The sequence below is a fragment of the Nonomuraea sp. NPDC050310 genome (genome assembly GCF_040655795.1).
In the GTDB taxonomy this organism is placed as follows: domain Bacteria; phylum Actinomycetota; class Actinomycetes; order Streptosporangiales; family Streptosporangiaceae; genus Nonomuraea.
Genome location: NZ_JBFAKP010000023.1, coordinates 55672 through 112329 on the forward strand (window position 1 = coordinate 55672; position 56658 = coordinate 112329).

Genomic DNA, 56658 nt, shown 5'->3' on the forward strand with positions numbered 1-56658 from the left:
AGGAGGTCACCGCGTGCTGGAGCTGCTCCCCCGGCCCGCCGCACACCTGCGCCACCCGCGCCCACAGCCGGCGGGCGGCGCGCAGCTTGGCGATGGTCGCGAACTGCTCGGCGGTGGCGGCGTACCGGAACTCGAGCTGCCCCAGCGCCTCGGAGACGCTCAGCCCGCCCTCGGTCAGCGCGCGCAGCGCCGCGACGCCGAGCGCCAGGGAGCAGCCGAGCTCCTCCACGTCGCCGGCGCCCTGGTCGTGGTACGGCGTGGCGTCCACGACCACCGCGCGCAGGCCGGGGTGCTCGTCGAGGCAGCGCCTGGCCAGCTCGGGGGTGCCGCCTGCCGTACCGGACGCGCCCAGGTTGCCGGACAGCCGCACGCCGCGCTCGGCGGCCAGCCCGAACAGGACCTCGGCCGCCTCGCCGGTGCGCTCCCCCGCCTCCAGGACGACCGGCGCGAGGTCGAGGTAGACGTCCTTGAGCACCGCGGGCAGGTCCTGCGGCGCGAGCGCCAGCCAGAGCGAGGTGACGCCGTTCTCCAGGTCGCCCAGGACCGCTTCCGGGTCGGGGACGGCGTGCCGCTGCCGGACGTCCCAGCCGCGCCCGCCCGGCCGCAGCCCGGTCGCCCCGGCCAAGTCGCCCGCGTCGTACAGCGGGGCCACCTCGACCCCGTCGTAGGTGGCGACGGCCAGGTGGGCCTCGGGATCGGCGACGTCCGCGCCGGACTTGCGCAACACGGCCAGGGCCATCGCGCGCCAGTCGTCGCGCGTCGAGGGAGGGAAGTCCGACGCCAGTTCCATGCTTCGGATGGTAGGCCGATTCCCAGCAGAAGATTAATCCGGGGTCACGGGAGCGGCGACTCCCACGCCAGCCGCCACGTCTCGGGCCCGACGACGCCGTCGTCGGCGATGCCCATGTTGCGCTGGAACCGGCGCGCGACGTCGCGCGAGTCGGGCCCGAACAGGCCGTCCACCTTGATGTTCCAGCCTCGCCTGCGCATCTGCGCCTGCCAGGTCCGCACGTCCTGCCCGCGCATCACCGGCGGGAACTTCAGCAGCCGCCCCGGGAACGGCGGCGCCCCCTCTCCCCCGCCGGTCCCCGGCCGTGGCGCCCCGCGCCGCACCCACGCGTACAGCGCATCGCCCGGGCAGTCGGTGTTGAACCCGTCCCGATGCCCCTTGATCTCGTTGCCCGCGTGCCCGTGGCTGCGCAGGAACTCGATCGCGTCCCGGATCCCGTGCAGCACCCCGTCCGGCGGCTGCACCAGCCCCGAGTTCCCCACCAGCCCGAGCACCGCGTAGTGCGCCGCGTTCAACCCGGCCCCGTTCGCGGCCGGCAGATGATGCAGCCCCCGCCCCTCGAAGACCATCCGGTGCGGACAGGCCAGATAGGTGTTCCCGGTGAAGTAGACCGTGCCGTCGCGTCTGGCCAGCCACGACTGGTCCTCGGTACGCGGGCACCAGATCTCGCCGTCGTACATCTGGCGGCTGATCGTGAACGTGGAAGCCTTCTGAGCCGCCGACCTCGGATTGAAGTAGGCCTGCGTGCGCATGTTGACGTGCCACGTGTCGGTCTTGCACGAGGCGGTGGGTGGCCGGCGGCGGAGCGACGCCGCCTGACCGGCGAGCACGACGGCGAACATGAACGCCTCGGCCGCCGCCCGGTTCTTCTGCGCGAGCGCCCCCTGACCGGCGTTGTCGGCGGCCAGGGAGGTCTCGATGAACAGCGACAACTGGGCACGCGTCAGGGAGAGCAGGAAGGGGTGGGTGGGCACCCGGTCCGGGGCGACCTCCAGCAGCCGCCGTCCCGCGTCGGCGGACAGGTGGAACTCGGCCAGGTGGCGGTTGATCGACTCGCGCCACCTGGGCACCCCGTCGGTCCGGCCGCCGGTGCGCGGGAAGGCGTCGACGGGCGCGCCGAAGACCGCGGTGAGCGCGGCCCGGATCCGGCTCACGTTCGACGCGTTCTTCAGCGACTGGTAGAGCACGACGCCCGACTGGCGCTCGCCCGAGCGAACCGGCCTGATGTGGCCCTCGGTCCAGAACCAGGCGGCCAGTTCCACGAAGGCGTCGGACCACTTCGGCTCCTGAGGCAGGTCCGCGCAGGGCGCCGCGATCGGGATGCGGTCCCAGTAGCCGAGCGTCTCGGTCGTCGCCCAGAGCCGCTCGTAGGAGACCAGATCACGGACCGGGCCCCCGCTGGAGCGCCGGCGCATCCGCTCGACCGGCCAGCGGTGCTGGGGTGTGGTGAGCGAGGAGTGGCAGACGCCCTCCATCAGGATCATCTCGCGCGGCTTCGCCGGGAAGACGCAGACTTCGAGCACCGGCTGCCACCGCGACGCCCCGGTCTCGTGGTCGAGGGTGAGCACCGGGTCTCCGGCCCGCAGCGTCCGGTGGTTCTTCCAGCCGTCCTGCGTGAGGATCTCCGTCTCCTCGTCCACGCAGTAGCCGACGTCCATCCAGCCGTTGGCGTCCATGTGGTGGTTCTGGATGGAGCGGACCAGGGCTATGCAGCCGTCGTGGTCACGGAGGATGGCGGGGGCGACGTGGCCGCCGGTGTAGTGCACCTTCACGCCGCGGGTGGAGTCGAGCTGGGTGTACTCGCCCGACGGGGGGCGGGCGTCCCATTCTCCCCTTAACACCAGGTCAATGGCCATGTGCTGAGAGTAGTCAGATGCACACGCACCGGGCCCGGGTTTTGACGGAATCGGTCTAAGGCCTGATCAGACGCTGTTCGGTGATGATTGCGGTGATCAGGTCGTGCGGGGTGACGTCGAAGGCGGGGTTGAGGGCCGCGGCGCTCCCGGGCGCGAGCCGTACGCCCTGGAGGGAGAGGAGCTCGGCGGGGTCGCGGTCCTCGATGCGGATGGCGGCGCCGGAGGGGGTGGCGGGGTCGACGGTGCTCTCGGGGGCGACGACGTAGAAGGGGACGCCGGCGCGGCGGGCGCCGAGGGCGAGCGAGTAGGAGCCGATCTTGTTGGCGGTGTCGCCGTTGGCGGCGATGCGGTCGGCGCCGATGAGGACCGCGTCCACGCCCGTGGTCAGCAGGTACGGCCCGGCGGAGTCGGCGATCAGCCGATACGGCGCGCCCATCCGGTCGAGCTCCCAGGCGGTGAGCCTGGCCCCTTGCAGGAGCGGCCGGGTCTCCAGGGCGAGCACCTCGGCGAGCCGGCCGCGCTCGTGCAGGGTCTGGACGACGCCCAGGGCGGTGCCGCGCTCGACGGCGGCCAGTCCGCCGGTGTTGCAGATGGTCATGACGCGCAGCGGCCGGTCGGCGGCGGCGGTGAGCAGGTCGGCGCCGCGCTCGCCCATGGCGTGGCAGGCGGCGATGTCCTCGTCGCGCAGGCGGAGCGCGGCGGTCAGGGGGTCGCCGGGGTCGGCCAGGACGCGGTCGACGCCCCAGGCGAGGTTGACGGCGGTGGGGCGGGCGGCGCGCAGCCTGGCGATCTGGTCGTGGTCGCCGCGCGCCAGGACGACGCCGAGGGCGCCGGCGACGCCCAGGGCGGGGGCGCCGCGCACGGCGAGGCGGCGGATGGCGTCGATGAGGTCGTCGACGGTGGTGATCCGCAGGACGGTGAGGCGGCCGGGCAGCAGCGTCTGGTCGACGAGCTCGATGGCGCCGTCGACCCAGTCGATGGTCCGCATACCCGGCACGGTAGCTCAGCCGCCGTGCCGGGTGCGCCCCGGGCGGGTCCCTGGCGCGGGTCAGCGTTCGGCGAGGACGATCACCGAGTCGCGGCGGCTGAGCGACAGGCGCTTGTCCTTGGCCGGGTTGAGCACGATGCCGTAGTGCGGCGGGTTGTTGACGTAGGCCGCCAGGCGGTAGCCGATGGCGGTCTCGCCGCGCCGCCGGGCCGACTCCACGACGGTGGCGAAGTCCACCTCGACGCCGGGCTGGACGTAGTCGCCGGCCGGGCGGGGGTAGATCTCGGAGCCGCGCGAGTCGAAGAGGTAGGCGAAGACGTCGGCCAGGTGCCGGTTCTCGGCGAGCTGGGCCAGGAGCAGGCCGATGACGGTGTCGCTGATGACGATGTCGTCGGCTTCGGTGACCTCGGCCAGGGCGCGGTTGTTCTCGTCGTGCATCTCGCTGACGATCGAGTACCGCTGGCCGTACGAGCTCTGCATGTCCCTGAGCTGCAGCAGGGTCATGAGGGTGCGGGTGTCGGCGTGGTCGGCGCTGTAGCGGTCGTCGGAGAGCACGATGATGTGGTCGAACAGGCCGATGCCGAGCGCTTCGAGGGCGAAGCGGTCGGTGGTGTCGCAGTCCTTGACGTTGACGGTGAGGTTGCCGACGGGCGGGACGCCGGTGCCGGCGTCGGGGTGGTCGGTGGCGATCTCCAGGAGCGAGCCGGGGGCGACGTAGCCGTCGAGGTAGCGGATGATCTGCTCGGCGCGGCCGTTCCAGTTGAGGATGAGCGTGCGCTCGGGTTCGGGGCGCGGGTGCTCGGTGCTGGTGATGGCCGCCTCGTTGACCGCCGGGCGGGTCTCGGACAGGTGGATGACCGAGTCGTCGTGGCAGATCAGGATGAGCTGGTCGCTCTCGTCGATGACGGTGTCGGAGGGCGGGTTGAGCACGACGCCCGCGGCGCGCTTGAGTCCCATGACGGTGGCGGTGCGGTAGGCCTGGAGGGCCTCGCCGTACGTGCGGCCGGTCAGGGCGGGCTCGCGGCGCAGGTAGATCTCGCCGTCGTCGAAGTTGAGCAGGTCCATGCAGACGACCGACATGCCGGACTGACGCGAGGACTGCACGATCAGCCGCGAGGCGGTGTCGTCGGAGTCCACCAGGTGGACGGCGGGGCCGCCGGCCAGGCGGGCGGCGGCGAGGTTGCGGCCGGAGGCGAGCGCGGCGACCACCGGCGGGTGCTGCCCGGCGCGCTTGGCGAGGGCGAGCAGGATCTTCATGACGTGCGCGTCGGGGTCCTCGCCCTCGGGCGACAGGACGACGATCGAGCGCGCGGCGTCGAGGTTCATGAGCGCGAGGTCGCGTGGCTCGGTGGGCCGGCCGGTGCGGCAGACGATGCGGGTCTTGCCGGTGTCGCCGAGCCGTTCGCGCAGTTCCTCCTCCATGGTCGGCTTGTCGCGGTCGGCGAGGATGGCGATGACCGAGCCGCGCTGGCTGGCCTGGGCCTTGACCAGCTCGCTGACGATGGTGGCCACCTGGTCGGACCAGCCGAGGACGACGGTGTGGCCGCGCTCGACGATGGTGGAGCGGCCGCGGCGCAGCCGGTCGACCTTGGCCTTCATGCCGTTGGACAGCAGGCCGATGAGGATGCTGACGATGAACAGGCCGCCCAGCGAACCGCCGAGCATGATGGCCATGAAGCCGAAGGAGCCCTTGTCGCTGGCGAGCTTGCTCGGGTTCAGGGCGTGGATGAAGGCCAGCCAGAACACCTCGCCCGCGTTCATGTCCGGTGCCGGTTCGCCCGGCGTCAGCCAGATCACCAGCCCGCCCATGACCAGCACCAGCGCCACCGACACGAGCGCGAGCCAGCCGATCAGCGCTCCCGTGCCCTTGGCCATGGTGTTGTCGAACCAATACCGAGCGCGCTGGCGGAACGTCGCCCTGGTCACCCCGTTACCTCCCGTTGGGCGGAACATTGCCGGAAAATACGGTAAATGACGAATGAAGGGCTTCGTCACCGACTCGCGCGATCCGGGGTGTGCCGATGCCCGGCACGGCGACTGACGATAGGCCACGATCACGACAATTTCGGCGTGTAGCGTGTCCCCATGGTTTTCCCCCTGGAACCGGACGACCCGCAACAGCTCGGACCGTACCGCTTGGCGGGCCGGCTCGGCGAGGGCGGCCAGGGCGTGGTCTACCTGGGTTTCGACGCCTCCGGCGAGCGCGTCGCGGTCAAGATGCTCAGCCGTGGCGACCGGGAGACCCGGGCCCGGCTGGGGCGCGAACTTCAGGCTCTGGAAAGCATCGCTTCCTTCTGTACGGCCCGCGTCCTGGACGCCTCGGTGGACGGGCCGACGCCGTGGGTGGTCAGCGAGTTCGTGGACGGGCCCTCGCTGGCCCAGCGGCTGCACGAGCGCGGCCCGCTGCGCGGCGGCGAACTGGAGCGGCTGGCGATCGGCACGGCCACCGCGCTGGCGGCGATCCACTCCGCTGGGGTGGTGCACCGGGACTTCAAGCCCGGCAACGTGCTGCTCGGCCCGGACGGGCCGCGGGTCGTGGACTTCGGCATCGCCCGGGCCGAGGGGGCGGCGACCATGACCTCGGGACTCATCGGCACGCCCGCCTACCTCGCCCCCGAGCAGATCTCCGGCTCGCCCGCCTCGCCGGCCTCCGACGTCTTCGCGTGGGCGGCGACCGTGGTGTGCGCGGCCACCGGGCACAGCCCGTTCGGCGCGGACACGGTACCGGCGGTGATGCACCGGGTGCTGTACGCCGAGCCGGACCTGTCGGCGCTGCCGGTGCGGCTGCGGGGGATCATCGGGGCGGCCCTGTCCAAGGACCCGGGGCGGCGGCCGTCGGCGCGTGATCTCATGGTCACTCTGGTCAACCCCAATGCCACCGCCGTGCCGGTGGCGGAGAACGGCGGGGCGGGCGCGACGGCCGGGGGCGGGTCGGCCGGTTCCGGCCCTGGGTCGGGCCTCGGACCTGACTCCGGGCCCGCCTATGGATCAGGCTCCGGACCTGGCTTCCGGCCGGACTACGGGCCTGGTTCCGGGCCGGGCTACGGACCTGGTTCCGGGCCGGGTTTCGGGTACGGCGGGCAGCCGGGCGGAGGGTCAGGGCCGCACGTCACCGGCCCCGGCCACCCGGCGGTCACGACGCATCCGCCTGCCGGAGGGCGGCCGAGGTCGCGGCGCGGCCTGACCGTGGGGCTGGTCGCGGGCGCGCTGGCGCTCGCGGTGACCGGCGGGGCGCTGTGGCTGACCCTGGGCCCCGGCCTCGGCGACGGCGGCACCGTCAAGCCGACCGTCACCGCCGGGCAGAGCGCCGCGGCGGCCAGGAAGAGCGCGGCCCCGGCGGAGGAGAGCCCCGCCCCGGACGGCACGCCCACCCCCGACGACGAGAGCCCCGAGTCGGGCAAGGCCCTGCGCATCCCCCAGGCCTTCGCGGGCACCTGGAAGGGCGCCACCGACGGCACCGCCATCGACGGCAAGGAGTTCAACGACGAGCCCGTGACGGTCATTCTGGCCGCCGGCAAGGAGCGCGGCTCCTGGATCTCGCCCGGCGACGGCGAGAGCGACCCCGGCTGCGGCAAGGGCGACCTGGAGCTCACGCACATCGAGGGCGAGGTGCTCACCTTCCGGCTGACCGGGATGGGCGGGGTGTGCGCGAGCTACGAGATGCTCGGCGTGCACCCCACCATCACCCTGACCAGGACCGGCGACCGGACGATGGGCTACGCCTTCACCACGATCGCCGGCAGCGGGAACGGTCACCTGCGCAAGCAGTAACCCCGGCGTTGAGGCCGGGCCCCTGCGCTGAGACCGGGCCCCTGCGCTGAGGCCGGGGCCCTTTCGCCAGCGGAGAGGCCCGGCAAAGGGCGGGTCAGACCAGGGCGCCGTCGCGGGCCACGACACGGCCGCCCTTGACCACGAGCGAGCGCACCGGCCGCACGCAGACCGCCTCGGCGGCGTTGCGGGTGTCGACGGCGACGAAGTCGCCGGTGTCGCCGGGGGCGAAGCCGTGGGAGCGGCCGGTGAGGCGGGCTCCGCCGTACGTCGCGGCCTCCAGGGCGATCTCGATCTCCTCGTCCCGCACGAAGCCGGCCCGCTGGGCCAGCAAGAGGGAGCGCTCCAGCATGTCGCCGGTGCCGTACGGGCTCCACAGGTCGCGCACGCCGTCGTTGCCCGCGCCGACCGGCACCCCGGCCTCGCGCAGCTTGACCAGCGGCAGCGAGATGGACGGCGCGACGGTCGCCAGCCCCACGCCGGTCTCGGCGAGCTGCGCGATGATCTGGTCCTGTACGGCAGGCGCGGCCTCGCCCAGGCAGTAGCCGTGCGAGATGGTGACCTTGCCGCCCAGGCCGAGCGCCCGGGTGCGCTCCAGGATGAGCTTGTACTGCCAGATGCCCATGTCGCCCCGGTCGTGCAGGTGGATGTCGACCCCCACGCCGTGCTTCTCGGCGAGGCCGAAGACGGTGTCGAGGTGGCGGACGGGGTCGTTCTCCAGCCCGGCGGGGTCGATGCCGCCGACCAGGTCGACGCCTTCGGCCAGGCCCTGGTCCATCAGCTCGGCGGTGCCGGGCGAGATCAGCAGGCCGGTCTGCGGGAAGGCGACGGTCTCCATGGTGATGCGGCCGTCGAGCCGCTCGACCGCCTCGCGGACCGCCGCGACGGCGGCCAGGCCCTGGTAGGGGTCGATGTCGACGTGCGAGCGGACGTGCGTGGTGCCGCTGACGATCATGTTGGTGAGCAGCGCGGTGATGTAGTCGGCGCTCGGGATGCCCGCTTCGGCGCGGCGCTCGACACCGCCCATGATCTTGCCCATCAGGCCGGGGCCGGAGGTGTGCGGGAGCCAGGGGCCGCCCCACATGGTCTTGTCGACGTGCGCGTGGGCGTCGACGAAGCCGGGCAGCAGGAGCTTGCCGCCGAGGTCCTCGGTGGCGACGCCCTCGGGCGCCTCGTCCGGAGGGGCCACCACGCCGTCGCGGATGTACAGGTCGGTGGTGGTGTCGGCGCCCCACGGGCGGGCGTTGCGCAGCAGCAGATCAGCCATGGGTCGAGATTAGTGGTATACCGCTAATCGGCAAAATCCTTTGGACGTGCGGCCGGGCGGCGAGGATCATGGCGGGCATGTCCACCCTCCGGGAGGCCGCCTTCCCTCACCACCCGCGCCCCGCCCCCTCCGCGCTGCCCGCCGACCCTGGTGTGGTGGGCGACCTGCCGATGATGGTCACGCTCGACGACAGCGACTCCGCGGTCGACCTGATCGACGCCATGGCGCTGTCCCCGTTCGCCTCCGGCGCACAGCCCTGCTACCGCGAGCGCGACCTCGAACGGGTCCGCCCCGACGCGCCCCTGCGCCCGGCCGAGGGCGAGGTGATCCGGACCGCCACCGTCGAGAAGGGCACCGTGTCGCGGCTCCTGGCCGGCGACGGCTGGACCCTGCGCGTGATCCTGTACTCCAACCGCGCCGCCACCGTGAGCGTCACCGCCACGACCGACGAGCTGGCGAACGCGATCCTGCGGGAGACGGTCACCGACGCCGAGGAGCCGCCGCCCAAGACCGAGCACGTGACGATGGGCTTTTGGTGGGCCGACGACAGCGGCGGCCACCGCCGCGAGAAGCCGATCACCGCCGAGCCGTGGTCGGCCATCGCCGCCAACTACCCCGCCCAGGCCCGAGCCCGGCTCGACCGGCTGATGGCCGCCCGCCCCGAGAACGTCTCCGGGCGGCTGCTCCTGCTGCACGGGCCGCCCGGCACCGGCAAGACCACGCTGCTGCGCACCCTCGCCCGTGAGTGGCGCGACTGGTGCCAGGTCGACTGCGTGCTCGACCCCGAGCGGCTGTTCGCCAGTCCCGGGTACCTGATGCGGGTGGCGGTCGGTCACGACGAGGAGCACTGGCGGCTGCTCGTCCTGGAGGACTGCGACGAGCTCATCGGCGCCGGGGCCAAGTCGGCGGCCGGGCAGGGGCTCTCCCGGCTGCTCAACCTCACCGACGGGCTGCTGGGGCAGGGGCGTGACGTCCTTGTGGCGATCACCACCAACGAGGACCTCACGCGCCTGCACCCTGCCGTCGTCCGGCCTGGGCGGTGCCTGGCTCAGGTCGAGGTCGGTGAGCTCTCCCGGGAGGAGGCCACCACCTGGCTGGGCGCCCCGCACCCCGGCGGCACCCTGGCCGAGCTCTACGCCGCCCGCGGCGACCAGGAGATCGCCCCCGCCGCCGGGCGCGAACCCACCGGCTTCTACCTCTGACCCCCCTCCTTTCCGGCAACCCACGCGCCGCCCGAGCCCCCTTCCCGACCACCGGCGAGCTGCCCGCCCTCCCTTCCCCGACCACCTAGAGGCGGCGCCCGCCAGCCGGGGGCCCGGCGTGCAGGAAGGGGGCGCGCGGCTGGCCGGACAGCCGGTTGGGCAGGCAGCGGGCGACCTGCGTGCCTGGGGGAACGGGCGTGCAGGAGGCGGGTGGACGGCTAGCCGACGAGGCGGGGGCGGGGGGTTGGTGGGTGGCCAGGTGGAGGTGGATGGGTGGTTAAGTGGTGAGCTGGGTGTGGAGGAGGCGGGCGGCTCGGATGTAGCCGCTTGATCCCTTACGGCCTGCCACCGCGGCGACCACGGGGAGGTCACCGGTGGCCCCGGCCCAGGCGGCCGCCTCGACGGCGAACTCCAGGACGCGGGTGTGCCCGGAGTGGACGCGTTCGCCCTCGCCGGGCAGGTAGGCGGGCAGGAAGCCGGTGAGCAGCTCCCACACCTCGCGGTGAGCCCCCTGCCGGGCGGCGGCCTCCAGCGTCGCCAGCGCCTCGACGGGACGGAGCGGGCTGTCCCGCAGCACCCGCGCGAGGTGCCGGCCGCACTCGGCCGCGGGGAACTTGCCGCTGGCAGCGGCCTGGAGGAGCAGTTCGGTCCCCCGTTCGGCCGCCCGCCACATGGCGCGTTCGGCCAGCAGCCAGGCCACGATCAGGGCGGTCACCTCGCCGGGGACGCCGTCGAGCTCGAACAGCTCACCCACGAGGGTGTGGAAGACATAGGGCCGCTCCCAGACGTGGACCAGGTGCGGGAGGAGGTAGGCGGCGATCACGTCGGGCTCGGTGGGCGCCACCAGGCGCCAGGACTCCATGTGCCGGCCGTGGGAGTGGTCACGCCACGTGGACGGGTCGGACAGGAGCGTGTCCACCAGGTCCAGGCCGGTGGAGTGGGCGGTGATCCGGGCGGTCGGGTGGGGCCAGCCGTGCGCCATCTGCCAGTCGACGGTGACGACCGGCTCGGGGCGTTTGTCCAGCCAGCCGGCCAGGGTACGGCCCGCGTCCGAGGTGAGGGCCCGGGCTCGGGCGGCCACCTCGGTGGTGACCTGGCGGGGCAGGCGGAGCAGGGCCTGCTGGAGGTCCAGCGGGAGGGGCTCCACGCCGGTGCGCTCGGAGTCCTCCAGCCGGGTCACCAGCTCGGCCGCGTCCAGGTGACCGTCCGTGCGGGTGGGGGTGGCCAGGAGGTACGGCGGGAGCGTGCCGGCCTTGAGGGCGGCGTGGACCTCGGCGCACCGGCGGAGCATGATCAGGTGGGGGCGGGAGACGCTCCGCTCTCGCGGGAGCCGGTCGCGTGCCGGCTCCGGCTCCTGCTCCCGCCGGCCGGTCATCTGCTCCAGCCCCTCCATCAGCCCGCGCCGCACCTCCGCGCCCCATTCGCCGGCAAGCTCCACGACCGCGCGGACGCCCGGAACATCGTGGGGAGCAAGGGCGTCCTCGATGGCGGAGGCGGGGTCGTCGGCTGGTGCGGGGTCGGTGGAGGTGACGAAGAAGCTGCGGCGCAGGTCTCCGACGGGGCGAGGAGGGGCGGCCGGGGCGGGGAGGGGTGGTTCCTGGCCGGGGGTGGCGGCCTCGCGGAGCATGGCCTCGGCCCACTCCGACGTCTGGTCCCACACCTCCCGGTCGTACAGCTCGGCCCAGCGCTGACGGTCGTACTCGTGCTCGGGTTCCGGCAGCCCGCTGCCACCGCTCCGGGCGCCTTCGCGGACGAACCAGTCGAGCCACCGCTCCAGGTCGATCCCGCCGAGCCCGCCACGGTGGGGCAGTTCGGCGGGCGGGGGGAAGGCGGGGGCCGGGGCGGGGGCAGCGGGCAGGGTGCCGGGCTCGAAGGCGTCCTCCGGCGCGGTCACCTGCACCTCGCCGAAGGCGCCGGCGATCTCAGCGGCCAGGTCGGGCGGAAGGACCTCGGCCGACGACCGCACCGCGTCGGCGCCCAGGGGCGTGAAGCGGGCCGCGTGCCGGACGGCCAGCCGTACCGCCCGTGACCGCACCTCGTACGACTCGCACAGGAAGGCGGACCCCAGCGCGGGCGCGAGGTGGTCGAGGTCGCCGCCGGCCGCGCGGGCGGTCTGGTCGAGCCAGCCGAGCCCGGCCTTGACCAGCTTGGCCTCGGCCCGGAACAGCAGCCCTTCGACCGCCTCGGCGAAGTCGGCAGGGTCGGGCAGCCCGACGCCGCGCAGCCGGGTGAGGGCGAGGTCGGCGACGGGTCCGGGGGCGGCGGGCAGCAGGGCGAGGTAGTCGCGCCGCCGCGCGGCGACCTCCTCGGGGCTCGGGTCGAGCAGGTCGTGCAACCGGGCGAAGACCCGCAGGTCGTTGCCGGTGCCGCCGCGCAGGAAGCGGCTCAGGCAGCCGTCCAGGAGCAGGGCGCGGTCGAGCCGGCCGGTGCCGGCCAGCCGGTGGAGCTCGGCCGCCCAGGCGGTCGCGCTGTCCCGGGCGGCGCGGCCGACGCCTTCGGCGGTGAAGAAGGCGGGCAGCAGGGCGTCGAGCAGCGGGTCGCCGGCGAGGGCGCCGCTCTCGAGCGGAGTCGTCCAGGCCTGCCCGTCGTGCCGGCTCTCGGTGGCCTGGCTGACCCAGGCGACGACCAGGGGCTCGTGGTCGGGCGGCGGGGTGCCGGTGCGGCGCAGGAGCTGGAGGGCGAGGTGGGCGGAGTCGTCGTTCCAGCGGGTGCCGCGCAGCCGCAGGGCCAGGCGGCCGGCCAGGTCGGCCTGCCAGTCGGCGGGGCGGGCGGCGATGGCGCGCAGGAGCGGCCCGGTCTCGGGCTGCGGCCGCCAGAGGTTGTAGTCGCGGCGGAAGAGCCAGGTGGCGACCGCCGCGGCGCCGCCCAGGGTGGCCGCGCCGGCCACGCGCATCGGCTCGACCCAGACGTCGGAGCGCGGGAGGTCGCTGTCGTAGCGCCGCGAGTGCTCGTCGGAGGTCCACCAGGCGTGGTGGGCTTCGTGCGCGCCCCAGCCCTGGGCGATCAGCGCGGCCACGAACGCCTGCCGCGCCTCCTCGTCGGCCTTCTCCTTGGCCTCCCACGCGAGGCGGTGCCGCTCGTTGGCCGCCTGCCGGGCGACGGGGAGGTAGCCGGGCAGTTCGGCGGCGACCTGCTTGCGGCCGGCCTCGTCCAGGGTCGTCACCACGTCGGCGACCAGGCCGGGGTCCCCGGCGTCGATGGCCGCGCGCACCCGCTCCCACGCGGTTGCCGCTTCGGGCGCGGTGGTCACAGGGACACCTCCACCGTCTGGCGGGCGGCGATGCGGGCGGCGAGCACGTGCTTGCAGGGGCCGCGCGAGCCCCGGTGGTCCCACCACCAGGGGCAGGTGCAGGAGCCGTCGGCCAGGCCCACCTCGCGGATGCCGCCGTCGGTGGTGACCCGGGCCTGCCCCGGCGACAGCCGTACCGCGCCGGCCTCGACGAGGCGGCGGGCGGCCGACAGCCGGGGGTTGAGCTCGGCCACGCGGTCGCGGTCGTAGGGCAGCTCGCGGTGGAAGTGGGCGGCCTCGTGCAGGTCGTAGCCGACGCGGCCGGAGGTGCCGAGCTGGGTGAGGGCGGCGCGCACGCGGGGCAGCGCCAGGCCGGAGCGTTCGGCGAGCAGGCCGAGCTCGACGGCCGGCTCGTAGTTGAGGAGCATGCCGAGCACGTCGGCGTCGGCGCCGGCCTCGTCGGTGGCCAGGTCGTCGAGGACCGCGCCCTCGCCGGAGAAGCCGCGCCACGCCTCGGGCGACAGCACCAGGGTGTAGCGCATGCCGGGAAGTTCCAGCTCCCAGGCCGAGGCCTCCTCCGGGCGGGGCGCGGGCGGGCCGTACACGCGCAGCGTCTTGGCGAAGCGCAGCAGCGGGTGGAGGGTCTTGAGCCGGCCCACGCCGGACAGGCAGACCGCGCCGCGCGCGCCCTGGCCGACCGGGCGCAGGTCGCGGCCGGTGGGCGCGAGCCAGAGCGAGGCGCCGGCCTTGCGCGGCAGGCCGCGCAGGAAGCGCACGGCGTGCGGCCCGGCCAGTTCGGCGCGCAGGTCGAAGCCGGCGGCCAGCACCTGCACCTCGGCGAAGCCGCGCAGCCAGCGGTCGGGCAGCGGCACCTTCTTCTCGATGACCGCGCCGTCGAGGGTGGTGACGGCCATCTCGTCGGGGCCGACGCCCAGGTGGAGCGGGTCGCGTCCGCCGACGCGCGCCAGGGCCTCGCGCAGCGGGCCGTTGATGTCGACGTTGGTGGTGCCGCGGTCGAGCACCTCGCCGTCGAGGGCGTCGAGGTCGAGGCGGGCGTAGACGCCGCCGCAGGCGGAGAAGGACTCCAGCCGCAGCCGGGCGCCGTCGCAGGTGACGACGGGGTCGCGGGTCCAGCCGGGGCGGGGCTGGTGGTAGCGGGTCATCGCGACCTCGGACAGGCCGAGCATCGCGGCCGCCGCCGGGGCCGCCTGGGTGATCAGGCCGCTGAAGAAGCGCGGGTGGGCGGCGGGGCCGGACAGCGCCCGGCCGCCGGAGGTGGACAGGCCGAGGCCGCTGCCGTCGAGCGTGGAGGGGCCGGCGTAGGAATACGCCTGTACCGCGTTGGTCATGTCCGGGACGGTAGAGATCAGCTCCGACAAAATCCTCCCCGGGGGATCGCCCGGCACGCCCCGGCCGGAGTACGTAAACCGTCCGATGCCCCGGGACCTGCCCGGATAGCAGAATCTGGCGGGTGTTCCCCGTCGCCCTGCACCGCCACGACCTGGCCGGGCCCGCCGAACGCGGCAGCGCCGCGTACGCGGACCCGTTCGGCGACGGCTCCGCGCTCTGGCCGTACGAGCGCCGGACCGGTCCCGTCCGCGAGATCGGCTTCCCGGCGACCGAGCTGATCGTCACCTGGATCGCGCGCACGCCGCCCGGCTCCTGGCTGGAGGTCGAGCTGCAGGTGTGCGCCGAGCGCTGGAGCCGGTGGTACGTGATGGGCCGCTGGGCCGAGCACGACGGCGACATCCACCGCACCTCGGTGCCCGGCCAGGGCGACGCCGACGGCGACGTGGCGGTCGACACCTTCGTGGCCGCGGTCCCGGTGACCGCCTACCGGCTGCGGGTGACCACCCACGGTTCCGGCGCACAGGTCGAGCGGGTCACCGTGCTCGCCTCGGCCGTGCCGCCCCGGGCCGGGGTTCCGGTCAGCGAGCCTGGGCCGGCCCGCGGCGTCGTGCTCGACCTGCCCGCCTACTCGCAGAAGGCGCACACCGGCCATCACCCGCAGTGGGACGGCGGCGGCCAGAACTGGTGCAGCCCGGCCTCGGTCGCGATGGTCATGGCCTACTGGAAGCACGGCCCCGGCCCCGAGGAGCTGGCGTGGGTCGGCGAGGACGACCCGTGCCCGCTGGTCGACCACGCGGCGGCCGGCATGTACGACCACAGCTACCAGGGCACCGGCAACTGGCCCTTCAGCGTCGCCTACGCCGGCCGCTACGGCCTGACCGGCTTCGTGACCCGGCTGGCCTCGCTGGCCGAGCTCGAGCACTTCATCGCCGCCGGCATCCCGGTGATCACCTCGCAGTCGTTCAAGGAGCACGAGCTGCCCGGCGCGGGCTACTCCACCGGCGGCCACATCATGGTCGTCGCCGGCTTCACGCCGGACGGCGACGTGGTCGCCCACGATCCGGCCGCGCCCGCCGACTCCGGGGTGAGACGCGTCTATCCCCGGGCAGCTTTCGAGAACGTCTGGCTAAGAAGCTCGGGCAGCGGCGGCATCGTCTACGTCCTCCACCCTCCCGGCGTCCCTCTCCCCCACGGCTGGTGACCAAGCACATGACGATCCGAGCACTCGATGTGGCCCGCACCGACGGCAGCCCCCTGTGGGTCGAGGCGGTGGCCACCGACGACGGGCCCGAGTTCTGGTGGGACGAGCCGCGCCCGCACGAGGGCGGCCGGCGCTGCGTCGTGCGGCGCACGCCTGACGGCGTGGTCGCCGACGTCCTGCCCGCGGGCTGGAACGCGCGCAACCGCGTCATCGAGTACGGCGGGCGGTCCTGGCGGCCGCTGCCCGGCGGCGGCCTGGTCTTCACCAACTGGGCCGACCAGCGGCTCTACCGGCTGGAGCCGGGCGGCGAGCCGGTCGCGCTGACCGCCGAGGGCCCCGACCGCTTCGGCGACCTCTACCTGCCCGCGGGCCTGGAGGAGGTGTGGGCGGTGCGCGAGCGGCACGATCGGCGTGCCCTGGTCGCCGTGCCGCTGACCGGGGGGCCGGTCCGGGTGCTGGCCGAGGCGCAGCACTTCGTCACCAACCCGCGGCTGTCGCCGGACGGCCGGCGGCTGGCCTGGATCGGCTGGAACCACCCGGACATGCCGTGGGACGGCACCGAGCTGTGCGTGGCCGAGCTCGACGAGTCGGGGGCGGCGCTGCCGTACCGGGTGGTCATGGGCGGGCCGGGCGTGTCGGTGGTGCAGGCCGAGTGGCGTGGCGAGGCGGAGCTGTACGCGGTCGCCGACCCGACCGGCTGGTGGAACCTGCACGTCGTCGGGCTCGACGGCGCCTCGCGCAACCTGACGCCGGTGCCGGAGGAGTTCGGCGACGCGGTGTGGAAGCTCGGCGGCACCTGGTTCGCGCCGTGCGAGGCCGGGGTCGTGCTGGTGCACGGCACGGCCGACGGGCGGCGGCTCGCGCTGCTCGACCCGGAGACCGGCGAGCTGCGCGACCTGGGCGGCGAGGCCACGACCTGGGCGAGCAGCGTCTCGGTGGCGCAGGGCGTGGCCGTGGGCGTGGCGGGCTCGCCGTACGCGCCCTCGCGGGTGACCGGGGTGGAGCTGGCCGGCGGCACGCACCTCCCGCTGTCGGCGGCCAAGCCGGTGCCCGCGCGCGAGCTGCTGCCGGTGCCGGAGATCGTGGAGATCGAGGGGGTGCACGCGCACCTGTACGCGCCGGCCGGCGCGCGGGAGGCCGCCGCGCCGTACCTGATCTTCGTGCACGGCGGGCCGACCAGCAGCCGGGCGCCCGTGCTCGACCTGGAGGTGGCCTACTTCACCAGCCGCGGCCTGGGCGTCGCGGTGGTCAACTACGGCGGCTCCACCGGGTACGGCAGGGCCTACCGCGAGCGGCTGCGCGAGCAGTGGGGCGTCGTCGACGTCGGCGACTGCGAGACGGTCGCCCGGTGGCTGCTCGACCAGGGCCGGGCCGGCCGGGTAGCGATCCGCGGCGGCAGCGCGGGCGGCTGGACCACCGTCGCCGCGCTGGTGTTCAGCGACGTCTTCGCCGGCGGCGTGGCGCACTACGCGATCACCGACCCGGAGAGCTGGGCGGCCGAGACGCACGACTTCGAGTCGCGCTACCTCGACGGCCTGGTCGGCCCGCTGCCGGAGACGCTGGCGCGCTACGCCGAGCGCTCCCCGCTGCTGCACGCGGGCGCGGCCTCGGGGCCGTGCCTGATGCTGCACGGCCTGGAGGACGCGATCGTCGACGTGGCGCAGGCCGAGCGGTTCGTCGCCGAACTGGACAGGCATGGCAAAGAGTGGGCCTTGCTCACCTTCCCCGGCGAGCAGCACGGCTGGCGCCGGGAGGAGACTATCGTCGCGGCGCTCGAGGCCGAACTGGCCTTCTACGGGCAGATCTTCGGGTTCGAGACCCCCGAGGTGCCGCCTCTCACACTGAAGGGAAGATCGTGAAGTCCGTCGGGGAGATCTGCTCGGATCTGATCAGGTACGACACCACCAACCCGGGAGCGGGCGAGCGCCCGGCGGCGGAGTACGTCGCCACGCTGCTGGCCGACGCGGGGCTGGAGCCGGTCGTCTTCGAGTCCGCGCCCAAGCGCACCACCGTCGTGGCCCGGCTGGAGGGCGACTCGCGCGACGCGCTGCTCATCCACGGCCACCTCGACGTCGTGCCCGCCGACCCCGCCGAGTGGAAGCTGCACCCCTTCTCCGGCGAGATCGTCGACGGGGACGTCTACGGGCGCGGCGCGGTGGACATGAAGGGCTCGTGCGCGATGACCATCGCCACCGTCCTCGGCATGCTGGAGCGGGGTGAGCGGCCGAAGCGCGACCTCGTGCTGGCCTTCCTGGCCGACGAGGAGGCCACCGGCGACTACGGCTCGCGCTACGCCGTCAACGAGCACCGCGAGCTGTTCGACGGCGTCACCGAGGCGATCTCCGAGTCCGGCGGCTACAGCGTGCCCTCGGGGGACGCGCGCGTCTACCCGATCGCGGTCGGCGAGCGCGGCACCGCGTGGATGAAGGTCACCGCGCACGGCGTGGCCGGCCACGGCTCCCGGCCGCCGGTCGACAACCCCGTCGCCACCCTGGCGCACGCCCTGTCCCGGCTGGCCTCGCACTCCTGGCCGGTACGGCTGACGCCGTCGGTGGCGGCGCTCATCGAGTCCCTGGCGGAGATCACCGGGCAGCCGGTCGACCTCGACCGGCTCGACGCCGAGGCCGAGCGGCTGGGCAAGCTCGGCACCCTGTTCAAGGCGCAGATCCGCAACTCGGCCAACCCGACCATGCTGGAGGCCGGGTACAAGGTGAACGTGGTGCCCTCGACCGCCTCGGCGCACATCGACGGGCGCTACCTGCCCGGGCTCCAGGACGAGTTCCTGGCCACCGTGGACGAGCTGCTCGGCCCGAAGATCACGCGGGAGTTCGTGAACCTGGAGGAGGCGCCGTCGGCGCCCTACCCGGCGCCCTTCTTCGACGCGCTGGCCGCCTCGCTCGTCGCCGAGGACCCGCTGGCGCGGCCGGTGCCGTACGTGATGAGCGGCGGGACGGACGCCAAGTCCTTCTCGCGGATCGGGATCCAGGGCTACGGCTTCGCGCCGCTGATGCTCCGGCCCGACCTCGACTACTTCGGCATGTTCCACGGCAAGGACGAGCGGGTGCCGGTGGCCGGCCTGGAGTTCGGGACCCGGGTGCTGACCAGGCTGCTGACGGCGTAGCGGACGGGTTTTGTCGGCGGGGCGTGACATGGTCGTTCCATGACTTCGACTCCGCTCGACGGCTCTTCCCTGGACGGCAAGGTGGCCCTGGTCGCCGGGGCCACCCGCGGCGCGGGCCGCGGCATCGCGACCGAGCTGGGCGCGGCCGGGGCGACGGTCTACGTGACCGGCCGCTCCACCCGCGCGGCCCGCTCGGAGTACAACCGCCCCGAGACCATCGAGGAGACCGCCGACCTGGTCACCCGGGCCGGCGGCACCGGCATCGCGGTGCCCATGGACCACCTCGACCCGGCCCAGACGCGCGCCCTGGTCGAGCGCATCGACCGCGAGCAGGGCCGGCTCGACGTGCTGGTCAACGACGTGTGGGGCGGCGAGCACCTCGCGCAGTGGGACACGCCGCTGTGGGAGCACGACCTCGACGCCGGGCTGCGCCTGCTGCGGCTGGCCATCGACACGCACATCATCACCAGCCACTTCGCGCTGCCGCTGCTCATCCGCCGTCCCGGCGGGCTCGTCGTGGAGGTGACCGACGGGACCAAGAGCTACAACGACGCCAACTACCGCGTCTCCTTCTTCTACGACCAGGCCAAGAGCGCCGTCATCCGGCTCGCCTACGCCCAGGCGCACGAGCTGCGCGAGCACGACGCGACCGCGGTGGCGCTGACGCCGGGGTGGCTGCGGTCGGAGATGATGCTCGACGTCTACGGCGTGCGGGAGGACAACTGGCTCGACGCCGCCAAGGTGCAGCCGCACTTCGTCATCTCCGAGACGCCCCGCTACGTCGGCCGGGCGGTCGCCGCCCTGGCCGCCGACCCGCAGGTCGCCCGGTGGAACGGCCAATCCCTGTCCAGCGGGCAGCTCTCGCGGGAGTACGGCTTCACCGACCTCGACGGCTCGCAGCCCGACGCGTGGCGGTACCTGGTCGAGGTGCAGGATCCCGGCAAGCCCGCCGACGCCACCGGCTACCGCTGATCCCCGCCGCGGGATCAGGGGCTCCGGGGTCAGAGCTCGCCGAAGGCGGCCAGCGTGGCGGCGGTGACCGCGACGCCCACCACCAGCCCGGCGAGCACCTGGGCGGTGGTGTGGTGGCCGAGCCGGACCCTGGCCCAGCAGACCAGCGCGAGCAGCACGGCCCCGGCGGCCAGGGTGGGCGGCGGCGGCAGCACCTGGGCGAAGACCACGACGGTGCCGCCGGAGACCGCGGCGTGGAAGGAGATCTTCCAGCGCAGCGTCACCGGCACCGTCACCGCCAGCGCGCCCAGCATGGCCGCCACCGTCGCCACGAGCAGCGTGGGCGCCCCCAGCACGATCAGCAGCACCAGCGCGGCCAGCACGGCTCCGGCGGCGGCCAGGAGCGGCTTGGTGCGGCCCGCCCGCTCCACCAGGTGCCGGGAGTCGAGCCGCCCGGCCCGCACGCCCATGGCGATCACCGCGGCCGGCACGCCGCCGCACAGCGCCGAGGCCAGCAGCCCCCAGGCCGCGCCCGTCCAGCCCTGGGCCAGCAGCCCGGCCAGCGGCGGCATGGCGATCACCAGCACCTGTGGGGCGAACAGCTCGGTCACCCAGCGCGCCAGCCGGTCGGGCCCCGTGGCCGCCGGCGGCTCCCCCGTCACGTCCCGCCTCACGGCGGTCAGCGTAGTGGGCTTGGCCGGGCGGACAGGACGAGGGCCGGGGTTCGGTGCGCCGCCACGAGGGGCGAGGCGAGGGACAGGTGTTATAAAAGGAGCGTGCCGCAGATCCCCCTGTTGCAGGCATTCGCCGAGGTCGGTTTCCAGGTCGCCGGTCGCGGTGGCGCGCACGCCGCGATGGACGCGCTGACGAAGATCGTGCCGCACCGGGCGTTCGAGCTGGTGGCCTACGACCCCGCCTCGGGCCGGCACCGCAGCCTGGTCGGCCGCGGCTTCCCCGGCGTGGACACCGAGGAGTACGTCAACCTGGAGGGCTACCGCCGGGCGCGGGCCAGCGGGCTGCCGATCGAGATGCCCGGCCGCTTCCGCGGCGCCTGGGCGGCGGCGATGACCGCCCCGCTGGTGCTCAAGGAGGGCCGCTACACCGGCCTGCTGCACCTGGCGGCCAGTGCCCCGTTCGGCGAGGAGGCGGCGGGCCTGGTGGCGGCGCTGGCGCCGACGCTGGCGCACCTGACCGACCTGAGCCGGCCGAAGGTGGACCCGATCGGGGTGCCCGACGGCTACCGCGCGACCGCCTTCGACCGGGCCGGGACCCGGCGCGAGGTGCCGGGCTGCGAGCCGGTGGCGGCCGGGCGGGAGCTGGGCGTGCTGGCCAGGGAGTTCATCGACTCGCGCGAGCTGAGCCGCTCGGGGTTGTGGCAGGACGCCGAGGGCGGCTGGCACCAGGTGCGGATGGTGCGGGCGGCGGTGGGGGTGAACGGCACGATCCAGGGGGCGGTGCTGACCGAGCGGCCGTGCGGCCTGCCGTACGAGCTGACCGGGCGGGAGGTGGAGGTGCTGACCCGGGTCGCGGCCGGCGACTCCAACCCCCAGATCGCCGCGGCGCTGGTGCTGAGCGTGCGCACCGTGACGACGCACCTGGAGCACATCTTCGCCAAGCTGGGCTGCGACAGCCGGACCCGGCTGACCACCAAGGCGCTGGCCGAGGGATTGTGCCGGCTCTAGCGGGTCCACTGCGCGGGCACGGTGACCTGCACGAGCTCGAACCAGACGGTGTTGCAGCCGCCGGCGCGGGAGAAGCCCCAGCTATGGCTGAGCGCCTCCATGATCGGCAGGCCGCGGCCGCTGGTCCCGTGCGCGTTGGTACGGCAGGCGCACGGCGGCTCGTCGGAGCCGTCGTCCTCGACGCAGACGCGGATGCGGTCGGCGGTGGCCCGCACGGCGAGGGTGAAGCCGCCCCCGTCGCCGGAGTGCGAGTGCAGGACCGCGTTGGTGACCAGCTCGCTGGTCAGCAGGACGCAGTCGTCGTGCAGCGGGTGCTCGCGGCCGAGCGCGCTGGTCACGAGATTCCTGGCCCGGGACACCTGCGATGGGCGTCCCGGAAGCCTGACGACCAGATCTTGGCTCTCCATCTCGGACGTTGTCACCACGACCTCCCCGATCCCCCGGCTTGCGACGGCGTTGTGAGACGCGGGGCCGGGGGCGTGCGGAGTATCGCGAAAAGGTAGGAATGCCGTTGCCGGTGGAACCGGCGGCGGCCGGGCCGCGTCCCGCAGGACGCCCCGGTCACCTCCGGCCCTCCGGTCCCTGTCATGTCCGGTGCCAGCGCGCCTCCGCGAAGCAGTACGCCGCGAAGAGCATCAGGCCGATGGCCACCAGAACCAGCAGGATCTGCCCGGCGGGCGCGTCGGCGAGCGCCTTGAGCGCGCCGTCGATGCCGACCGCCTCCTTGGCGTCGTAGGTGACCGCGGCCTTGCCGATCAGGATGCCGGCGGAGATGGCGACGACGCCCCGGGCGACGTAGCCGGCCTGGCCGAGGCGGCGCACGACCGGCCCGCCGCCGGTCATGTCCCGCATGAACTTGGCGGTCCAGCCTTCGTGGATCCAGTAGACGCCCAGGGCGATGACCCCGAGCCCGATGAGGCCCACCAGGATGCGGCCGAGGGGGTCGGCCATCTCCAGGAGCGCGGCCGTGGCGTCCTGCGACTGCTTGTCGGTGGAGGCGGCGGGTTTGTTCTTCAGGAGCAGGCCCAGCAGGGAGAACACCAGCAGGGCGTAGAAGGCGGCCCGCAAGGCGGACTCGGCACGGTCACGCGTCTTGCCGTGGCTGAACAACGCCTCGCCGGCCTGCCACAACGCCAGGGCGATCAGCCCGACGGTCATCACCCACAGCAGTAACTGGCCGAACGGCTGCGCGGCCACCAGGTGGATGGCACCGCTCTTGTCGGCTTCCTTGCCACCGGCGCCGAAGGCGACTTGCAGCGCCAGCAGGCCGATCAGGGCATAGAGCACGCCGCGGGCGGCGAAGCCGACCCGGGCGGCCTTGGCCAGCCACGGATTGTCGGCCGCGCGCCGGGCGGCGCCGGTCACGTTTTCGGTATGCATGAGCTTCCCTCTGCCACCACAGGCAGCCTCCTAACGGAGTAAGGCCGGCGACCAAGTACCCTCTGATCGGGATGGAGTCCGACACCGAGGAGACCAGAGTCGTGGGCAAGCTGGAAGCGGTCTGGGTGCGGCCCCACGACGGGCCGGGGATCGCGGTCGTCACGGGCGTCTTCGACATCCTGCACGTGGGCCACGCGCGGTTCCTGGCGGCGGTGGCCGAGCGCGGGCTTCCGCTGGTCGTGGGCGTGGAGGACGACGCGCGGGTACGCGCGTGGAAGGGCCCCAACCGGCCGGTGAACCCCGCCGCCGAGCGCGCCGAGCTGCTGGCCGCGCTGCGCTGCGTGTCGGGCGTGTTCATCGTCGCCGGCCCGCCGGAGGCGCACGGGCCGGAGGACTACATCGACCTGTTCGCGCCGATGCGCCCGGCCGCGCTGGCGCACACCGCGGGCGATCCGCACGTCGGCGGCCGGGCCGCGGCCGCCGCGCTGCTGGGCGCGGAGTGCTGGGAGATGGAGATGATCCCGGGACGTTCCACCACCCGGATCGTCAACGCTGGGCTAGGATGACCTTCATGCAGCGCGCCAACGTCACGACGACGCCGGACACCGTCCCGGCGCGCTGACTGCTGACATCATCACAGGCCCCGGGGCGAGCGCCCCGGGGCCTGTCTCGTCGTGGTGCTCGCCTCGTGCGACGACGAGGAGAATCCGATGCACGACCACCGCAGGCTCGGCCGCGAGCTCGACCTGTTCGACACCGATCCGCTGGTCGGCTCCGGCCTGCCGTACCTGCTGCCCGCCGGGGCGGCGGTGCGCGGCGCGGTCGAGGACTACGTGCGGGAGCTGGAGCGGCGCCACGGCTACCAGCACGTCAACTCGCCCGTGCTGGCCAAACGCGAGCTGTACGAGCGCTCCGGGCACTGGGCCCACTACCACGAGGACATGTTCCCGCCGATGCGGGTGGGCGGCGAGGAGTTCGTGCTGCGGCCGAGCCTGTGCCCGCACCACGCGCTGATCTACCGTGCCCGTCCGCGCAGCCATCGTGACCTGCCGCTGCGGCTGGCCGAGCTGGGCGGGATGTACCGCTGCGAGCTGTCGGGGGTGCTGGGCGGGCTGACCCGGGTGCGGGCGATCCAGCTCAACGACGGGCACGTGTTCTGCGCGCCGGAGCAGGCCGCGGCCGAGGTGGGCGCGGCGCTCGACCTGATCGCGCGGGCGCACGAGCAGCTCGGCATCCGGGCGGTGCGCCACCGGCTGTCGTTGCGCGGCGAGGGCGGCAAGTACGTCGACGACCCGGAGCTGTGGGAGCGCTCGGAGCGGATCCTGCGCGAGGTGCTGCTGGAGCGCGGCGTGCCCTTCGACGAGCAGCGCGGCGAGAGCGCCTTCTACGGCCCGAAGATCGACGTCCAGATCGCCGACGCCGCCGAGCGGGAGACCACCCTGTCGACCGTCCAGGTGGACCTGTACATGCCGGGCCGTTTCGAGCTGGGCTACGTGGCGGCCGACCAGAGCCGCCGGCGGCCGGTCATGGTGCACCGCACCCTGGTGGGCAGCATGGAGCGGCTGCTGTCGCACCTGATCGAGGTGCACGGCGGCGCGTTCCCGGCCTGGCTCGCGCCGGTGCAGGCGGTCGTGCTGCCGGTGACCGAATCCGAGGTTCCGGCCGCCGAGAACCGGCTGCGCGAGTGCGTCGCGGCGGGGCTGCGGGCCGAGCTGGTCGCACCCGACCGGGGCAGTCTCGGCGCGCGGATCAGGGAGCAGCGGCTCGTGCCGTACCAGCTCGTCGTGGGCGCGCGGGAGGCCGCCGAAGGAGGCGCGGCGGTGCGGGCGCGCGGCGGCGAGCAACTCGGCGCGGTGCCGATCGACCGGCTTGCCCGGCTATGCCGTCCGCATGTCGGCTGAGAGACCGAATCGAGATACGCGGCTCTTCCATACCCGCCTCGACAACTCGTAAAGTCCCCCCAGCAAATGGCTTGGGAGCTTGGGGGCAGCGTGACCGAGGTCAGCGACCGCAACGCGGAGATCGTGGCGGCGCACGAACAGGAACGGCCGGCGCGAGAGCTGGGGGGCCGCTTACGCCTGGGCGTGTGGGTGGTGGGCGGCCTGCTGTCGGCCTACTCGCTCACCACCGCGTTCTGGCCGGTGGAGACGCTGCAGCACCGGATGACCTTCCTGGCGGTCACCTTGCCGCTGGTGTTCCTGTGCTACCGCTCGGGCTTTCGCCCGCGCCGCCGGCCGGCCGCCGTGGAGACGCCGCCCAGCCCGGCGACCGAGGACGCCTCGGGCACCGAGCCGCTGGACGGCGTGGCCCGCGCGGTGGCCCATCCGGACGGCACGGTACGGCGCGGCGAGCGGCCCACGCTCGGCGACTGGCTGCTCGCCCTGGTGACGCTGGTCGTCTGCGTCTATCCGCTGCTGGACATGGACGGCTTCCGCGAGCGCGGGTCCGGCTCGGCGATGACCGACCTCGACATCGTCATGGGCCTGGCGCTGACCCTGCTGCTCCTGGAGGCGGTGCGCCGCACGGTCGGCTGGGCGCTGGTGGTGATCTGCGGGCTGTTCCTGGTCTACGCCTTCTTCGGCCACCGGCTGCCGGTCGGCTGGTCCATCGGGCACGGCGGCTTCGACCTGGAGCAGATCATCTCCCAGCTCTACACCGGCACCGAGGGCTTCTTCGGCGTGCCGATGCAGGTGGCGGCCAGCTACATCATCCTGTTCACCATCTACGGCGCGGTGCTCGACTACTCCGGCGCCTCGAAGTTCTTCATCGACCTGAGCTTCGCCGCCTTCCGCAAGTCGCGGGCCGCTCCCGGCCGGACGGTGACCACCGCGGGCTTCCTGCTCGGCACCGTCTCCGGCTCCGGTGTGGCCACCACGGTCAGCCTGGGCAGCGTCGCCTGGCCGGTGCTCAAGCGGGCGGGCTACCCGAAGGAGCCGGCGGGCGGCGTCCTGGCCGCGGCCGGCATCGGCGCGATCCTGTCGCCGCCCACGCTGGGCGCGGCGGCGTTCATCATCGCCGAGTACCTCGGGGTCGACTACCTGACCGTGCTGCTGTACGCGACGATCCCCACGATCCTGTACTACCTGGGCATCTTCCTGGCGATCGAGATCGACTCGCGGCGCTTCGGCACGCATGCCGTACCGGTGGACGCGCCCAAGGCGAGCCGGCTGCTGCTGCGCTTCGGCTACCACTTCAGCTCGCTGATCCTGATCATCGTGCTGATGGCGCTGGACCGCTCGGCCTTCCAGTCGGTGGTCATCGCCACCTTCATCGCCTTCCTGCTGAGCTTCCTCGACCCGCGGCACCGGATGACGCCCAAGCGGATCGGCCAGTCCCTGGCCCGCGGCACGCTGGAGGTGCTGCCGGTCACCGCGGTCTGCGCGGCGGCGGGCATCATCGTCGGCGTCATCACCCAGACCGGCCTCGGGCTCAGCCTCAGCGACATCATCCTCGGCGTGGCCGCCGGGAGCCTGGTGATCACCACGCTGCTGGCCGCGGTCGCCGTCCTGGTGCTGGGCCTGGCGGTGCCGGTGACGGCGAGCTTCATCATCGCCGCCGTCATCATCAAGCCGGTCTTCCTCACCCTGGGCGTCTCCGACGCCGAGGCGCTGATGTTCATCTTCTACTACGCGGTGCTGTCGGAGGTGAGCCCGCCGACCGCGCTGTCGGCCGTGGCCGCGGCCGCGATCACCGGCGGCAACACCTACAAGACGATGATGATGACCTGGCGCTACACGCTCCCGGCCTTCCTGGTGCCGTTCGCCTTCGTGCTCACGCCCAACGGCCAGGCGCTGCTGTTCCAGGGGCCGCTCATCACGGTGCTGACGATGACTCTCGTCTCCGCGCTGGCCGTGGCCGCGCTCGCGATGGTCACCGGCGGCATGGTCGCCTGGCCCGAGCGGATCCTCGCCGCCGTGGCCGCGGTCCTGCTGCTCTTCCTCGACACCATCCCGATCGTCGCGGGCCTGGCCGTTCTGGCTCTCGCGGCAGCAGTTCATCTCATCAGGAGAAGGAGAACCACAGCGTGAAACGGTTAATAGCGGGGGCGGCCGTCACCATCCTGGCCCTGGCCGGATGCAGCGGGGACGGCGAGGACGGCGGCAACCGCCTCACCATCGCGACCGGCAGCACCACCGGCGTCTACTACGTCTACGGCGGCGGCCTGGCCACCCAGCTCAAGAACAGCATCCCCAACACCCAGGCCAACGCCTCGGTGACCTCGGCGTCGCTGGAGAACATCAAGCTGCTGGCCGAGGGCAAGGCGCACATCGGCTTCTCGCAGACCGACGCGGCGGCCGACGCGATCAACGGCACCGGCAGCTTCACCGCCAAGCAGCCGGTCAAGGCGATCGCCCGCATCTACGACAACTACACGCAGGTCGTCATCGCCCCGGGGGTGGCGGTCACGAAGCTCGCCGACCTGAAGGGCAAGAAGGTCTCGCTGGGCCCGGCCAACTCCGGCACCCAGGTCGTGGCCCGCCGCATGCTGGAGGCGGTCGGCCTGAACCCCGACACCGACGTCAGCAAGCAGCAGCTCTCGATCAACGACTCGGTGCAGGCGGTCAAGGACGGCACCATCGACGCCTTCTTCTGGGTCGGCGGCGTGCCGACCGCGGGCGTGGTGGACCTGGCGACCAGCAAGCCGGACATCAAGCTCCTGGACACCAGCGACGTGCTGCAGGGCATGTCGGCCAAGTTCGGGGCGACCTACGTCGGGCTCGACATCGACCTGACCAAGTACAAGCAGACCGGGACCATCAAGACGGTCGGCGTGGCCAACGTGCTGCTCGTGCCGGACACGATGGACGAGCAGCTCGCCTACGACATCACCAAGACGCTCTTCGAGAAGAAGGCCGAACTGGTGAAGGTGCACCCCGAGGCCGAGAACCTCGACCCCAAGCTCGGCCCGCAGGTCGAGCCGATCCCGCTGCACCCGGGCGCGGCCCGGTACTTCAAGGAGAAGAACGGTTGATCCGGCTTCTCCTGGTGCTGACGCTCGCCGCCGCCGCCCTCGCGGGCAGCGGCGGCGGGCGTCCGTCCGTGTACGGCCTGGCGTTGCCGCCCGACGGGCGCTTCGCCCTCACCTACGTGCACTCCGTCTACAAGGCGCCCTCGGCCGACCTGTTCCAGGTGCACGGGCGCCGTTTCACGATGTACGCGGCGGTGTCCACCAGCGGCGGCGTCCTCGACTACTACGCGCTGGAGGGACGGCGCGAGAGCCTGCCGGGCGGGGTGTTCCGGCTCACCCTCGACTCCCCCGCCACCTACGAGTCCCTCGACCTGCTGGCCACCTCGCTGGGCCGGCGCACGTTGCAGGCGGGCGGGCGGTGCCTGGCGCTCTACCCGGAGACCGGGGCCGCCGCGGTACGGCTGGCGCCGGGGCGGACGTTCGACGGGCGCGGCGAGCCCTGCCCAGCCTACAGCCGGGTCCTCTTCACGCAGTAGAACCCCCGTGGGGCAAAGACTTCCTGGTGAAGGGGTGACTCTGGGCGGAGGCCGCGCCGGGAAAGCCCTTGATCGTGAACAAGCAGTCGCTGGTCGCGCTGGCCCGCACCGAGCTGGAGATGGCCCGTGCCGCCAGCTCCGGGCGCAGCGCACGGACGGTGTACGGCGGGCATGAGCGCCGCCTGCGCCAGACCCTCATCGCCCTCATCAGCCCGGCCCGGCTCGACGAGCACCACGGCCCGGGCGAGGCCACGCTCCAGGTGCTGTCCGGCCGGGTACGGCTGAGCGCCGGGGAGCACTCGTGGGAGGGCATGTCGGGCGACCTGCTGATCGTTCCCGGCGAGCTGCACGTGCTCGACGCGCTGGAGGACGCCGCGGTGCTGCTGACGGTGGTGAAGTGATGACCGAGAACCAGGACGAGGTGGCCGAGGCGGCACGCTCGGTCGAGACGGCCCCCGGCGGGCCCGCCACGGCGGACGTGGCGGACGAGACCATCGTGGCCGACGCGGCCGCGGCCGCGCCGCCCGAACTGCCGATCCCGCCGGAGCCGGAGCCGCTGGAGGGCGATCCGGAGCGGGACATCCACCGGGAGCTGCTGTGGGACTCGCTGTCCACCAACCGCCTCGACCGCGTGCTCCCCGACGAGCCGGACGACCAGGCAGGTAGTCCCGCCTGACCCGGCGAGGCCGGGCCTGGGATGCGGTGCACGAGGTGGTCGCGGGCTGCTGCCTCAGTGGTCAGGCGAGTGGTCAGGCGAGGAGGGGGCGGCCTTCCCTGCGCAGGCGGGGCCGGCCGAGCGCGGGGCTGCCCGCCGCCTGGAGTGAGCCGGACGTCTCGACGTAGCGCCCCAGTCCCAGCACGACGCTGCGGCCCGGCTCGCCGGCGGCCAGCACGGGCACGCCGAACTCCGCCCGCAGCCGCCGCGCCACCGTCCCGCCGCCGGTCAGCACCATGCCGTGCGCGCCCACGTCAACCGTGAGTTCCGGGCTGATCCGGTCGAACACCCGGCGGACCGCGCCCAGCACGGACCGCAGGGGCCGCTCCATCGCCTCGTGCACCTGCCGCGCCGAGACCGGCACGCTCCACACCCCTTCGCCGCCCTTGCGCCGCCCGACCGCCCGCGCGCACCGCCCGCCGGACGGACCGGCCGCGCCGAGCGCCCGCCGCAGCCGGGCCGCCTCCGCCAGGCTGATCAGCACGCCGTGGCTACGCCGTACCCGGTCGGCGATGGCCCGGTCGAAGTCGGCGACCCCGACCCCGATCGCCTCGACGACCAGCACCTCCCCCAGGGAGATCATCGCCGCCTCGGTGGTGTCGGCGCGCAGGTCCACGACCAGGTGCCCGTACGGCTCGGCCACCGGCAGCCCCGCGCCCAGGGCGGCGGCCAGCGGCTGGTCCAGCAGCCGCACCGAGCGGGCCCCGGCCTCCTGGGCCAGCCGCTTGAGCGTGCCGGCCTGGACCGCGCCCAGGTGGGACGGCGCCGCGAGTACCAGCCGGGGCCGGGCGAAGCCGTGCCCGTGCGCGGTGCGCAGGAGCCCGGCCAGCAGCCGGGTGCCGCCGTCGAAGTCGGTCACGGTGCCGCGGGTGAGGGGCCATTCGGGGGTGTCCGCTTCGAGGGCCGCCGCGCCGGTGGCGATGATCCGGCCGGTTCGCCGGCAGCGGGCCACGGCCGACGGCTCGTCGACGACCACGCCCTGGCCGCGTACGTAGATCTGTGTCCTGGAACTGCCCAGGTCGACGGCGACATCCTTGCCCATGAACGAGAGCGGCGACCAGGCACCCATGTCACATCCTCCACGCCATATGCCGGATTTCCATGCTTTACGGCATAGCCGCCATGAGTCCCTTTCAACACCAATGTCGCGCCTGGGTTGGTCAAAGCAGTGATGTGGCCTTCTTCCGGTAGGTGCCGCGGACAGGGCCGGGCGAATCGGCGATCTCCCTGCGGAGACGGGCGGCCCGCCGTACCCTTCTAAGTCACGATTTGCGTTTGACCTGCTACGAAAAGTGAGGGGTGCCGTGCGGCGCTCGATCCGGGGCAGCAGGGTTCTGGCCCAGCCCTATCGCGACCTGGTCTGGCTCGCCTACCTGGTGCTGCCCGCCGGAGCCGGGGAGGAGCGGCGGCTGGTGCTGGCGCACCGGCTGGCCGCCGCGGCGCTCACCCGGCGGGGGCGGCCGACCGATCCGGTGGAGCTGCGGCGGGTGTTCCTGCGCCGGGTGCTGCCCGGGCGGACGCCCTGGGGACGGCTCGGCGGGCGGGCCGCGCGGTGGCGGGCCTGGTGGTGGCGCGCGGTGCCCGGGGCGGGGCGACTGGCGGCGGTCGAGGCGGTCCCCGCACTGACCGCCGACCCCGGGCGCGCACTGACCGGAAACCCCGGGCCCTCGCTGACCGGCAACTCCGGGTCTGCGCTGACGGGTAACGCGGGGCCCGCGCCGTCCCTTGATGCGGTGGAGTTCACCCGGCGGCTGCAGGCGCTGTCCCCCGCCGGGCGGGCCGCCTACGCGTTGCGCCGGTTGGAGGGGCGGCCCGCCGAGGAGGTGGTGTCCATCCTCGACGGCGCCGGAGCGGACGACCCGGCCGCCGCGCTCGCCGAGGCCGAAGCGCTGGAGGAGGGCAGGCCCGCCTACGACCCGACGCTGGCCCGCCTGTACGGCCGCCCGGCCCGCGTGCCGGTCAAAGCCGCGGCGGGGCTGACGGTGTGCGCGCTGGCCGCGGTGGTGGTCGTGCCGGACCTCACCGCCGAACGGCCCGGCATCGCCGGAACACCGCAGCAGGCCGGCCCGCGCCTGATCATCGCCTCGCCCGGCGCGTGGCGGGCCGGGACCGACCTCGACCTGACCACCTGGCCGGCCCGCGGCGGCCTCACCGGCGACCGCGCCCTGACCGGCCGGGCCCTGGCCCGCTGGCCGGGCGGCGACACCGCCCTGCTGTACGCCGGGGAGGTGGCCGGCTCGCGGGTGGTGCTCCTGCGCCGGCCGGGCCAGGTCGCCCGCTACACCGAGCGCGGCGAGCGCCGGGAGCTGGAGGTCTTCCCCGAGCCGCGCACCAAGCCGGACGGCGCCAGCCCGCTGGAGCTGGCCGGCGGACACTACCTGCTGCCGCCGTGGGTGCGCGAGGTCTCCACCGCCCCGCTCACCGGCTCGGCGCCCCGCTGGCGGGCGGTCGCCGTCAGCGACGGGGTCACCGCCGCCGTCCCACCGGCGCGGAAGGGGGCGTGCTGGCAGGGCCCGGTGGTCCGGCTGCGCGCGCCGGAGATCGCGCACGGCCGGCCGTACACGATGCTTGACTTCGGGGCGCTGACGCTGGCCAACGCCTTCTACCAGCCGCCGCCCCCGGCCGAGATCAACCGGTTCGGGCCGTACGAGCTCGACGAGGCGGCCGGCGGGTTCACTGCGTGGAAGGGGCTCGGCTGCGCGGTCGAGCGGCCCGAGGGGGAGATCCAGTCGGCGATGGCGTGGGAGTTCTGGGCGGGCCGGCTGCCCGAGGGGGTGGCCGGGCGGTGGATCTGCCTGCGGCTGGCCGACGCCTCCGGCGGCAGCACGGTCCGCGGGGTGCTGCTGGCCGGACGGCGGGCGAGCGTCACGCCGGCGCGGCCGGGCTCGTGGGACTGCAGCCGGTTGCGGCGCGACGTCGTGGCCGGGGTGTGGTGGAAGGCGCCCTCCGGCAAGCGGTACTACGTCGCCGCGGGCAGCCGCCGGGTGACCCGGATCAGCCTCGACGGCCGGTCCGTGGCCGGGCGTGACGCCTCCGGCCGGGAGCTGCCCGAGCGGCCCGAACTGAGCGCGCGCAACGAGCTCGGCGAGCCGGTCACCGTCCTGCGCTGAGCGGCCCGCCCACTGCCCCGGCCCTGGTGAGAGGCGGGCCGGGGTAGGTGAGGACTGCATTAAAGTTGACTGAGAAAGCACGCCTCCACCTGGTCTTCCATCGTGCTGGCATGACACTCTCCGGAGTAGGCCGGGGAAGTGAAGGGACGGGATGAGGACCAGCATGCGGTGGGGTGGGAAGGTCGTGGCGGCGATGGCGCTCGTCGCGGCCACGATGGCGTGCACGGCGGCCGTGCCGGAGAGCACGACCCGGGCGAAGCCCCCCGAGACCGCGAAAACCGGGGAGAGCGCCAAGAGCGGTCCGCCGCGCGCGGCCGAGCTCCCGCCCGTCGACGCCAACTGGCCGCGCTGGGGGCTCACGCACACCCAGACCAGCGGCAACAACGGCGACGACCGGCTGCTGAGCGGCTCGTCCGCGACGCTCTCGCGAGTGCCGATGCTGCAGAACCAGCACATCATGGGGTTCGGCGTCGGCAACCCGGAGGAGGTGCCCGGCCAGCTCAACTTCGAGGACCTCGACAGCCGGATGCGCCTGATGGACCGCTCCGGCGGCCTGCCGATCATCACGCTGTGCTGCGCGCCCGACTGGATGAAGGGCGGACCGGCCGGCCAGACCTCCTGGCAGAAGGAGCACCTGGAGGCGGCGCCCGAGCGCAAGCACTTCGACGACTTCGCCAAGCTGTCGGCGGCCGTGGCCAAGCGCTACGACCACGTGAAGTACTTCATGGTGTGGAACGAGCTCAAGGGCTTCTGGCCCGACCACTCGCAGCCGCCGGACATCGAGGGCTACACCGAGCTGTACAACAAGGTGTACGACGCGGTGAAGGCCGTGCGTCCCGACGCGCTGATCGGCGGGCCGTACATCGGCTTCCACAGCATTCGCAGCGACGGCGGCAACGCCTCCAGCCTGCGGGGCGACTGGGGCGCGGTGGACCAGCTCGTGCTCGACGCCTTCGACTACTGGAACAAGAACAAGCGCGGGGCCGACTTCATCGTCATCGACGGGGCCTCCGTCACCGACGACCACAAGGTCCAGCCGGACGCCTTCGGCGCGACGGCCAAGTTCGGCGACGTGACGCGCTGGCTGCGCGAGAAGACGGGCAACCTGCCGGTCTGGTGGTCGGAGTTCTACTTCATGCCGGAGGACGGCAAGACGAACTGGCCGGAGAACATGCGGGTGGCCGTGCTGGCGACCTCGCTGATGGAGTTCGCCTCCTCCGGCACGGCCACGGCGCTGTACTGGAACCCGCAGACCAAGCAGGGCGACTGCGTCGGCTGCATGTGGAACTCGCAGGACGGCTCGGCCCGGCCCGCGGGCGACGTGGTCAGCAACTTCGTGAAGTGGTTCCCGGCCGGCGCCAAGCTGGAGAAGGTCACCAGCTCCGACGAGCGGGTGCGGGTGCTGGCGCAGCCGGAGCAGATGGTCATGGTGAACACCACCGACAAGGACGTCACCGCCACCGTGGACGGCCAGGAGGTCAGCCTCGCGCCGTACGAGGTGAAGTGGGCCGCCCGCGGCTGAGCGGGCTCAGGAGGTCGCGGCTCTTCGCGGGCGGGGTCAGGGGATCCGGCCGTGCCCGCCCGGGGAGAGTGAGCCGACCAGCAGCCGGTCGGCGCCCGGCAGGGCGGCGGCCCGCAGGAGTAGGTCGCGGGCGGTGATGCGGAGCCGGCTGGGCGGCGCCATCCAGTGGATGAAGCGCCGCCCGAAGCGTTGCACCCGCTCGATGACCGGGCGCATCCGCCGCTCGTAGCCGGCCAGGGCGGGGCCGATCTCGCCGGCCGCCAGTTCGCCTGCCGTCAGCCCGCCTGCCGTTAGTTCGGCGGCCAGCACGTGGGCGGCGGTCATGGCCATCGAGGCGCCGTGCCCGGCGAACAACGACACCGCCTGGCAGGCGTCGCCGAGCAGGACGACCCGGCCCCGGCTCCAGCCGCCGAGCTCGACCTGGGTGACCTGGTCGTAGTAGAGCTCGGGCGGCGGCGGGCAGGCGGGCAGCACCTCGGGCAGGATCCAGCCGAGGCCGCCGAAGCGCTCGCGCAGGACGGCGACCGGGTCGGCGGGCAGGGCGGGGTCGCTCACCCGGTGCAGGAACAGCAGGGCGAGCCGCTCGCCGCGCAGCGCGTACGCGCCGGCCATCAGGCCGGGGACGGTGAGCATGCGGTAGCGGGTGCCGATCTCGCGGCTGAGCTCCGGCGCGTGGATCGAGTAGGCGGCGACGTGGTGGCCCAGGTGCCGGACGTGGTCGCGTTCGGGGCCGAAGACCAGTTCCCGGACGGTCGAGTGGGTGCCGTCCGCGCCGACCAGCAGGTCCACCTCGTGCTCGCTGCCATCGGTGAGGGTGACCTGGACGGGGGCCGCGGGGGGCTGGGCGACGGCGGTGACGCTGGTGCCGTACCGGGTCGTGGTGCGCACGGTGTCGGCGATGGCGCGGGCCAGGTCGGCGCGGAGCAGGCTGACCACGCCGGTGACGTCCGGCGGCAGGCGCAGGCCGCTGGTCTGGCGGCCGGCTCCGTCGAGGTAGCCGAGTTCGTCGACGGGGTAGCGGACCTCCTCCAGCCTGGGGTGCAGGCCCATCCGGCCGGCCACCTCGTAGCCCGGGCCGTAGAAGTCGATCATGTAGCCGCCGTCGCGGAAGGCGGGCGCCCGCTCGACGAGTTCCACCTGCCAGCCGGCGCGTTCGAGGTGCCAGGTCAGGGTGAGCCCGGCGAGGCCGGCTCCGCAGACGAGCGCCTTCACGGTTGCGCTCCGACCATCGCGCGCAGCGGGGCGGTGAGGCCGCGGGGGTCGAGTCCGGGGTCGAGGCCGCGGTGCAGCATCACGCCGTCGACCACGGCGGCGAGCAGGGCGGCGGCCGGGGCCGGGTCGCCCGCGTACCCCCTGGCCGCCAGCCAGGCGGCGGCGCGGGCGCGGAAGCCGTCCAGCAGGAGGGCGAGCTGTTCGCGCAGTTCCGGGGTGCGGGAGGAGGCGAGGTACATCTCGGCGACCAGCCGGGAGGCGGGGTCGTCCGGCGGGTGGGCGGCCAGTTGCGCGGCCAGCCAGTCGATGCCGGCGCCGAGGTCGAGCTGGGCTTCCAGGCCCGCGCCGACGGACTCGACGAGGTCGCGGGCGAGGGTGGTGGAGGCGGTGACGAGCAGGTCGGTGACCGAGCCGAAGTGGTAGTGCACGACGCCGGGGGCGACACCGGCCCGGTCGGCGGCCATCCGGGTGCTCACCGCACCCCAGCCGGCCTCGCCGATGAGCGCCGCCGCGGCCGCGAGGAGGCGGTCGCGGGTGGCCTGGCCGCGTTCCAGGTTTTGGGCGTTCGACTTGGGCATGTGTCCAAACTAGCGCGCGCGAGTTCCCGTACGCCAGGGATCGCGGCGGCTATCTTCGGCGGCCCAGCCAGGCGATCAGCAGACCCAGCAGGACGCAGGCCGTCAGCGCGATCCACATCGGGGCCGAGATGGAGATCATCAGCAGGTTGATGTGCGCTTCCTGCCGGTTCTGCACCACGAAGACGATCGCCAGGATCAGCAGGGCCAGCGCGACCCAGACGCGAGGCGGCACGCGGCGCAGCGGGCCGGGCTTCCGGCTGTGGTCGGCCATGAATCCCCCATCAGGTCAGGTAACCGACCAGATACCCTTCGTGATCATCGGCGAAACGGGCGCTGAAAGTCGAACGAATGGATGGTTTTCAAGCGGGGGCGGCGGCCGGACAATGGTCGGCATGACCGAAGGGCGCGGGCCGTACCGCAAGAGCGAGGCGCGGCGGCGGGAGATCCTCGACGCGGCGCTGCCGGTGTTCGGGCGGAACGGGTTCCGTGGCGGGTCGGTGCGAGAGATCGCCGAGCTGGCCGGGATGAGCGCGGCCGGGCTGCTGCACCACTTCGGGAGCAAGGCGGGGCTGCTGCTGGCCGTGCTGCGGGACTTCGACGAGCGGGAGGCCGGGCTGGTGTCGGCCGGCGATCCGCGGGGGGTCGCGGCGTTGCGCGCGCTGGTGGCGGCGGCCCGGCGGGCGACCGGGCAGCCGGGGCTGGCCGAGCTGGGGGTCATGGTCGCCGCCGAGGCCGCCGACCCCGCGCACCCGGCGCACGAGCCGGTCGAGGCCCGGCGGCGGTGGTACCGGGACTTCGTGGCGCGGGCGCTGTCCGAGCTGGCGGCCGAGGGGCGGGTGCGGGCCGGGGTGGAGCCCTCGTCGGCGGCCCGGACGGCGGTGGCCCTGATGGACGGGCTGCGGGCGCAGTGGGTGGCCGACCCGCGCTCGGTCGATCCGGCCGGGGACCTGGAGGCGTACTTCCGCGGCCTGGTCACCGAGGACGCCTGGCCCGTGACCACCGTGCCGGCTGGCCCCGCCGGGCTCGCTGGGTCCGCCGGCCACTCCCCCGCCGCGGCTACCGGGCAGCGCCGGGAGGGCGGGGGGCAGGTCGGTGGGGCGACGATCCTGGATGTGGCGCGGGCCACGGGGTTGTCGGCGGCGTCGGTGTCGCGGGCGCTGAACGGCAAGCCGGGAGTGTCGGACAGCACCCGGGCCACGGTCCTGGCCAAGGCCGCCGAGCTGGGCTTCACCGGCAACGCGACGGCCAGAGCCCTGAAGTCGGGCCGGACGGGCAGGATCGCGGTGACCCTCCCCTGGCTGCACATGGACTACGCGGCCCACATCCTGTCCGGCGCCGCCGAGGTGCTCCAGGACGGCGGGCAGAGCCTGGCCCTCGGCACCACGGTGGCCGACGGCGGCAGCGTGCTGCCCGCGCTGGAACGCCTGGCCAGGCACGGCGTGGACGGCGCGGTCGTGGTGCTCCCCCGCTCCGCCCCGGCCGAGTACGCCAGGCTGGAGGCGGCCGGGCTGCCGGTCGTCCTGGTCGACCCGGTGGCCGACGCCGCGGCCCGGTTTCCCTCGGTCACGCTCGACAACGCGGGCGCGGGCCGGCTGGCCACCGCCCACCTGCTCGGACTCGGGCACCGCCGCATCGGCGTGGTCACCGGCGAGACCGGCCTGCTGTCCACCCGCGAGCGCCTGCGCGGCGTCCGCGAGGCGCTGCGCGAGGCGGGCGCCGAGCTCGACCCGGACCTGCTCTTCCAGGGCTCGTACGGCAGAGCCGAGTCGGGCAGGAGCGCCACCCTGGCGATGCTCGCCGGGCCCCGCCCCCCGACCGCGGTGTTCGCCTTCAACGACCGGATCGCCTTCGGCGTGCTGCAGGCGGCCCGCGAGTCCGGCCTGGACGTGCCGGGCGAGCTGTCGGTCGTGGGCTTCGACGACGACTCCGCCGCCCTGATGACGCCCCCGCTCACCACCGTCGCCCAGCCGCTGGCCCGGATGGGGGCGAGCGCGGGGCGGCTGCTGCTCGACTGGCTGGCCGGCCGCGACCCGGGAGCCGCCCGGGTGGAGCTGCCCGGGGAGCTGGTCGTCCGGTCGAGCACCGCCGCGCCGCCGGATCGGGGCCGGGCGGCGAAATAGCCGGGGCGGGGGTTGCGCCCGGCAGGGGTTTACGTAAACGATTGCGTTCAACCCTTCACCGCACCACCGGGAGCTAGCGCGTGACCACCGACCTCGATGCGCTCATCAAGGATCTCGACCTGCCCGCCAAGATCAGCCTGCTCAGCGGGGCCGACACCTGGTCCCTGCCGCCGCTGCCGGAGATCGGCCTGGACCGGCTGGTCATGAGCGACGGCCCGATCGGGGTCCGGGGCGAGGGCTGGAGCCAGGCCGACCCGTCGATCGCCCTGCCCAGCCCGACCGCGCTCGCCGCGACCTGGGACCTCGACCTGGCCAGGCAGGTGGGCCGGCTGCTGGCCCAGGAGGCCAGGCGCAAGGGCGTGCACGTGCTGCTGGCCCCGACGATCAACCTGCACCGCAGCCCGCTGGGCGGGCGGCACTTCGAGTGCTACTCCGAGGACGTGCACCTGACCGGCGAGGTCGGGGCGGCCTACGTCGAGGGGGTCCAGGAGGGCGGGGTCGCGACCACGCCCAAGCACTTCGTGGCCAACGACTTCGAGACCGAGCGGTACACCGTGAGCGTCCAGGTGAGCGACAAGGTGCTGCGCGAGGTGTACCTGCGGCCGTTCGAGCGGGTCGTGCGGGCCGGGGCGTGGGGGCTGATGACCGCCTACAACTCGGTCAACGGGACCACGATGTCGGAGCACTCCGAGCTGGTCAACGGGGTGCTCAAGGACGAGTGGGGCTTCGACGGCTACGTGGTGTCGGACTGGAACGCGGTGCGCACCACCGAGCCGTCCGCGTTCGGCGGCACCGACGTGGCCATGCCCGGCCCCAAGACGCCCTGGGGGGACAAGCTGGCCGAGGCGGTCCGCGCCGGGCGGGTGCCGGAGTCGGTGATCGACGACAAGGTGCGCCGGATCCTGCGCCTGGCCCAGCGGACCGGCGCCCTGCGCTCGCACTCCCCCGCCGCTGAGCCTCCGCAGGCCATCAACGGGGTCGCGCTCGCCCGCGAGGTGGCGACGCGGTCCTTCACCCTGCTCACCAACAACGGCGTGCTGCCCCTCCCGGCCGGGACGGGCAGCGTGGCGGTGATCGGATCCGCCGCGGCCGAGGCCCGGATCATGGGCGGCGGCAGCGCGGTGGTCTTCCCCGAGCGCACGGTCTCCCCCCTGGAGGGCCTGCGCGAGTACGGCGGCGCGCAGGTGCGCTACGCGCTGGGCACCGACCCGAACCCCAGGCTGAACCCGCTGAAGGCCCCCGCGACGGGCGAGTTCGTGGACGCCGGGGGCACGGTCCTGGCGGCCGAGGAGCTGGAGCGGGCGACGGGCCTGTGGATCAGCGGGCTGCCGGAGGGCGCGGACACCGCCGAGCTGCACCGGGTACGGCTGCGCGTGCGGTTCGTGCCCGAGGTCTCCGGCGAGCACCTGCTGTCGGTGCAGGGCATCGGCCCGTTCAGCCTGACGGTGGACGGCGAGACGGTCTACGAGGGCGTCGTCGAGCTGGAGGGCGACGACCCGGCCGCGGTGCTGGTCGCCCCGCCGGAGCGGCGGGTGGCGGTGCCGATGACGGCCGGCGTGCCGTACGAGCTGGTGATCTCGAACGTGGCGCACGACTACGGAGGCCGCCGGGTGGTGGTCTTCAGCCTCGGGCACGCCGACCCGCGCCCGGACGAGGACGCGCTGATCGCCGAGGCGGCCGGGCTGGCGGCGGCCAGCGAGGTGGCCGTGGTGGTGGCGGGCACGACGATGGCGGTGGAGAGCGAGGGCTTCGACCGCAAGGATCTGCGGCTGCCGGGCCGCCAGGACGAGCTGATCTCGGCGGTGGCCCGCGCGAACCCGCGCACGGTCGTGGTGGTGAACTCCGGCTCGCCGGTGGAGATGCCGTGGGTGGACGAGGTGGCCGCGGTGCTGCTGGTGTGGTTCCCCGGGCAGGAGGCGGGCGCCGCGCTGGCGGAGGTGCTGTACGGCGAGGCCGAGCCCGGCGGCCGGCTGCCCACGACGTGGCCGGTGAAGCTGGCCGACTGCCCGGTCGCCGACGTCACGCCGGTCGACGGGGCCGTGCCGTACGACGAGGGGGTGTACATCGGCTACCGCGCCTGGGCCCGGCACGACGTGGCGCCGGCGTTCTGGTTCGGGCACGGCCTGGGCTACACCACGTGGTCCTACGACGCGATCGAGGCCGAGGGCCGGCGGGTGGCGGTCACCGTGACCAACACCGGTGCGCGGCGCGGCCGGGAGGTGGTGCAGGTGTACACCGGCGAGGGCGCCGACCGGGTGCTGGCCGGGTTCGGGGTGGTCGAGGCGGAGCCCGGGCAGAGCGTGCGGGCAGAGCTGGAGCTGGCCGAGCGGGCCTTCCAGGTCTGGGCGGACGGCTGGCGGACGGTCGAGGGCACGCACCGCATCGAAGCCGGTGGCGGCTATGACGATCCCGCCCTGTCCACGTCGATCCGGCTTTAACGCGAAATTTCTTACCATGTGGTAAGAAATGGAGCATGCCGACGCTCGTCCCCTCCCCCCAGTCCCTGACCCCGGCCTCCGGCCCGCCCCTGAGGCTGGGCCGGCAGGTCCGGGTGAGCGCTCCCGCCGAGCTGCCCGCCCTGCGCCCGGTCGTCGCCGGCCTGCTGGACCGCCTGCACGGCCTGGAGGATCCGCCCGGCTCGGAGCCCGTGCCCGAACTGCGGCTGGTCCTGGGCCGGCCGGACCTGGGCGCCCTGCGCCCGGCGGCCGGGCTGTCCCCGCACACCGGGCTGGAGGAGGGCGAGCAGGAGGCTTTCGAGCTCGTCGTCACCGAGCAGGGGGCGACGGTGACCGCGCCGGCGGCCGAGGGGCTGTTCCGCGGCGCGACCGCGTTCGCCCAGCTCATCGGCCCCGGCGGCGAGGTGCCCGCGGTGCGGGTGCTCGACGGGCCCGGACTGCGCTGGCGCGGCCTGTCCCTGGACGTGGTGCGCCGCTTCTTCCCGGTCGAGCAGGTCAAGCGGGTGCTCGACCTGCTCGCGCTGTACCGCTTCAACGTGCTGCACCTGCACCTGACCGACAGCCAGGCGTGGCGGCTGGAGATCGACGGCCGGCCCCGGCTGACCGCGCCGGAGAACGCCGCGGAGAGCTCGCGCAACGGCGAGGGCCGGCAGTACTACACCCAGGACGACTACCGCGAGCTGGTCGCCTACGCCGCCGAGCGGTTCGTCACCGTCGTCCCGGAGATCGACGTGCCCGGGCACACCCAGGCGGCGGTGCGGGCCTACCCGGAGCTGCGCGGCCCGGACGAGCCGCCGCACGAGCTGATCTCCTACCTCGACCCGCGCAACGAACACGCCCGGCGCTTCACCGCCGAGGTGTTCGCCCAGGTCGCCGCGCTCACCCCGGGGCCGTTCGTGCACCTGGGCGGCGACGAGGCGTTCGGGATGCCGGCCGGGCTGTACGCGCGGTTCGTGACGGAGACGCTGGCGATCGTCCGGGCCACCGGCAAGCGGGTGGCCGCCTGGCAGGAGGCGGCGCGGTCGGGAGCGCTCGAACCGGGCGACGTGGCGCAGAGCTGGATCGGGCTGGGCGACGAGTTCGACCCCGAGCGGGTCAAGGCGTCGGTGCCGGCCGAGTACCACCCGCTGGTGGACGTGGCCGCGGAGAGCTTCGAGCACGCCGCCGCCGACACGCCGAAGGCCGTCGAGGCGGGCGCGTGGGTGCTGGCCTCGCCCAGCAGCGTGCTCTACCTGGATCGCCGCTACGCCGAGGAGTCGGCCGACCCCGCGCAGACGCCGCGCCGCGAGCAGGTCGGCATGCCCGCCTACACGCCGAAGAGCTGCCGGGAGCTGTACGGCTGGCAGCCCCGCGAGCTGCCGGAGATCCCCGCCGGGGCCCGGCTGGCCGGGGTCGAGGCCGCGATCTGGTGCGAGAGCGTCACCGGGTTCGAGGACCTGGCGTTCCTGCTGCTGCCGCGGCTGCCGGGCATCGCGGAGAAGGCGTGGAGCCCGCGGCCGGCGTCGTGGGCCGAGCACCGGGACCGGCTGCGGGCGCACGCGCCGTGGTGGGAGCGGCTCGGCTGGGGCGGCTACTGGCGCTCGGCCGACGTGTTCGGCTGAGCCGTACGCTCGCCCCGGTCAGGGTCTGCCGGGGCGAGCGCTCAGCGGGCGGCCGAGCCGTACTCCTGCTCGAAGGCCGCGCGGCGCAGCCGCTGCGCGGCCACGTCGGCCACCGGCGCGGCCAGCAGCAACGCCCGCGTGTAGGGGTGCGACGGCTCGGCCGTCACCACCGCGGCCGGCCCGCTCTCCACGATCTCGCCCTGGTGGATGACCGCCACCCGATGGCTGACGAACCGCACCACCGACAGGTCGTGCGAGACGAACAGGTAGGCCACCCCGCTCTGCTCCTGGATCTCCAGCAGCAGGTCGAGCACGGTCTTCTGGGTGGTGAGGTCCAGCGCGGAGACCGGCTCGTCGCAGACGACCAGGCGCGGCCCGAGCGCGAGGGCCCGGGCGATGGCGACCCGCTGCCGCTGGCCGCCGGAGAACTCCCGGGGCAGCCGCTCCCCGGCCCCGCCGGGCAGGTGCACCCGGTCGAGCAGCTCGTCCACCCGGGCCCGTGCCGCCCGGCCGGACAGCCCCTGGCCGAGCAGCGGTTCGGCGAGGGTGTCGCCGACCGTGCGCGAGGGGTTGAGCGAGGTGTACGGGTCCTGGAAGATCACCTGGATCTCGCGGGCCAGCTCGCGCCGGCGCCGCCGGCCCAGGCCGTCGAGCCGCTCCCCGGCGAAGGTGATCGTGCCCGAGCGCACCGGCGCCAGGCCGAGGATCGCCCGGCCGAGCGTGCTCTTGCCCGACCCCGACTCCCCCACCAGGCCGAGCGTCTCGCCTGGCCGGACGGACAGGCTCACCCCGCGCAGCACCTGGACGCGCGGGGCGCCGCGGCCCTTGCCGGGGAAGTCGACGTGCAGGTCCTCGACGGTCAGCAGGGCGGTCACGGGGCCTCCAGTCGTTCGTGGTCCGGCGCCTGGTCCGGCGCCTGGTCCGGAGCGTGGTCCGGCGCGGCCTCCAGCGGCTCGCGGGCGGGCGCGCCGTCCAGGACCGCGGCCAGCAGCCGGCGGGTGTACGGCTCGCGCGGCGCGTGCAGGACCTGCTCGACCGGCCCGCTCTCCACGATCCGCCCCTCGCTCATCACGGCCACCCGGTCGCACAGGTCGGCGACGACGCCGAGGTTGTGCGTCACCAGCAGCACGCCGAGCCCGCTGTCGCGCTGCAGCCGGCGCAGCAGGCCGAGGATCTCGGCCTGGACCCGCACGTCGAGCGCGGTGGTCGGCTCGTCGGCGATGAGCAGCCGCGGCTCGCAGGCCATCGCCCCGGCGATGAGCACCCGCTGGGCCATGCCACCGGAGATCTCGTGCGGGTAGGAGCGGAAGACCCGCTCCGGGTCGGCGATCTCGACCTGGCGCAGCAGGTCGAGGGCGCGGCGGCGGGCCTCGGCCCGGCCCAGGCCGAGCTTGGCGCGCAGCGGCTCGACGAGCTGGCTGCCGACGGTGAAGGCCGGGTCGAGGTTGCTCATCGGCTCCTGCGGCACGTACGCGATCACGGTTCCGCGCAGCTCGCGGTGGGCCCGCTCGGGCAGGCCGACGATCTCGCGTCCGGCGACGGTGATGCTGCCGCGCGCCACCCGGCCGCCCTCGGGCAGGATGCCGAGGACGGAGAAGGCGGTCTGCGTCTTGCCGGACCCGGACTCGCCGACCAGCCCGACGATCTCCCCCTCGCGCACGTCGAGGTCGACGCCGCGCACGACCTCGCGCGCGCCGTAGGCGACGGCCAGGCCGCGCACCGACAGCAGCCCGGCCCGCTCCCCGGCCGCGCCCGGCTCGTCCGGCTCGTCCGGCGCTTCTTCCGGTACGGCGGGCGGTGCCGGATCGCTGCGCCCGCGATCTTCGAGCACGTCCCGCAGGGCGGCGGCCAGCAGCACCAGCGCCCCGCTGGTCAGCCCGAGCGCCAGCCCCGGCCACAACATCAGCAGCGGCGCGCGCTGGATGTTCTTGAACGCCTCGTTCAGCATCGCGCCCCAGGTGGGCTCGCTGCCGCTGCCGATGCCGAGGAACTCCAGCCCGGCCTGCAGCCCGATGGCGATCCCGGCGACCAGCGCGACCTGGATGATGATCGGGGCGCGCACCACGATGAGCACGTGCCGCGAGACGATCCGCAGGTCGCTCAGCCCGGCGACGCGGGCGGCGTCGACGTACAGCTCGCCGCGCACGCCGGCGACGATGCCGCGCACCAGGCGGAAGAAGCTGGGCGCGACCAGGAAGCCGAGCACCACCATGAGCACCCAGACGGTGGAGCCGAGGATGGCGCGGGAGGCGAGCAGCACGACCATGGCGGGCAGGGCCATCACCAGGTTGACCAGCCAGGTGGCGGCCGAGTCGAACCAGCCGCCGTAGTAGCCGGCCAGCAGGCCGGAGGGCACGCCGAGGGCCAGGCCGACGGCCAGGGCGATGATCGCGCCGCCGAGGGTGTTCTGCCCGCCGTACAGGATGCGGGCGAGGATGTCGCGGCCGGCGGAATCGAAGCCGAGCGGGTGCCCGGCGGCCGGGCCCTCGAAGGCCTGGCGCAGGCTGGCCGCGCCCGGGTCGGCCGGGCTGAGCACCGGCGCGAGCAGGACGGCGAGCACGATCGCGGCCAGCAGCAGCCCGGACACCAGCCCGAGCGGATGGCGCACCAGCCTCATCGGAGCCTCGCCTTCGGGTTGAGCCAGCCGATCAGCAGGTCGGTGACGAGATTGATGACGATGACGCCGACCACGGTGACCATGACCAGCGCCATGATCACCGGGATGTCGCCGCGGGTGGTGTAGCCGACCGTCATGCTGCCCAGCCCGGGCAGCCCGAAGATCTGCTCCACCAGCACCGCGCCGCCGAGCAGGCCGACGAACTGCATGCCGAGCACGGCCAGCGCGGGCGCGGAGGCGTTGCGCAGCACGTGCCGCAGGACGATCCGCCACGGCGGCAGCCCGCGGGCGCGCAGCGTGCGGATGTAGTCCTGGCGCAGCACGTCGATCACCGAGCCGCGCACCTGCTGGGCGACGCCGGCCACCGAGCCGACCGACAGGGCGAGGATCGGCAGGGTGATCGTGGACAGCCAGCCGGTGAGCGACTCGCCCATGCCGATGTAGCCGATCGCCGGGAACCAGCCCAGCTCGACCGCGAAGACCAGGACGATCACCAGGGTGACCAGGAAGCCGGGCAGCGCGTAGCCGAGCACGGCGAAGACCTGGACGAACCGGTCCACGACGCCGCGCCGCACCCCGGCCCAGACGCCGAGCACAAACGACAGCAGCGCGGTGATCACGGTGACGCCGATCATCAGGCTGAGCGTGACCGGCAGCCGGTTGGCGATCGCCTGGAGCACGTTCTCGCTGGTGAACCAGGAGGTGCCGAAGTCGCCGCGGAGCGCGGCGCCCAGCCAGTCGAGGTAGCGGACCGCTACCGGCCGGTCGAGGCCGAGCGCCGCGTTCTTGGCGTCGACCAGCTCCTGGGGCGCGTTCTGCCCGAGGAGCTGGCGGCCGACGTCGAGGTGCGGGATGGACAGCAGGGTGTAGGACAGCAGCGAGATCACGCCGATCAGCGCCACGCCCGCCGCGACCCGGCGCAGGACGAAGGCGAGCATGGTCACTTGGCGGGGGCGTAGTTGTAGATCGCGGGCACGGCCATGCCGTCCTGCGGGGTGATGGCGACGCTGCCGTCGGAGACGTGCAGGTAGGTCATCCGGTAGAAGGGCACGAACCACGCCTGCTCGACCAGGTGCGCGTTGAGCTTCTTCAGGTCGGCGGGGTCGTCGCTCTTCTGGATGCGCGGGGCCAGGGACTTCACCGTGTCGTCGGTGTAGCCGAACATGTTGAACAGGCCGGGCAGCACCATCTCCTTGACCACGACCCAGTCGATCGGCGACTGGCCGTTGTTCATGACCATGCCGGAGTAGGCGCGGTCGCGGAAGATGCGCTGGACGGCGCTGCCCTGGTCGAGGTCCTCCCAGACGAGCTTGACGCCGACGGCGCCGAAGTCGGTCTGGAGCGAGGCGGCCAGCGCCTCGGAGACGATCGCGGGGATGCGCGGCAGCTTGAGGGTGAAGCCGCCCTCCAGCCCGGCCTCCTTGAGCAGGGCGCGGGCCTTGGCCTGGTCGAAGGGGTAGGCGTTGTCGAGCTCTGGCTGGTAGGCCTTGGCCGAGGGGCCGAAGAGCTGGCTTGTGACCGTGCCGCGACCTTGGCGGATCTTGCTCAGCATGGTCTGGCGGTCGATCGCGTGGTTGAGCGCCTGCCGTACGCGGGGGTCCTTGAGCTCGGGGGTGACCAGGCCGGCGCGGTCGAACAGCAGCAGGCCCTGGACGTCGAACTCCTGCTTGACCGTCTTGACCTTGGGGTGGGCCTCGACGGCGATCTGCTGGTCGGCGTCCTGGATGAGGGCGGCGTTGAGCTGGCCGGTCTTGATGCCGTTGACGATCGCGGTCTCGTTGTCGAAGTAGCTGATCGTGATGGTGTCGTAGGGCAGCTTGGCCCCCCAGTAGCCGGGGGCGCGCTTGAAGACCCACTTGGTGCCGATGACGGTCTGGCCCTGGTCGAGGTCGTAGGGGCCGGTGCCGCTCGGGGCGGTCTTGAGCGCCTCGCCCTTGGCGAACTCGGCCGGGTTGGCCATCAGCCCGGCGGCGTCGCTGAGGTAGTACAGCAGCGCGGGGTTGGGCTGCTTGAGCTTCAGCTTGACGTGGCTGTCGTCGACGACCTCGACGCTCTCCAGGTCGGCGAGGGTGCCGGCCTGGCCGCCGCCGCCCTTGGCGAAGCGCTCCAGGTTGGCCTTGACCGCCTTGGCGTCGAAGGGGGTGCCGTCGTCGAACTTCACGCCGGTGCGCAGGGTGAGGGTGAGCGTGGTTCTGGCCTCGTCGTAGGCCCATTCGGTGGCCAGCATCGGGCTGAACGCGCCGTCCGGCTCGCGCTTGACCAGGGTGTCGTAGACCGCCTGGAAGAACGGCAGGGCGCTGCCGTTGGCGTCCTTGCTGTCGAGGCTCATCGGCAGGGTCATCGTGGCGAGGCTCAGGGTCGCCGGGGCGGCCGAGCCGGTGGCCGGGCCGGCCTGGCCGCCCGAGCAGCCCGCGAGGACGACGGCCGAGGTCAGGAGGGCGGCCAGCGCCGCGAATTTCTTCATCACGCACACTCCGTCCGAGATTTTCGGCGAGCATACACCCCAAACTAACCACGTGGTAGGTTTAGTGCCGGCCGGTCGGGAGGCGGGCTAATCTCCCTGTACAGCGGCACTTGCGGTGCCCCTGACCCGAAGAGAGGCCGCCCGGTGAACGCACCGATCCCCCGCCGGGGCACCAAAGGCGAGCGCACCCGCGAGCGCATCCTCGACTCCGCGATGGAGCTGTTCTCGCGCTCGGGCTTCCACGCCGTCTCGCTGCGCGACATCGCCGCCCACGCCGGGCTCACCCACGCCGGGCTGCTGCACCACTTCCCGGGCAAGGACGAGCTGCTCATCCAGGTGCTGACCCGGCGCGAGGACGAGGCGGCGCAGCAGGCGCTGTCGGCCGACTCCTCGCGCGAGCCGGAGAAGGTGCTCATCCGGCATCTCGACCAGATCACCCGGAACATGCACACGCCCGGGCTGGTCGGGCTGTTCGTCAAGATCTCCGGCGAGGCGGCCGATCCCGGCCATCCGGCGCACGAGTACTTCGTCGAGCGCTACCGGCGGCTGCGGCGGCGCACGGCCTGGCTGCTGGCACAGCTCTTCGAGCAGGCCGACCCGCCGGTCTCGCACGACCCGGACGCGGTCGCGCAGCAGCTCCTGGCGCTGGTGGACGGCCTGCAGACGCAGTGGCTGCTCGATCCCGACCAGGTGGACATGCGCCGCGCGGTGGAGGTCTTCCTGACCCAGCTCGGCCTCGGCGTCGGCCGGGACTGACCGCCCTCCGCCGGCTCTAGCCGGAGCGGGCCAGGCTTCCGGCCTGCGCGCGCGGCGCGGCCAGCCGCCGGCCGAGCCGCTGCATCGGCTCCTCGACGTAGCGGTGGCACAGGCCCGCCACCGGCAGCAGCACCACCAGGAAGGCCAGCGCGAAGCCGGCCTGCACGGCCGGGTGCGCCCAGCGCAGGTCGCCCACCGGCCGCAACAGCACGGTGAGCAGCGGCAGGTGCAGCAGGTAGAGCGAGTAGCTGACCGTCCCGAGCCAGGTCAGCGCGTACGGCACGCGCCGCCCGCGCAACGCCATGGCCCCGGCGAAGGTGGCGGCGGCCAGCACGATCGTGGTGATCCACACGCCCGGCTGCACCCACCACCAGCCGGCGTCGATCGCCCACACCGGCGCCAGGGCGACCAGCACCCCGGCCGGGACGAGCGGCCAGAGCGAGCCCTCGCCGCGCTCCCAGCGCTGGATCGCGGTCCCGGCGAACAGCACCGCCACCACCGCGAGCCCGAACCACGGCACTCGGCTGCTCAGCACCAGCAGCGCCAGGGCCATCAGGCCGAGCCCGATCGCCGAGGCGGTGCGCAGCCGCCCGGACAGCATGCCGGCCAGGCCGAGCGCGAACCCGGCCAGCGACACCCACGCCGGCCACGGCCCGGTCCAGGGCGAGGCGGCCAGCAGGATCCCGGCCAGCACCGCCGCCGCGGCGAACCCGGCGGCCAGCAGGCCACGGCCGCGGTGCAGCCCGGCGGCGAACAACGCGCCGGCCATGAGGTAGAAGACCATCTCGTAGGAGAGCGTCCACATCGTGTTGACCACCCCGCCCGCGCCGACCGCGTCGAGCAGCATGGTGGCGTGCGAGGCGAGCGCCGAGGCGTCGGCCGGCACCTCCCGGCGGATCGGGATCCACCACGACAACGCCAGCGCGATCACGATGACCAGCAGGTAGAGCGGGTACAGCCGGAAGAGCCGGCCGATCCAGAACGCCCGCAGGTCGCCGCGGCGCTCCAGCGAGACCGGGATGATGTAGCCGCTGACCAGGAAGAAGACCAGCACGCCGTACATGCCGATGTTGAACCAGGTGGGCCGCAGCGCGGGCATCGCCCAGGTGAGCAGGTGCTCGGCGACGACGGCCAGCGCGCCCAGGCCACGCAGCGCGTCGAGCCAGGCGAGCCGCGCCGCGGCGGAGTCCGGGCGGAGCGAGGTCGGCGGGGTCGGCATGGCAGGCATGTGCCCCAACGTATCCAAGGATCACGCCGCGGCCCGGTATGGCACCGTGGAAGGCGGGGAAACGGGAGGAGCACCACCATGAAGACCGAACACCGGCGCCACGCTCACGACGGTGACCACACGATCGACCGGCCGCGCGCCTACGAGGTGTTCTCCGCGCTCGGCTTCCTGGGCCGGCGGCGTGAGATCTTCACCCGGCTGGCCGCGCTGTCGGGGGTACGGCCCGGCGCGAGCGTGCTGGACGTCGGGTGCGGCACCGGCTACCTCACCCGGCTCCTGGCCCCGGTGGCGGGCCCGTCCGGCCGGGTGACCGGCGTGGACCCGTCCGAGGCGATGATCGGCTACGCTCGCGAGCGCGCCCCGCGCAACTGCGACTACCGCGTGGCCGGGGGCCAGTCGCTCGGGCTGCCGGACGCCGCCTTCGACGTCGTGGTCTCCACGCTGGCCGTGCACCACATCCCGGAGGGCGAGCGCGCGACGGCCCTGCGCGAGATGGCCCGGGTGCTGCGGCCGGGCGGGCGGCTGCTGATCGCCGAGGCCCGGCCCCCGGCGGGACGGCTGCCGGGCCGGGTGGCCGCCACGTTCTTCCCCGCGCTGCGGCACGGCGTCCGCGACGAGCTCGGCGGGCTGATCGAGCAGGCCGGGCTGCGCCCGGTGGACTCGGGCGACCTGCCGGTCCTGCTCGGCTACGTGCGGGCGGAGCGGCCGGAGTAGGGCGGTTTTGGGCCTTGCTGGGGGCGGGACCCGCGGTTACGATCACCGCAACTCTTAGGAAACTTTCCTAAAAGAAACACCCCCCACGCGAGGCCCCCATGAGATTGCGGAAGCTGGCGGCCTTGGCCGCCCTCGTCCTGGGCGGGACGGTCCTGGCCGCGCCCGCCGCCCACGCCGCCAACATCCTCGCCAACCCCGGCTTCGAGGACGGCCTCACCGGCTGGACCTGCCCGGCCGGCCAGGCGGTCAGCAGCCCGGTGCACGGCGGGAGCAAGGCCCTGCAGGCCACCCCCGCCGGCAGCGACGTGGCCCGCTGCCAGCAGACGGTCACCGTCCAGCCGGGCAAGGCCTACACCCTGACCGCCTGGGTACGCGGCTCCTACGTCTTCCTCGGCGCGAGCGGCACCGGCGTCAACGCCTCCACCTGGGGCTCGCCCGGGACCACCTGGACGCAGCTCAGCACCAGCTTCACCGCCGGCGCGAGCACCACGAGCGTCACCGTGCACGTCAACGGCTGGTACGGCCAGGGCGCCTACCAGGCCGACGACCTGGTGCTGGACGGCCCGCCCGGCCAGGGCCAGCCGCCGGCCGCGCCGACCGGCCTGACCGGCAGCGGCACGGTCACCACCGCCACCCTGTCGTGGACCGCCTCGGCCGGGGCCACCGGCTACAACGTCTACCGCAACGGCTCGAAGGTCGGCACGGCCACCGGCACCACCTACGCCGAGAACCCCAGCCCGGGCAGCTACTCCTACCAGGTCAGCGCGGTCAACGCGGCCGGTGAGTCGCCGCTGTCGGCGGCGGTCCCGGTCACCGTCGGCAACGACGTGCCGCCGCCCCCGCCCGCGCCCACCGGGCTGAGCGCGACCGTCAACGGCCCGAGCGTGACGTTGCGCTGGACCGCCGCGCCCACCGCCACCGGCTACACCGTCTACCGGGACAACGTCAAGATCGCCACGGTCTCCGCGACCACGCACCTCGACACCCCCGGACCGGGCAGCAAGCGCTACCACGTGCGCGCCTTCCACACCTCCGGCGTCGAGGGCGCGGCCTCCGCCACCGTCACCGCGGTCGTGCCGGAGGTCCCGCCCGGCGACGGCCTGCCCAACCGGGTGCTCGTCGGCTACCTGCACGCCTCCTTCGCCAACGGCTCCGGCTACACGCGGATGGCCGACGTGCCCGCCGAGTGGGACGTGATCAACCTCGCCTTCGGCGAGCCCACCTCGGTCACCTCCGGCGACATCCGCTTCCGCCAGTGCCCGGCCGCCGAGTGCCCGAACGTCGAGCCCGAGGCCGACTTCATCGCCGCCATCCGCGCCAAGCAGGCGGCCGGCAAGAAGGTGCTCATCTCCATCGGCGGCCAGAACGGCCAGGTGCAGCTCACCACCACCGCCGCCCGCGACGCCTTCGTCAGCTCGGTGTCGGCGATCATCGACCGGTACGGCCTGGACGGGCTCGACATCGACTTCGAGGGCCACTCGCTCTACCTCAACCAGGGCGACACCAACCTCGCCGCCCCGACCACCCCGGTGATCGTCAACCTCATCTCGGCGCTGAAGACCCTCAAGGCGAAGTACGGCTCGCGGTTCGTGCTCACCATGGCGCCCGAGACCTTCTTCGTCCAGCTCGGCTACCAGTTCTACGGCCCCGGCACCGGCGGCGCGGACGCCCGCTCGGCCTCCTACCTGCCGGTCATCCACGCCATGCGCAACGACCTGACCCTGCTGCACGTCCAGGACTACAACTCCGGGCCGATCATGGGGCTGGACAACCAGTACCACACCATGGGCGGGCACGACTTCCACGTCGCGATGACCGACATGCTGCTGGCCGGCTTCCCGATCCGGGGCGACGCGAACAACGTCTTCCCGCCGCTGCGGCAGAACCAGGTCGCCATCGGCCTGCCCGCCGCCCCCTGGGCCGGCAACGGCTTCACCACCGTCGCCGAGGTGCAGAAGGCCTTCGACTGCCTGGCCAAGGGCAGCAACTGCGGCAGCTACAAGCCGCGCGGGGTCTACCCGAACCTGCGCGGGCTGATGACCTGGTCGATCAACTGGGACCGGTACAACTCCTTCGAGTTCTCCCGCAACCACCGGGCCTACCTCAACACCCTCGGCTGACCCTCGGGTTTCCGGCGGCTTCGGCTGCTGATCGTCCGGCTTCCGGGGGCCCGTGCTTCAAGGGCCCCCGGAGGCACTCTTGCCTCACCCTTTCGCGCGCCGAGTCTTCCGCTAGGCGCGCTCGATCATGGGTACGGGTGCGGCATGATCCCGTTGAGACGGGCGGTCCGCTCCGCCGCCCTGGCCCTGCTGTCCGTGCCGGTCGCCCTCACCCTCACCGCCGCCCCCGCCTCGGCCGACCCCCGCGAACGCTCGCAGACCGACACAGGGACCGACGCCTCGACCGCCCGGGCCCGGCGGATGCTGGGCCAGCTCAAGGTGGCCCGCCCGCTGTCCATCCGCGGCTACAGCCACCGGCGTTTCCAGCCCCGCTGGGCGCACCACAAGGGCGCCTGCGACGCCCGCGAGATGGTGCTGGCCCGCGACGGCCGCGGCGTACGGCGCGACCGCAAGTGCCGGGCGATCCGCGGCCGCTGGTACAGCCCCTACGAGGGCAAGTGGTTCAGGAGCGAGCGGCTGCTCGACGTCGACCACGTGGTGCCGCTCGCCTACGCCTGGCGCTCGGGGGCCCGCCGGTGGAGCCAGGCCAAGCGCCGCGCCTTCGCCAACGACCTCACCCGCCCCGAGCTCGTCACCGTCAGCCACTCGATGAACATCGCCAAGGGCGGCCAGGGCCCGCAGAGCTGGCGGCCGCCGCGCCGGGCCTACTGGTGCCGCTACGCGACCTCGTGGATCACCGTCAAGCACCACTACCGGCTGTTCGTCACCCGCAGCGAGCGGGTCGCGCTGCGCAACATGCTCAGGACCTGCCGGTGACTTCTCTGGTACGGCCCGCCGCCCCGAGCCAGGCGGCGGACGGCTTCGGGGTGCGGGCGAAGGTGGCCCGGTCGACCGCGATCAGCCCGAAGGTCGGCCCGTAGCTGCCCCACTCGTAATTGTCCAGCGCGCTCCAGTGGAAGTAGCCGCGCACGTCCACGCCGTCGGCCATCGCCTCGCGCAACGCGGCCAGCGCCCCGGTGGTGTAGGCGAGGCGGCGCTCGTCGTCGGCGGTCGCGATGCCGTTCTCGGTCACGATGATCGGCACGCCGGGGGCGGTGGCGGCGGCGTGCCGTACCGCGTGGCCCAGGGCTTCGGGGTAGAACTCCCAGCCGGTCAGCGTGCGCTCGGCCATCTCCGGCGCGGGCAGCGGGCCGTCGGGGCCGACGCGGGTGCGGGTGTAGGACTGCACGCCGAGCCAGTCGTCGCCGCGCGCCGCCTCCAGGTAGACGTCCTCGCGCGGGCGGCGGTAGGCGGCGGTGACCTCCTCGGCGCCGGGAAGCGCCTGGTAGACCTGGCTGGCCACCGACCAGCCGGCCCGTACGCCGGGCGCCAGGGCGCGGACGGCGGAGACCGCGAGCCCGTGCGCCCGGACCAGCGCCTCGGCGGTGCGGGCGTCCGGCTCGGGCAGCCCGGCGGCGGGCAGGTCGAAGCCGGACTCGCGGATTCCGGCCATGATCGCGACCATGTTGGGCTCGTTGATCGTGCACACGTGGTCCACCCCGGCGGCGAAGATCGGCGCGGCGGCCTCGACGTAGCGGGCGAACAGCTCCCCCGAGTCGGCCGCCGCCCAGCCGCCCCGCCGGCTGAACCACAGCGGGCAGGTGAAGTGGTGCAACGTCACCATCGGCCGCAGCCCGCGCTCCAGCGCGCCGTCCACCATGCGGCGGTAGTGCGCGATCGCCGCGCGGGAGAACTCGCCCGGCGCCGGCTCGATCCGGGCCCACTCGACGCTGAAGCGGTAGTCGGTGAAGCCGAGCCCGGCCAGCAGGTCCATGTCCTCGCGCCAGCGGTGGTAGCTGTCGCAGGCGTCGCCGCTGGGCTCCTTGACGTACTCGCCCAGGGCGCCGTGCTCCAGCGCCCACCAGTCGCTGTTGGTGTTGCCGCCCTCGGTCTGGTGGGCGGCGGTGGAGGCGCCCCACAGGAAGCCTTCGGGCAGGGGGAAAGCGTTCGGCATGAGGCCTGACCGTAGCCCCAAAAACCTAGCAACTCAAGGTTTTGGGTAGGCTGCCCCCATGGTCCGAGGTCCCTACGCCAAGAGCTCCGCCAAGCGGCGGCAGATCCTCGACGCCGCCCTGGCCGTCTACGCCGAGGCGGGCAGCCGGAAGGTGTCGGTGCGCGAGATCGCCCAGCGGGTCGGGATGACCGACGCGGGCGTGCTGCACCACTTCGGCAGCCGCGAGGCGCTGCTCACCGCCGTCCTGGAGGCCCGCGACGAGGCCGCCGCCGGGGGCGATCCCGCCGAGACCCTGGCCCGGAACGCGGCCACGCCGGGGCTGGTCAAGCTGTTCATGGACGTCGCCGCCGCGGCCGCCGAGCCCAGCCACCCCGCGCACGGCTACTTCACCGAACGCTACGCCCGCTACCGGCGGCGGGTGGCCGGCAAGCTCGTGCGCGACGGCGTCCCGGAGAGCGACGCCGACTGGGCCGCGCGCATCCTGCTGGCCGCCACCGACGGGCTCCAGGTGCAGTGGCTGCTGGAGCCCGGCATCGACATGGCCGCCGACCTCAACCGCCTCGCCACCCTCCTCACCCACCTCACCGACTCCCCCACCACCTCCTCCTGCGGCGACGACCTCCCCGGCCGGGGTCACTAGGGTGGAGCCCATGACCTCCTCCCTTCGACTCGAACCGGTGACCCCGGCCAACCTCGACGCCGCGCTGGCCGTCCAGGTGCACCCCGCCCAGGAGCGGCTCGTGGCCCCGGTGGTGAAGTCGCTGGCCGAGGCGTACGTGCACGGCGACAAGGCCTGGCCGCGGCTGATCCTGGACGGCGAGCGGCCGGTCGGCTTCCTGATGGCCTTCCTCGACATCGACTGGACCGGCAGGGGCGAGGGCGACATCCGCTCGGGCCTGTGGCGGCTGAACATCGACGCCGCCGTCCAGGGCCGGGGTTACGGCCGTTTCGCCGTGGAGTCGGTGGCCGCGGAGGTCCGTGCGCGGGGCGGGCGGGAGATGTTCGTCACCTGGCACCCCGGCGACGACGGGCCCGAGGCCTTCTACCTCAAGCTCGGCTTCGAGCCGACCGGGGAGCAGAGCGAGGGCGAGACGGTCGGCCGCCTCGCCCTGGCCTAGCTTCCGGACCGGTCGCCTCGGCGGGGGCGGTCAGGGGGCCTGGAAGTGCCAGACGACGATGGAGGGCACGTTCGCGTCGGCCACTCGGGTCGCCTCGGGGACCAGGGCGGCCAGGGCCCACGGCCACACCTCCCACTTCTCCAGCACCTCCGCCACGGTCAGCGGCGGGCCCTCCTTGGCGACCCGAGGCTCCTCGCAGGCCCGCAACTGCAGCCCGGCGGCGAGCGCGGCGCGCAGGTAGTCGCCGAGCGGGTGCCGGTGGCTGGCGATCCGCCCCGGCCGTCCCACGGCGTCCCGGATCGTGGGGACGAAGCCGCGGGCCAGGCTCTCGGGGTGCATGTCCGAGATCACCACATGCCCGCCCGGCCGCAGCACCCGGGCGAACTCGGCCAGCGGCGGCCCCAGCGCGGGCAGGTGGGTCAGCGCCAGCGAGCAGGTCACCAGGTCGACCGAGCCGTCGGGCAGGGGCAGCGCGGTGAGGTCGCCCAGCCGGAACTCCACGCCGGGCACCCGGTCGCGGGCCAGGGCCAGCATGTCCGGCGAGCCGTCCACTCCGATCACCCGGTGCCCGCGCCCGGCCAGCGCGGCGGCCACCCGGCCGGTCCCACAGGCGGCGTCCAGGGCGTCGCCTGGGGGGATCTTGTCGAGGATCGCGGCCACCGCCGGGGTGTCGGCGGCGAAGGCGGCGTTCGGGCCGTCGTAGCCGGCCGACCAGATCCGGTAGCCGGTGCCGGGGTCGACCCGCTCCACCTCCACGCCTGGCCCGGCCAGCCGCTCGTCGTCCAGCAGGCGGCGGATCTCGGCCAGCCGCTCCTCGGTGAACCGCCGCCCCTCGCCGTCCGCGTGCTCACCGGTGAAGGCGCGCAGCAGGGCCAGGCCCTCCATGGCCAGGAGGTAGGCCAGGGGATGCTCGTAGGTCATCGCGCGAGGCTACTCAGCCGGGCCACCGGGCCGCCAACCATTTCCAGCAGCGGAAGGCCGTGCACCGTCCTCTCGCTCCGCCGTACCTGGAAGGTGGTCCGGTACGGCGGGGCGGGCCGGTGGGGGGCGGGGAAGGGCGATGGGACGGTCAGGCGGACAGGTCGCGGTCGTGGACGCGGTGGGCGCCGACGGCCGCGATGTAGCGCTCGGTGAAGGAGTCGCCGGCCGAACCTTCTTCGCCAAGCCAGAGCAGGGGATATTTCGGACATGATGCCCCAGCCGTCACGGGAGGGGCGAGACGGGCCGCATCCAGGGGTGCGGCTTGCGCCGGAAGGGTTGCGGGCGACTTCGTGATCATGTAACACTGAAGCCGAAATAAATAGGAAAGTTTCCTGTCTGTTCTTGCCTGGCCCACGAAACGATCGGGGGTTCTCCGGGTGTTTCCGACCATTCCCGAGTTACTCGCCGCCCGCGCGCGCAGCGAGCCGGACCGGGTCGCGCTCATCGTCCAGGCGGCCGGCCGCAGCTCCCCCGAGGCGTCCGGCCGTCCAGCCGGGTACGCCGAGGCGGCCGGTCAACCGTCCGGGTCCTCCGAGCGGGGGCGGGTGGCGGCCGAGCTCACCTTCGGCGCGTGGGCCGACGGGGCGGCGCGGGTGGCCGCCGGGCTCGCCGCCCGGGGGGTGCGGCGCGGGGACCGGGTGGGGCTGCTGTTCCCGGCCGCCGAGTGGACCGACTACGCGGTCGCCTTCTGCGGTGTCCTGCAGGCGGGCGCGGTGGCGGTGCCGCTGTCGGACCGGGCCACCGCCCAGGACCGGGCCCGCGTCCTGGCCGACTGCACCGCGACCTGCCTGGTGCACGGCACCGAACCCACCCCGTCGAAGGACACGGGCGCCGCGACCGGCTGGGCCGGACGACAGTGGGGGCTCGGCGAGGTCATGACCGGACCGCCCACGGGGGCGGGCGAGGCAGCAGCCGGACCGGGCGGGCCGAGCCCGGACCCGGCGAGGGCAGGGGCGGGCGGGCTGCCTGCCGTACGGCCTCAAGATCCGGCGCAGATCCTCTACACCTCCGGCACGACCGGCCGCCCCAAGGGCGTGCTGGCCACGCACGCCAACCTCGCCTACGGGCTCGGCGGGCGGCGGCGGCCGTTCGCGCACTCCAAGCACCTGGTCCACGCCTTCCC

Annotated in this window: 47 protein-coding genes (2 of these 47 cut by a window edge); 26 read left to right on the plus strand and 21 right to left on the minus strand. The window is 73.8% G+C overall.

What is annotated here, in order from left to right:
- The 4 genes in view from AB0I67_RS35765 to AB0I67_RS35780 are tightly spaced (at most 60 nt apart) and all read right to left on the minus strand, a layout consistent with a single transcriptional unit that may run on beyond the window.
- Window positions 1-790, minus strand: the 5' end (the start) of a protein-coding gene (locus tag AB0I67_RS35765) for a methylmalonyl-CoA mutase subunit beta (protein WP_357933123.1). It extends 941 nt beyond the left edge of the window; the window shows 790 of its 1731 coding nt (coding positions 1-790); the start codon lies at window positions 788-790; the stop codon falls past the left edge of the window.
- 44 nt (window positions 791-834) lie between these two features.
- Complete coding sequence (locus AB0I67_RS35770; protein ID WP_357933126.1) at window positions 835-2646, minus strand: peptidoglycan-binding protein; 1812 nt, start codon at window positions 2644-2646, stop codon at window positions 835-837.
- 55 nt (window positions 2647-2701) lie between these two features.
- Entirely contained in the window at window positions 2702-3634 is a 933-nt protein-coding gene (mtnA, locus tag AB0I67_RS35775; RefSeq protein WP_357933129.1) for an S-methyl-5-thioribose-1-phosphate isomerase, read from the minus strand.
- A gap of 60 nt (window positions 3635-3694) precedes the next feature.
- Window positions 3695-5560 carry a potassium transporter TrkA gene (locus tag AB0I67_RS35780; protein WP_357933132.1) on the minus strand — a complete coding sequence of 622 codons (1866 nt, stop codon included), beginning with the start codon at window positions 5558-5560 and terminating at the stop codon, window positions 3695-3697.
- Window positions 5561-5719: 159 nt separating this feature from the next.
- On the opposite strand from AB0I67_RS35780, the gene AB0I67_RS35785 reads away from it, so the two are divergent.
- Window positions 5720-7405 carry a serine/threonine-protein kinase gene (locus AB0I67_RS35785; RefSeq protein WP_357933135.1) on the plus strand — a complete coding sequence of 562 codons (1686 nt, stop codon included), beginning with the start codon at window positions 5720-5722 and terminating at the stop codon, window positions 7403-7405.
- A 94-nt stretch (window positions 7406-7499) separates the two neighbouring features.
- Here AB0I67_RS35785 and AB0I67_RS35790 read toward each other — a convergent pair whose 3' ends face one another.
- Window positions 7500-8669, minus strand: a complete 1170-nt coding sequence (locus tag AB0I67_RS35790) for an amidohydrolase (RefSeq protein ID WP_357933138.1) — start codon at window positions 8667-8669, stop codon at window positions 7500-7502.
- A gap of 77 nt (window positions 8670-8746) precedes the next feature.
- Between AB0I67_RS35790 and AB0I67_RS35795 the strand changes: the two genes are divergently transcribed.
- Window positions 8747-9871 (plus strand): DUF5925 domain-containing protein, encoded by a 1125-nt coding sequence (locus AB0I67_RS35795; protein WP_357933141.1) that lies wholly within the window; start codon window positions 8747-8749, stop codon window positions 9869-9871.
- A gap of 277 nt (window positions 9872-10148) precedes the next feature.
- Here the strand turns inward: AB0I67_RS35795 and AB0I67_RS35800 are convergent, their stop codons facing one another.
- On the minus strand, window positions 10149-13121 hold the full coding sequence (locus tag AB0I67_RS35800) for a DUF6493 family protein (protein WP_357933143.1): 2973 nt from the start codon (window positions 13119-13121) through the stop codon (window positions 10149-10151).
- Window positions 13118-14449 carry an SWIM zinc finger family protein gene (locus AB0I67_RS35805; protein ID WP_357933145.1) on the minus strand — a complete coding sequence of 444 codons (1332 nt, stop codon included), beginning with the start codon at window positions 14447-14449 and terminating at the stop codon, window positions 13118-13120. The genes AB0I67_RS35800 and AB0I67_RS35805 overlap by 4 nt, the downstream gene beginning before the upstream one ends.
- 122 nt (window positions 14450-14571) lie before the next feature.
- Between AB0I67_RS35805 and AB0I67_RS35810 the strand changes: the two genes are divergently transcribed.
- The 4 genes from AB0I67_RS35810 to AB0I67_RS35825 are packed head-to-tail and all read left to right on the plus strand — an operon-like array spanning window position 14572 to window position 19744.
- Window positions 14572-15651 carry a C39 family peptidase gene (locus AB0I67_RS35810; RefSeq protein ID WP_357933148.1) on the plus strand — a complete coding sequence of 360 codons (1080 nt, stop codon included), beginning with the start codon at window positions 14572-14574 and terminating at the stop codon, window positions 15649-15651.
- Between the two features lie 8 nt (window positions 15652-15659).
- Window positions 15660-17510, plus strand: a complete 1851-nt coding sequence (locus AB0I67_RS35815) for a prolyl oligopeptidase family serine peptidase (protein ID WP_357933151.1) — start codon at window positions 15660-15662, stop codon at window positions 17508-17510.
- Window positions 17507-18772: a M20/M25/M40 family metallo-hydrolase gene (locus AB0I67_RS35820; protein WP_357933154.1), complete on the plus strand. Its 1266-nt coding sequence runs from the start codon at window positions 17507-17509 to the stop codon at window positions 18770-18772. Before AB0I67_RS35815 ends, AB0I67_RS35820 begins: the two co-directional genes overlap by 4 nt.
- A 39-nt stretch (window positions 18773-18811) precedes the next feature.
- On the plus strand, window positions 18812-19744 hold the full coding sequence (locus AB0I67_RS35825) for an SDR family oxidoreductase (RefSeq protein WP_357933157.1): 933 nt from the start codon (window positions 18812-18814) through the stop codon (window positions 19742-19744).
- A gap of 29 nt (window positions 19745-19773) precedes the next feature.
- Here the strand turns inward: AB0I67_RS35825 and AB0I67_RS35830 are convergent, their stop codons facing one another.
- Window positions 19774-20397, minus strand: a complete 624-nt coding sequence (locus AB0I67_RS35830) for a phosphatase PAP2 family protein (RefSeq protein ID WP_357933160.1) — start codon at window positions 20395-20397, stop codon at window positions 19774-19776.
- 102 nt (window positions 20398-20499) lie between these two features.
- Here AB0I67_RS35830 and AB0I67_RS35835 point away from each other — a divergent pair, with 102 nt between their 5' ends.
- Window positions 20500-21405, plus strand: coding sequence for a helix-turn-helix transcriptional regulator (locus tag AB0I67_RS35835; protein ID WP_357933163.1), 906 nt, complete (start codon window positions 20500-20502; stop codon window positions 21403-21405).
- On the opposite strand, the gene AB0I67_RS35840 is transcribed toward AB0I67_RS35835, so the two are convergent.
- Both AB0I67_RS35840 and AB0I67_RS35845 read right to left on the minus strand, forming a co-directional pair.
- The gene (locus tag AB0I67_RS35840) at window positions 21402-21812 is read right to left on the minus strand and encodes an ATP-binding protein (RefSeq protein WP_357933299.1); all 411 of its coding nucleotides are present in this window, start codon (window positions 21810-21812) and stop codon (window positions 21402-21404) included. The two genes, AB0I67_RS35835 and AB0I67_RS35840, sit on opposite strands and share 4 nt — an antisense overlap.
- Before the next feature lie 178 nt (window positions 21813-21990).
- Window positions 21991-22785, minus strand: coding sequence for a DUF1206 domain-containing protein (locus tag AB0I67_RS35845; RefSeq protein ID WP_357933166.1), 795 nt, complete (start codon window positions 22783-22785; stop codon window positions 21991-21993).
- Window positions 22786-22856: 71 nt separating this feature from the next.
- On the opposite strand from AB0I67_RS35845, the gene AB0I67_RS35850 reads away from it, so the two are divergent.
- The 7 genes from AB0I67_RS35850 (at window position 22857) to AB0I67_RS35880 (ending at window position 28906) form a co-directional block, all read left to right on the plus strand.
- Complete coding sequence (locus AB0I67_RS35850; protein WP_357933169.1) at window positions 22857-23351, plus strand: adenylyltransferase/cytidyltransferase family protein; 495 nt, start codon at window positions 22857-22859, stop codon at window positions 23349-23351.
- A gap of 111 nt (window positions 23352-23462) precedes the next feature.
- Window positions 23463-24686, plus strand: a complete 1224-nt coding sequence (gene thrS / locus AB0I67_RS35855) for a threonine--tRNA ligase (protein WP_357933302.1) — start codon at window positions 23463-23465, stop codon at window positions 24684-24686.
- Window positions 24687-24776: 90 nt separating this feature from the next.
- On the plus strand, window positions 24777-26813 hold the full coding sequence (locus AB0I67_RS35860) for a TRAP transporter fused permease subunit (protein WP_357933172.1): 2037 nt from the start codon (window positions 24777-24779) through the stop codon (window positions 26811-26813).
- Window positions 26810-27757, plus strand: coding sequence for a TAXI family TRAP transporter solute-binding subunit (locus tag AB0I67_RS35865; RefSeq protein WP_357933175.1), 948 nt, complete (start codon window positions 26810-26812; stop codon window positions 27755-27757). Before AB0I67_RS35860 ends, AB0I67_RS35865 begins: the two co-directional genes overlap by 4 nt.
- Window positions 27754-28230 carry a DUF1850 domain-containing protein gene (locus AB0I67_RS35870; RefSeq protein ID WP_357933178.1) on the plus strand — a complete coding sequence of 159 codons (477 nt, stop codon included), beginning with the start codon at window positions 27754-27756 and terminating at the stop codon, window positions 28228-28230. Before AB0I67_RS35865 ends, AB0I67_RS35870 begins: the two co-directional genes overlap by 4 nt.
- Before the next feature lie 74 nt (window positions 28231-28304).
- A complete protein-coding gene (locus tag AB0I67_RS35875; protein ID WP_357933304.1) occupies window positions 28305-28631 on the plus strand; it encodes a LuxR family transcriptional regulator in 327 nt (108 codons plus the stop codon).
- On the plus strand, window positions 28631-28906 hold the full coding sequence (locus AB0I67_RS35880) for a hypothetical protein (protein ID WP_357933181.1): 276 nt from the start codon (window positions 28631-28633) through the stop codon (window positions 28904-28906). Before AB0I67_RS35875 ends, AB0I67_RS35880 begins: the two co-directional genes overlap by 1 nt.
- Before the next feature lie 73 nt (window positions 28907-28979).
- Here AB0I67_RS35880 and AB0I67_RS35885 read toward each other — a convergent pair whose 3' ends face one another.
- Window positions 28980-30014, minus strand: coding sequence for a rod shape-determining protein (locus tag AB0I67_RS35885; RefSeq protein ID WP_357933184.1), 1035 nt, complete (start codon window positions 30012-30014; stop codon window positions 28980-28982).
- A gap of 235 nt (window positions 30015-30249) precedes the next feature.
- Here AB0I67_RS35885 and AB0I67_RS35890 point away from each other — a divergent pair, with 235 nt between their 5' ends.
- Window positions 30250-32055 (plus strand): hypothetical protein, encoded by a 1806-nt coding sequence (locus AB0I67_RS35890; RefSeq protein ID WP_357933187.1) that lies wholly within the window; start codon window positions 30250-30252, stop codon window positions 32053-32055.
- Between the two features lie 151 nt (window positions 32056-32206).
- Window positions 32207-33577 (plus strand): xylan 1,4-beta-xylosidase, encoded by a 1371-nt coding sequence (locus AB0I67_RS35895; RefSeq protein ID WP_357933190.1) that lies wholly within the window; start codon window positions 32207-32209, stop codon window positions 33575-33577.
- Window positions 33578-33613: 36 nt separating this feature from the next.
- Here the strand turns inward: AB0I67_RS35895 and AB0I67_RS35900 are convergent, their stop codons facing one another.
- Genes AB0I67_RS35900 through AB0I67_RS35910 form a run of 3 tightly spaced genes read right to left on the minus strand, consistent with a single transcriptional unit; the run spans window position 33614 to window position 35638 of the window.
- Window positions 33614-34789, minus strand: a complete 1176-nt coding sequence (locus tag AB0I67_RS35900; protein WP_357933193.1) for an FAD-dependent monooxygenase — start codon at window positions 34787-34789, stop codon at window positions 33614-33616.
- Window positions 34786-35367, minus strand: coding sequence for a TetR/AcrR family transcriptional regulator (locus AB0I67_RS35905; RefSeq protein WP_357933196.1), 582 nt, complete (start codon window positions 35365-35367; stop codon window positions 34786-34788). The genes AB0I67_RS35900 and AB0I67_RS35905 overlap by 4 nt, the downstream gene beginning before the upstream one ends.
- Window positions 35368-35416: 49 nt before the next feature.
- A complete protein-coding gene (locus tag AB0I67_RS35910; RefSeq protein WP_357933199.1) occupies window positions 35417-35638 on the minus strand; it encodes a LapA family protein in 222 nt (73 codons plus the stop codon).
- 121 nt (window positions 35639-35759) lie between these two features.
- Here AB0I67_RS35910 and AB0I67_RS35915 point away from each other — a divergent pair, with 121 nt between their 5' ends.
- From AB0I67_RS35915 to AB0I67_RS35925, 3 genes are all read left to right on the plus strand, one after another.
- On the plus strand, window positions 35760-37487 hold the full coding sequence (locus AB0I67_RS35915; RefSeq protein WP_357933202.1) for a substrate-binding domain-containing protein: 1728 nt from the start codon (window positions 35760-35762) through the stop codon (window positions 37485-37487).
- A gap of 80 nt (window positions 37488-37567) precedes the next feature.
- On the plus strand, window positions 37568-39925 hold the full coding sequence (locus tag AB0I67_RS35920) for a glycoside hydrolase family 3 C-terminal domain-containing protein (protein ID WP_357933205.1): 2358 nt from the start codon (window positions 37568-37570) through the stop codon (window positions 39923-39925).
- A gap of 35 nt (window positions 39926-39960) precedes the next feature.
- Entirely contained in the window at window positions 39961-41544 is a 1584-nt protein-coding gene (locus tag AB0I67_RS35925) for a family 20 glycosylhydrolase (protein ID WP_357933207.1), read from the plus strand.
- 41 nt (window positions 41545-41585) lie between these two features.
- On the opposite strand, the gene AB0I67_RS35930 is transcribed toward AB0I67_RS35925, so the two are convergent.
- The 4 genes from AB0I67_RS35930 to AB0I67_RS35945 are packed head-to-tail and all read right to left on the minus strand — an operon-like array spanning window position 41586 to window position 46625.
- Window positions 41586-42419 (minus strand): ATP-binding cassette domain-containing protein, encoded by an 834-nt coding sequence (locus AB0I67_RS35930; protein ID WP_357933210.1) that lies wholly within the window; start codon window positions 42417-42419, stop codon window positions 41586-41588.
- The gene (locus AB0I67_RS35935) at window positions 42416-44161 is read right to left on the minus strand and encodes a dipeptide/oligopeptide/nickel ABC transporter permease/ATP-binding protein (protein ID WP_357933213.1); all 1746 of its coding nucleotides are present in this window, start codon (window positions 44159-44161) and stop codon (window positions 42416-42418) included. The genes AB0I67_RS35930 and AB0I67_RS35935 overlap by 4 nt, the downstream gene beginning before the upstream one ends.
- Entirely contained in the window at window positions 44158-45099 is a 942-nt protein-coding gene (locus AB0I67_RS35940; protein ID WP_357933307.1) for an ABC transporter permease, read from the minus strand. The genes AB0I67_RS35935 and AB0I67_RS35940 overlap by 4 nt, the downstream gene beginning before the upstream one ends.
- 2 nt (window positions 45100-45101) lie before the next feature.
- The gene (locus AB0I67_RS35945; RefSeq protein WP_357933310.1) at window positions 45102-46625 is read right to left on the minus strand and encodes an ABC transporter substrate-binding protein; all 1524 of its coding nucleotides are present in this window, start codon (window positions 46623-46625) and stop codon (window positions 45102-45104) included.
- A gap of 144 nt (window positions 46626-46769) precedes the next feature.
- Here AB0I67_RS35945 and AB0I67_RS35950 point away from each other — a divergent pair, with 144 nt between their 5' ends.
- Window positions 46770-47381, plus strand: a complete 612-nt coding sequence (locus tag AB0I67_RS35950; protein WP_357933215.1) for a TetR/AcrR family transcriptional regulator — start codon at window positions 46770-46772, stop codon at window positions 47379-47381.
- A 16-nt stretch (window positions 47382-47397) separates the two neighbouring features.
- Here the strand turns inward: AB0I67_RS35950 and AB0I67_RS35955 are convergent, their stop codons facing one another.
- The gene (locus AB0I67_RS35955) at window positions 47398-48609 is read right to left on the minus strand and encodes an acyltransferase (protein WP_357933218.1); all 1212 of its coding nucleotides are present in this window, start codon (window positions 48607-48609) and stop codon (window positions 47398-47400) included.
- 78 nt (window positions 48610-48687) lie between these two features.
- On the opposite strand from AB0I67_RS35955, the gene AB0I67_RS35960 reads away from it, so the two are divergent.
- The 3 genes from AB0I67_RS35960 to AB0I67_RS35970 all read left to right on the plus strand — a co-directional run bounded on the left by AB0I67_RS35960 (window position 48688) and on the right by AB0I67_RS35970 (window position 52259).
- Window positions 48688-49323, plus strand: coding sequence for a methyltransferase domain-containing protein (locus AB0I67_RS35960; protein ID WP_357933220.1), 636 nt, complete (start codon window positions 48688-48690; stop codon window positions 49321-49323).
- A gap of 98 nt (window positions 49324-49421) precedes the next feature.
- Window positions 49422-51443, plus strand: coding sequence for a glycosyl hydrolase family 18 protein (locus AB0I67_RS35965; RefSeq protein ID WP_357933223.1), 2022 nt, complete (start codon window positions 49422-49424; stop codon window positions 51441-51443).
- A gap of 144 nt (window positions 51444-51587) precedes the next feature.
- The gene (locus tag AB0I67_RS35970; protein WP_357933226.1) at window positions 51588-52259 is read left to right on the plus strand and encodes an HNH endonuclease family protein; all 672 of its coding nucleotides are present in this window, start codon (window positions 51588-51590) and stop codon (window positions 52257-52259) included.
- Here the strand turns inward: AB0I67_RS35970 and AB0I67_RS35975 are convergent.
- On the minus strand, window positions 52243-53436 hold the full coding sequence (locus AB0I67_RS35975; RefSeq protein WP_357933229.1) for a family 1 glycosylhydrolase: 1194 nt from the start codon (window positions 53434-53436) through the stop codon (window positions 52243-52245). The genes AB0I67_RS35970 and AB0I67_RS35975 overlap by 17 nt on opposite strands.
- 58 nt (window positions 53437-53494) lie before the next feature.
- Between AB0I67_RS35975 and AB0I67_RS35980 the strand changes: the two genes are divergently transcribed.
- Window positions 53495-54076 (plus strand): helix-turn-helix domain-containing protein, encoded by a 582-nt coding sequence (locus AB0I67_RS35980; protein ID WP_357933231.1) that lies wholly within the window; start codon window positions 53495-53497, stop codon window positions 54074-54076.
- Between the two features lie 10 nt (window positions 54077-54086).
- On the plus strand, window positions 54087-54554 hold the full coding sequence (locus tag AB0I67_RS35985; protein WP_357933234.1) for a GNAT family N-acetyltransferase: 468 nt from the start codon (window positions 54087-54089) through the stop codon (window positions 54552-54554).
- 30 nt (window positions 54555-54584) lie between these two features.
- Here AB0I67_RS35985 and AB0I67_RS35990 read toward each other — a convergent pair whose 3' ends face one another.
- Complete coding sequence (locus tag AB0I67_RS35990) at window positions 54585-55475, minus strand: methyltransferase domain-containing protein (RefSeq protein ID WP_357933237.1); 891 nt, start codon at window positions 55473-55475, stop codon at window positions 54585-54587.
- A gap of 437 nt (window positions 55476-55912) precedes the next feature.
- Between AB0I67_RS35990 and AB0I67_RS35995 the strand changes: the two genes are divergently transcribed.
- Window positions 55913-56658: the start of a class I adenylate-forming enzyme family protein gene (locus AB0I67_RS35995; protein WP_357933239.1), read on the plus strand. Its footprint extends 877 nt past the window's final position; the window shows 746 of its 1623 coding nt (coding positions 1-746); its start codon is at window positions 55913-55915; the stop codon falls past the right edge of the window.

What these genes read in the sequence shown, in the direction of transcription:
- AB0I67_RS35790 (WP_357933138.1), bottom strand. Translation starts at nt 8,669, where the DNA reads ATGGCTGATCTGCTGCTGCGCAACGCCCGCCCGTGGGGCGCCGACACC.
- AB0I67_RS35940 (WP_357933307.1), bottom strand. Translation starts at nt 45,099, where the DNA reads ATGCTCGCCTTCGTCCTGCGCCGGGTCGCGGCGGGCGTGGCGCTGATC.
- AB0I67_RS35905 (WP_357933196.1), bottom strand. Translation starts at nt 35,367, where the DNA reads ATGCCCAAGTCGAACGCCCAAAACCTGGAACGCGGCCAGGCCACCCGC.
- AB0I67_RS35990 (WP_357933237.1), bottom strand. Translation starts at nt 55,475, where the DNA reads ATGACCTACGAGCATCCCCTGGCCTACCTCCTGGCCATGGAGGGCCTG.
- AB0I67_RS35965 (WP_357933223.1), top strand. Translation starts at nt 49,422, where the DNA reads ATGAGATTGCGGAAGCTGGCGGCCTTGGCCGCCCTCGTCCTGGGCGGG.
- AB0I67_RS35850 (WP_357933169.1), top strand. Translation starts at nt 22,857, where the DNA reads ATGGAGTCCGACACCGAGGAGACCAGAGTCGTGGGCAAGCTGGAAGCG.
- AB0I67_RS35975 (WP_357933229.1), bottom strand. Translation starts at nt 53,436, where the DNA reads ATGCCGAACGCTTTCCCCCTGCCCGAAGGCTTCCTGTGGGGCGCCTCC.
- AB0I67_RS35785 (WP_357933135.1), top strand. Translation starts at nt 5,720, where the DNA reads ATGGTTTTCCCCCTGGAACCGGACGACCCGCAACAGCTCGGACCGTAC.
- AB0I67_RS35935 (WP_357933213.1), bottom strand. Translation starts at nt 44,161, where the DNA reads ATGAGGCTGGTGCGCCATCCGCTCGGGCTGGTGTCCGGGCTGCTGCTG.
- AB0I67_RS35925 (WP_357933207.1), top strand. Translation starts at nt 39,961, where the DNA reads ATGCCGACGCTCGTCCCCTCCCCCCAGTCCCTGACCCCGGCCTCCGGC.
- AB0I67_RS35910 (WP_357933199.1), bottom strand. Translation starts at nt 35,638, where the DNA reads ATGGCCGACCACAGCCGGAAGCCCGGCCCGCTGCGCCGCGTGCCGCCT.
- AB0I67_RS35815 (WP_357933151.1), top strand. Translation starts at nt 15,660, where the DNA reads ATGACGATCCGAGCACTCGATGTGGCCCGCACCGACGGCAGCCCCCTG.
- AB0I67_RS35885 (WP_357933184.1), bottom strand. Translation starts at nt 30,014, where the DNA reads ATGGGTGCCTGGTCGCCGCTCTCGTTCATGGGCAAGGATGTCGCCGTC.
- AB0I67_RS35770 (WP_357933126.1), bottom strand. Translation starts at nt 2,646, where the DNA reads ATGGCCATTGACCTGGTGTTAAGGGGAGAATGGGACGCCCGCCCCCCG.
- AB0I67_RS35895 (WP_357933190.1), top strand. Translation starts at nt 32,207, where the DNA reads ATGAGGACCAGCATGCGGTGGGGTGGGAAGGTCGTGGCGGCGATGGCG.
- AB0I67_RS35985 (WP_357933234.1), top strand. Translation starts at nt 54,087, where the DNA reads ATGACCTCCTCCCTTCGACTCGAACCGGTGACCCCGGCCAACCTCGAC.
- AB0I67_RS35945 (WP_357933310.1), bottom strand. Translation starts at nt 46,625, where the DNA reads ATGAAGAAATTCGCGGCGCTGGCCGCCCTCCTGACCTCGGCCGTCGTC.
- AB0I67_RS35845 (WP_357933166.1), bottom strand. Translation starts at nt 22,785, where the DNA reads ATGCATACCGAAAACGTGACCGGCGCCGCCCGGCGCGCGGCCGACAAT.
- AB0I67_RS35805 (WP_357933145.1), bottom strand. Translation starts at nt 14,449, where the DNA reads ATGACCAACGCGGTACAGGCGTATTCCTACGCCGGCCCCTCCACGCTC.
- AB0I67_RS35915 (WP_357933202.1), top strand. Translation starts at nt 35,760, where the DNA reads ATGACCGAAGGGCGCGGGCCGTACCGCAAGAGCGAGGCGCGGCGGCGG.
- AB0I67_RS35880 (WP_357933181.1), top strand. Translation starts at nt 28,631, where the DNA reads ATGACCGAGAACCAGGACGAGGTGGCCGAGGCGGCACGCTCGGTCGAG.
- AB0I67_RS35795 (WP_357933141.1), top strand. Translation starts at nt 8,747, where the DNA reads ATGTCCACCCTCCGGGAGGCCGCCTTCCCTCACCACCCGCGCCCCGCC.
- AB0I67_RS35970 (WP_357933226.1), top strand. Translation starts at nt 51,588, where the DNA reads ATGATCCCGTTGAGACGGGCGGTCCGCTCCGCCGCCCTGGCCCTGCTG.
- AB0I67_RS35825 (WP_357933157.1), top strand. Translation starts at nt 18,812, where the DNA reads ATGACTTCGACTCCGCTCGACGGCTCTTCCCTGGACGGCAAGGTGGCC.
- AB0I67_RS35840 (WP_357933299.1), bottom strand. Translation starts at nt 21,812, where the DNA reads ATGGAGAGCCAAGATCTGGTCGTCAGGCTTCCGGGACGCCCATCGCAG.
- mtnA (WP_357933129.1), bottom strand. Translation starts at nt 3,634, where the DNA reads ATGCGGACCATCGACTGGGTCGACGGCGCCATCGAGCTCGTCGACCAG.
- AB0I67_RS35960 (WP_357933220.1), top strand. Translation starts at nt 48,688, where the DNA reads ATGAAGACCGAACACCGGCGCCACGCTCACGACGGTGACCACACGATC.
- AB0I67_RS35955 (WP_357933218.1), bottom strand. Translation starts at nt 48,609, where the DNA reads ATGCCTGCCATGCCGACCCCGCCGACCTCGCTCCGCCCGGACTCCGCC.
- AB0I67_RS35980 (WP_357933231.1), top strand. Translation starts at nt 53,495, where the DNA reads ATGGTCCGAGGTCCCTACGCCAAGAGCTCCGCCAAGCGGCGGCAGATC.